Genomic DNA, 55,589 nt, shown 5'->3' on the forward strand with positions numbered 1-55,589 from the left:
GGATCGTCCGGGGCTGGGCATCGAGATCGACATGGCCGAGGTCGAGGCGGCGCACGCGCTCTATCTGGACCACGGCCTCGGCGCCCGCGACGACGCGGCGGCGATGCAGTTCCTCGTCTCGAACTGGACCTTCGACAACAAGCGCCCGTGCCTCGTGCTCCGAGGGCGACGGACGCTTCAGATTCCTCCCCCTCGTCCGGGGAGTGTTGCTCCTGCGTCGTGAGGAGGTGGGGGCGGCGCACGCGCTCTATCTGGACCACGGCCTAGGCGCCCGCGACGAGGCGGAGGCGATGCAGTTCCTCGTCCCGAACTGGACCTTCGACAACAAGCGCCCGTGCCTCGTGCGCTGAGGGCGACGGACGCTTCAGATCCCTCCCCCGCTGCGGGGGAGGGTGGCCCCTGCGTCGGCAGGGGTCGGGAGAGGGGAGCGCCGTATCCGGCACCGGCGCTCCCCTCTCCCGACCCGCTTCGCGGGCCACCCTCTCCCGCAGAGGGGAGAGGGAGGCGCGTGATCCGGACGACGCTCGACCTCTCAGATCGATTCCACGAAGGAGCACATCCGATGGACATCCTCTCCAACCGCTTCAAGGCGGCGCTCGGCCAGGGCCGGCAGCAGATCGGCCTGTGGTGCAGCCTCGCCAGCCCGATCTCCACCGAGGTCGTGGCCGGCTCCGGCTTCGACTGGCTGCTCCTCGACATGGAGCATTCGGCCAACGACCTGCGGGACGTCTACAGTCAGGTCCAGGCGATGATGGAGAGCCCGGCCCACGCCATGGTGCGGGTGCCGAGCGACGAGGCGATCACCATCAAGCGCATCCTCGACACCGGGGTGCAGTCGCTGATGATCCCCAACATCGACGACGCCGACCAGGCCCGCCGCGCGGTGGCCGCGACCCGCTACGCCCCGCGCGGCGTGCGCGGCTTCTCGCAGGCGCCGCGCGCCGCCCGCTTCGGCCGCATCCCCGACTACCACGCCCGCTGCGAGGCCGAGATCTTCGTGGCCGTGCAGATCGAGTCGCGGCGGGCGCTCGACAACCTCGACGAGATCGCCGGCGTGGAGGGCGTCGACGGCGTCTTCGTCGGCCCCGGCGACCTCTCGACCAGCCTCGGCTACCTCGGGCAGCAGAACCATCCGGACGTGGTGGCGATCATCGAGGAGACCGTGGCCCGCATCGGGAAGGCCGGGAAGCACGCCGGCATCCTCACCGCCAACGAGGAACTGGCCCACCGCTACATCGCCGCCGGCACCCGCTTCACCGCGGTCGGCTCCGACATGGGCCTGCTCGCGCGGCAGTCCGAGGCGCTCGCCGCTCGCTTCAGGGGCTGAGCCAGGATCGACCCTCCCCCTCCGCGGGGGAGGGCGGATGCGCCATTCCGGGAGACACCACCATGAACATCGGATTCATCGGCCTCGGCATCATGGGCGCGCCCATGGCCGGGCACCTGATCGCCGCCGGGCACAGCCTGTTCCTGAAGAGCCGCCGGGCGGTGCCCGAGGCCCTGGTCGCCGCCGGCGGCACGCCCTGCGCCACCGCCGCCGAGGTCGCCGAGCGCGCCGACGTCGTCATCCTGATGCTGCCGGACACCCCCGACGTCGAGACGGTGCTGTTCGGCGCGGACGGCGTCGCGGCGGGCCTGAGGCCCGGCACGACCGTGATCGACATGAGCTCGATCTCGCCGATCGCGACGAAGGACTTCGCCGCCCGCATCAGGGAGCGCGGCGGCGCCTATCTCGACGCGCCGGTCTCCGGCGGCGAGGTCGGGGCGAAGAACGCCGCCCTCTCGATCATGGTCGGCGGCGACGAGGCCGATTTCGGGCGCGCACAACCGCTGTTCGCGGCCATGGGGAAGACCGTGACCCATGTCGGCCCGGTCGGATCGGGCCAGGTGGCGAAGGTCGCCAACCAGATCATCGTCGCGCTCACCATCGAGGCGGTGGCCGAGGGCCTGCTGTTCGCCTCGAAGGCCGGCGCCGACCCGGCCAAGGTCCGCGAGGCGATCACCGGTGGCCTGGCCACCTCGCGCATCCTCGAGCTGCACGGCAAGCGCATGATCGACCGCACCTTCGATCCGGGCTTCCGCATCGGGCTGCACCAGAAGGACCTGAACCTGGCGCTGGAGGGCGCCCGCGCGCTCGGGCTCAGCCTGCCGGCCACGGCGCTGGCGCAGCAGCTGTTCTCGGCCTGCGTCGCCAACGGCGGGGCGGCCTGGGACCATTCGGCGATGGTCCGCGCGCTGGAGATCATGGCGAACCACGAGGTCGGCGCCGCCTGATCAAGGTTCGATCGATCGATGCCGCGATGGCATCGATCGATCCATCGTTTGGATTGGAAGGTATCGACCGAGCGGACTAATCTGGAAACCTCAAGGAAACCGACCGCGACGGGCACGCATCCGTCGGGCGATCCCGAGGAGGAAACCATGTCGCTGGCGATTCCGGTGCAGAGCGCGACGCGCATGCGCGTGCGCTACCTGATCCTCCTCGTGCTGTTCGCGGTCACGGTGCTGAACTACGCCGACCGCGCGATCATCTCGATCGCGGGCGTGCCGATCGCGCAGGAATTCGGCATCACGCCCGTGCAGATGGGCTACATCCTCTCCGCCTTCAGCTGGTCCTACGTCGCGGCCCAGCTGCCCGGCGGCTGGCTGCTCGACCGCTACGGCACCAAGTGGATCTATGCCGGCGGCGTGTTCTTCTGGTCGTTCTTCACCTTCGTCCAGGGCTGGGCCGGCTTCCTCGGCGCGGGCTCCGCGGTGGCGGTATTCTTCCTGATGCGGATGCTGGTGGGCATCGCCGAGGCGCCGTCCTTCCCCGGCAACGCCCGCCTCGTCACCGCCTGGTTCCCGGCGGCCGAGCGCGGCAAGGCCTCGGCCGTGTTCAACGCGGCCCAATACTTCGCGCCGGTGCTGTTCGCGCCGCTCACCGCCTGGGTGACCCAGAGCTTCGGCTGGCGCTACGCGTTCTTCAGCATGGGCCTGATCGGCCTGGCGATGGTGCTGCTATGGGTCTGGCTGATCCACGACCCCAAGGACCATCCGAGCGTCACCTCGGGCGAGCTCGACGAGATCGCCCGGGGCGGCGCGCTGGTGCAGGTCGGCGCCGCGCCGTCGGGCGCGACCATGTCGACAGCGCGCGACGCGAAGCCGGTGCGGGCGGGCGCCGCCCCCGCCGCCGGCACCTGGGGAACGATCAAGCAGCTCCTCGGCAACCGGATGCTGCTCGGCATCTACGTGGCGCAGCACTGCATCAACGTGATGACCTACTTCTTCCTGACGTGGTTTCCGATCTACCTCGTCAAGCAGCGCGGCATGTCCGTGCTCCAGGCCGGCTTCACCGCCTCGCTCCCGGCCTTGTGCGGCTTCGTCGGCGGCATCCTCGGCGGCGTGATCTCCGACGCGCTCCTGCGCCGGACCGGCTCGCTCAACATCGCCCGCAAGCTGCCGATCATCGCCGGCATGCTGCTGTCGATGGTGATCATCGCCTGCAACTACGTCGACTCGCATGCCCTGGTGATCGGCCTGATGGCGGCGGCCTTCTTCGGCAAGGGCCTCGGGGCGCTCGGCTGGGCGGTGGTGTCCGACACCTCGCCCAAGGAGGCGGCGGGCCTGAGCGGCGCGCTGTTCAACATGTTCGGCAACACCGCCGGCATCACCACGCCGATCATCATCGGCTATCTCGTCCAGTCCTCGGGCTCGTTCGACACGGCGTTGGTCTTCGTCGGGATCAACGCGCTCGTGGCGATGAGCGCCTATCTCCTCCTCGTCGGCGACATCCGGCGGGTCGAGCTGCGCCGCGCCTGACCGACCGCCGACCGCCAGGGAGCATGCGATGCCAGACGCCGTGATAGAAGCCCCGCCGGTGCCGCCGGCCGGGCCCGCCCTGGGCGACGCCCCCCGCACCATCCGCCTGCACGCGAGCGACAACGTCGCCATCGTCGTCAACGCCTTCGGGCTGCCGGCCGGCACGGTGTTCCCGGACGGGCTGACCCTCGTCGAGTTCGTGCCGCAGGGCCACAAGGTGGCGCTCGCCGCGATCCCCGAGGGCGGCGAGGTCCGGCGCTACGGCGAGGTCGTCGGCATCGCGACGCAGGATATCCCGCGCGGCGCCTGGGTCGAGGAATCGCGCGTGGCCACCCCGACCGCCCCCGCCCTCGACGCGCTGGAGATGGCGACCCGCGTGCCGGCGCCCCTGCCGCCGCTGACCGGCTGCACCTTCGAGGGGTTCCGCAACCCGGACGGCTCGGTCGGCACCAAGAACATCCTCGCGATCTCGATCAGCGTGCAATGCGTCGCCGGCACCCTCGACGTGGCGATCCGGCGGATCAAGGCGGAGCTGCTGCCGCGCTTCCCCAACGTCGACGACGTGGTCGGGCTGACCCACGCCTACGGCTGCGGCGTCGCGATCAACGCGCCGCAGGCGGTGATCCCGATCCGCACCCTCCAGAGCCTCGCCCGCAACCCGAATTTCGGCGGCGAGGTGATGGTGGTGGGCCTCGGCTGCGAGAAGCTCGTCTCCGAGCGCCTGCTGCCGGACGGCGACGACGCGCAGGACGGCGGCGTCGTGCGGATGCAGGACGAGCGCCACCAGGGCTTTTCGATGATGCTCGACAGCATCATGGCGATGGCCGAGGCCCGGCTCGCGATCCTGAACCGGCGCCGGCGCGAGACCTGCCCGGCCTCCGACCTCGTGGTCGGCCTGCAATGCGGCGGCAGCGACGCGTTCTCCGGCGTCACTGCCAACCCGGCGCTCGGGTACTGCGCCGACCTGATCGTCGCCGCCGGCGGCACGGTCCTGTTCTCGGAGGTCACCGAGGTCCGCGACGCGATCCACCTGCTGACGCCGCGCGCCAAGACGCCGGCGGTGGCCGAGGCTTTGGTGCGCGAGATGGCGTGGTACGACGACTACCTCGCCAAGGGCGAGGCCGACCGGCGCGCCAACCCGTCCCCCGGCAACAAGAAGGGCGGGCTGAACAACATCGTCGAGAAGGCGCTCGGGTCGGTCGCCAAATCCGGCACCTCGGCGATCTCCGGCGTGCTCGCCCCGGGCGAGCGGGTCCGCGAGAAGGGCCTGATCTTCGCGGCGACGCCGGCGAGCGACTTCGTCTGCGGCACGCTGCAGCTCGCCTCCGGGATCACCCTCCAGGTGTTCTCGACCGGGCGCGGCACGCCCTACGGCCTCGCGCAATGCCCCGTGATCAAGGTCGCGACCCGCACCGAGCTCAGCCAGCGCTGGTCCGACTTGATCGACCTCGACGCCGGCCGCATCGCCACCGGCCACGCGACGATCGAGGAGGTCGGCCGCGAGCTGCTCCAGCTCATCCTCGACGTCGCGAGCGGGCGCAAGACGCCGTGGTCCGACCGCTGGGGCCTGTTCAACGACCTGACGCTGTTCAACCCGGCGCCGATCACCTGAGGGTTCCGACGCCACGGAAGGAGCGGACACGCCGCACGCCATGCGCCGTGCCCGCCGGGGACCGAGCGACGGACAGGCCGGGACGACACCGGCCGGGAGGACACGATGGGCGCACTCGATCGCCGGACCCTGCTGGCGCTGGCGGGCGCCGCCGCCACGACGGCGTGGGCCGGGCCTGCGCAGGCCGCCTTCGAGCCGTCCGAGCGCCTGCCCGACCCGGCGATCGAGATTCTCGACCCGTCGTTCGCCCGGTACCGGATCTTCTCGGCGACGGTGGAGCGGATCGCCACGGGCTTTCGTTGGGCGGAAGGGCCGGTCTGGCTCGGCGACATGCGCTGCCTGCTGTTCAGCGACGTGGTCAATGACGCGATCATGCGGTGGGACGAGGCGACGGGCACGACGAGCGTGTTCCGCAAGCCCTCGAACTACGCCAACGGCAACGCCCGCGACCGCCAGGGCCGCCTCGTCACCTGCGAGCACAAATCCCGCCGGGTGACCCGCACCGAGCACGACGGCACGATCACCACCCTGTTCAGCGGGTTCGACGGCAAGCCCGCCAACGCCCCGAACGACGTCGTCTGCCGCTCCGACGGCGCGATCTGGTTCACCGACCCGGCCTTCGGCCCCAACCCCTACGAGGCGATGGCCCAGCCGGAACGGCCGGGCCAGGTCTTCCGCCTCGATCCGCGGACCGGCGAGGCGAGGGTCGTCGTCGCCGACATCGCGGGCCCGAACGGGCTGTGCTTCTCGCCCGACGAGACCAAGCTCTACGTCATCGAATCCCGCGCCCAGCCGAACCGGGTGATCCGGGTCTACGACGTGGTCGGGGACGGCAGCGCGCTCGCCGACGGCCGGGTGCTGTTCGATTGCGGCAGGGGCACCGCGGACGGGTTCCGGGCGGATGCCGACGGCAACCTCTGGTGCGGCTGGGGCATGGGCGCCGATCTCGACGGCGTCCTGGTGATCTCGCCCGAGGGCAGGGCGATCGGCCGGATCCGCCTGCCGGAGCGCTGCGCCAACCTGTGCTTCGGCGGCGCCGACGGCAACCGCCTGTTCATGGCCTCGACCAAGTCGATCTACGCGCTCTCCGTCAACACCCGGGGTGCGGTGCGGTAGGGCCGCCCTACACCAGCTCGAGGATCGCGAGCCGGTCCGTCACGCCGAGGGTCAGCGTCCGGGCCGGGCCGAGCGTTTCCACGCCGACCGAGCCGTCGTCGGCGAAGCGGTGCAGCCGCGCCGCCTTCGGGACGCCCGAGAGGGTGAGGGTCACGCCCTGCGCCGGCGCGTCGGGCCGTGCCCGGCGTTGCACCCGGTCCCAGCCGTCGATCCCGAGCCAGAGCGGCACGAGGACGGCGCCGTCGCCGCGCAGGAAGCGGATCGCCTGGAGGTCGCGCGGGGCCGCGTCGAGGGCCACGTCGAGGGCGGGGCCGGCCACGGCCGGGCCGGCCCGGAACAGGCGCATCAGGTTGGCGACCGCGGAAAAGGTCGGCGTGGCTGAGCCGTCGAAGCGCAAGAGGCCGAACCGGCCTTCCGGGTCGCCCTCGCCCCGGTCGACCGAGGCGGCCAGCTCGTAGAGGTAGGTGCGGCGGATGCCCTGGAGGAAGCTCCACAGCAGCAGGCGGGGCGTGTAGCGCGCCCGCACGGCCTCCGAGACCGGGAAGTGGAAGCTCCGGGTGGCGAGCGCGGTGTGGTAGCCGTTCTCGGTGGCGAGCAGCGGCGCGCGGCCGAAGATGGGCTGAGCGGCGGCGACGAAGCGGCGCAGGTCGCCGTTACCGGCGTTCTCCGGGTGCTCCATGCCGGGGTAGGGGTGGATGTTGCCGTAGTCGACGGCGTTGGCCAGGGACTCCGCCGCCGCGACGTTGGCCTGGACGTAGCTCGGCCCGGCGACCTTCACCGCGCCGCCGGCGTTGCGTGCCGCCCGGTAGAGCGCGCGCTGGTGCTCGGCCGAGGCCTGCGGGCGGCCGGCGCCGGCGGCGATGTTGGGCTCGTTGCTGCCCTCGGCGATCGCGAGCCCGCCCGCGCTCCAGGCGGCGATGTCGGGCAGGCGCCGGGGCGGCACCAGCGGCCCGACGTCGAGCCCGTCGTAGAAGACGAGGCTGAACCGGTAGCCGGCCCGCGCCAGCTCGGCGATCCGCCGGAACTGCGGCGGCGGCCCCGATGGCGGCCCGCCCGCCGGCAGGACGATGTCGTCGCGCAGGTGCCGGATCCCGAGGGCGTCGAGCGCCGCCGCGCAGCGCGCGAACCGGTCGACGTACGGGGTCCCGTCGTGCCCGAAATGGGTGTTGATGCCGACGGACTGCGCGAAGTCCTCGCTGGGATACGACGGCAGCGGGCCGGCCAGGGCCGGGCGTGCCGCCAGCGCCGACGCGCCCGCCGCCAGCACGAGGCGGCGGGTCGGTCCATGGGGCCTCATCGATCGCACCTCCTCTAAGGCGTCGCGGCCGCGGGCACCGCCTCGGCGCGCGGCGCGGCGGCGGCGACCAGGGCGGCCTTGCGGTTCAGGATCAGCGCGACGCTCCGGCGCAGCGGCGCGCGCAGGAACAGCAGCGCCAGGATCCCGTAGATCAGGATGCCGAGGCCGATCGCCGCCGCGAGTCCGGCGTGGTCGCCGAGCCGCGCGTAGAGGCGATCCTGCGCCAGGAACACGGTGGCGCCCATCGCGAGCGAGCAGGTGAGGATCGGCGCCAGCGACGCGGCGACCGCCAAGGTGCCGACCGGCACGAACCGGCCGGCGGCCCGCACCACCACGGGCGAGAACAGGTAGGCGCGCAGCACGTGCCCGACGACGAGGGCCGACAGGCCGAACGGCGCCGTCACCAACGAGGCCAGGATCGTGATCGTGAACTGCGCGGCCGACAGGACCAGCGCGGTGCCGGTCCGGTCGGAGGCGGTGAAGATCATCCACAGCATCGAGGTCGCGACGAATTCTGGGCCGAGCAGCGCCAGGATGCGCAGCACCGGCACCGCGTCGCGCCACTGCTCGCCGAAGAGCAGCGGCACGAGGTGCGGCGCCACCACGGCCATGCCGACGAAGGCCGGCAGCGCCAGCACCGCCGACATCGCGACGAAGCCGTCGAAGGCCGCGGCCAGGTCGCGCGGCCGGTCCTGCAGCCGGGCGTAGGTCGGCAGCGCGACCGCCGCGAGCGGGATCACCGCGACCTGGCTGATCAGGTCGATGCAGCGCCAGGCCATGCGCAGCAGGCCGATATCGGCGGTGGAGAGGAAGTAGGCGGCGACCACCTCCTGGCTGCGGATGCTGAGCGTCAGGAGGAGCTGGGTCGAGAACACCCGGGAGCCGAAGGCGAGCTGGCGGCGGGCATGGGCGCGCACGAAGCGCCATCCGGGAAGCCACGGAAACGCCGCCCAGGTCAGCAGCGTCGTCATGCCGGTGGCGAGCAGCCGCTGGATCACCAGGCTCCAGACCCCGAACCCGTTCAGCGCGAGCGCGATCGCCACCGACCCGCCGATCAGGTTGGCGACGAGGGCCCGGATCGCGAGGCTGCGGAAGCCGAAGAGGCGCTGCAGCCGCGCCTCGTGGATCACGCCCGCGGCCGCGATCACGAAGGTGGCGGCGAGCGCCGCCAGCACCGGCTGCAGCTCGGGGATCCGCAGCATCCACGCGATCGGCCACGACAGCGCGACCAGCGCCAGCCCGTAGAGGCAGCCGGAGGCCAAAGCCACCCAGAAGGCGGTGTCGACGAAGCCGTCGTCGAGCCGGTCGGTCTGCACGACGAGGTCGGGCAGGCCGCCCCGCGTGACGATGAGCAGGATGTCGATGAACACGACCGCCACGGCGACGAGGCCGAACTCGCTCGGGTCGAGCAGGCGCGCCAGCACCAGGAACACCACGAAGCTCAGGACGACGTTGCCGATTGCGCTGACGGCGACCCACCCGGCCGCCCGGACGGAGCGGCCGGCCATATCGTCCCGGGTCGCAGCCGCGTCCGGCGCCGCGGCGGACGGGCCGGGCGGGCTAGGCGCCATGATGGATGCCGTGCGCTGGCGACGGTTCCGGCGCGATGCCGCGGCGCTCGGCGAGAAGCTCGGCGTAGAGGTCGAGATACTTCTCGGCGACGCGCTCGGAGGTTGATTCGCGCAGGACGTGCTGGAACGCGCGCTCGTCCGGCAGGCTGGCGCGGTCGCGGGCCAGCACCGTGCGGATGCGGTCCGCGAGGTCGGGCGCGTCGCCGGCGCGAAACAGCCAGTCGGCGTTGTCCTCGCCGATCAGCTCGGGGATGCCGCCGGAATCGGCGCCGATCACCGGCACGCCCATGGCGTAGGCCTCGTAGACCGTGCGCGGCGAGGGCTCGGCCCAGAACGAGGGGACGACGAGGACGTCGACCTCAGTGAGGAAGTCCTTCGGGTCGACCCAGCCGACGAACTCGATCGGCAGCCCTTCGGCCTTCGCCTTGAACCGCTCGATCGAGTCGTCCATCGCCTGGCCCGCGATCAGGCAGCGCCAGCCGCCGGAGGCGGAATTCCCTTCGGTGGCGTGCGCGCGTGAGCCGATCTCGGCCAGCGCGTCGATCAGCGTGCCGACGCCCTTCTCGACGTTGATCCGCCCGAGATAGCCGAAGGTCATCGGCTTGGCGCTCCGGTCGACCCGGCGGCGCGCCTCGGGATCGCCGTCCGGCACCGTGCAGGAATAGTAGATCACCCGTCGCCGCTCGGGAGCGAGGTGGCGGAACAGGCCATGGTCGACATGGGTCTGCAGGATCCGGGTGCCGACGCTCGCCACCGCGTCGACCCAGCGGTTGGTCAGCTGCTTGGAGGCGTTCACGACCTTGCAGCCGAGGTGCCAGTGCGTGCACGGCGCGCCGTGCTTGAACATCGCCGCGTTGCCGCAGATCAGGTCGTACTCGCAGACCGTGTGCACGATCGGGATGTCGCGCCGGGCCGCCTCGCGCCAGACCAGCGTCGAGATGTCGAGCAGCGAGTGGGTGTTGACGACGTCCGGCCGGAAGTCGTCGAGCACCCGGCCGAAATCGGCGGCGATCGCGAAGTTCCACTGCTGCTTGAGCTTGGCGGCGTTGCGCGCGAAGCGGCCGTGCTGCGCCCAGTCCTCGAGCCAGAAGTCGTTGTGATGCGCCATGCGGTAGACCGTGACGCCGTTGCGCACGGTCTTGGGCTCGGCCTGCCGCTCGATGCAGGCGGCGGCGACCGTGTGCCCGAGGCCGGCGAGCTCCTCGGCCAGATGCTCGACGGACCGCTCGGCGCCGCCGACGATATGGGGCGGATAGAGCGAGCTAAGGTGCAGGATGCGCATGGCGCCTTGATCCTTGAGGCGTTGATTCTCGAGGCGTTGACCGCTGGGACGTCGATCCTTGGGACGCCGATCCGTGGGCGACGGCGGGCTCACGGGCGCGGAGGCTGCGGTAGAGGTCGAGGTAGCGGGTGGCGACCGCCTGCGGCCGGGTTCCTTCGGCGACCGCGGCGGCGTTGCCGAGGCCGGTCGCGAGGCGGGCGGGGTCGGCGACGATCCGCGCCATCGCGGCGGCCAGCGCCGCCGCGTCGCCGGGCGGCACGAGCCAGGCGGGATCGTCGGTGCCGACCTGCTCGGCGATGCCGCCGACGGCGGTGCCGATCACCGGCACGCCGCGGGCGTAGGCCTCGGCCACCGTGCGCCCGAAGGCCTCGGGCCAGACCGGCGGGACGACGAGGCAGTCGATGCCGTCGAGGAAGGCGTCGGCCGCGACGAACCCGTCAAAGGCGACGGGCAGCCCGGCGGCGAGGCCTTCGTAGCGGTCGAGCCCGTCGACGGCGCGCCCGGCGACGCGCAGCCGCCAGCCGGTGCCGGGCAGGCGGCGGCAGGCCTCGATCAGGGTGTCGACGCCCTTCGACGGCTCGATCCGGCCGATGTAGCCGAACGTGACCCCGCCCGAGGGGAGGGCGCGCGGCGCCGGCGGCGGCCCCGCCTCGATCGGGTTCCAGATCACCTGCCGCAACGCGGCCGGCACGTCGCGGAAGAACCCGGCCGCGAGGTGGCGGGCGAGGATGTCGCTGCCGACGCCGACCACGGCGTCGACCGGCCGCTGGCAGAGCCGGTGCAGGAGCGCGTAGGCGCGGCACTTGGCGTGCTGCCGCTCGCAGGCGCGGCCGTGCCGCACCATCGCGCCGTTGCTGCACAGGCTCGTGAAGTCGTGCAGCGTGTGGACGACCGGCACCCCGAGCCGGCGCAGCATCGGCCAGATCCGCGGCGTCAGCTCCGACATCGAGTGCGTGTTCACCACGTCGGGCGAAAAATCCCGCACCGCGGCCTCCATCGCGGCGAGCGTGCGCCCGTCCCACTGCGCGGCGAGCTTGTAGCGCAGGCGGTCGAGCCGCCCGTGCTCGGCCCAGTCGAGGACGTGGAACGGCGTGCCGTGGCCGAGGCGGTAGATCGTCGCCGCGCCCGACCGGTCGGGCGGCTCCGCCCGGCGCGACAGGCAGGCGACGCCGACCTGCGCCCCGAGACCCGCCTGCATCCGCACGAGGGTCTCCACCATCAGCTCCGCCCCCCCGACCTGTTCGGGCTGATACAGCGATGAGAGGTGGAGAATACGCATCTGATCAATCTGACGGTGCTAGATCGACCCTAGTCCGGGGTTATTGCCAGTCGATGAAGCGCATCCTGCTCAACATGCCGAGCCAGTTCGGCGGCAAGCCGTCCGGCGTCGCCCGCGTCGCCTTCGCGCTGATCGGCGAGCTCGTCCGGCGGCCCGACGTCGCCGTGGTCCTGCGCTCGCCCTGGACCCGGGCCGAGCTTCCCGCGGCGTGGCGCGACGCCGTCGCGGTCGTGACGGTGCGCCGCCCGCGCATCGTGGTCCTCGACGTGCTGGCCCAGCTCGTCACCGTTCCGGCCTGCTGCCGGCGGCACGCCATCGACGTGGTGCTGAACATCGACCCCTACGGCGCGGGCGCCGGCGGACGGGCGCGCATCGTCGTCGTCCACGACCTGTACTTCCGCACGATCCCTCAGAGCACCGGCCCGCGCGAGGCGCTCACCACCGACTGGATCTTCCGGCTGATGCTGGCGCGCAACCACGCCGTCGTCGCCGTCTCGGACGCGACGCGGCGCGACCTGGAGCAGCATTACCCTGCCGTCCGCGGGCGCGTCCGCGTGATCCCCTCGGCTTCCGTGCTCGACCCTGCGGCCCTCGCCGTCGGGGCGCCCGCGGAGGTCGCCGGCCCCTACGTGCTCGCCGTCGGGAACGCCACGCACAACAAGAACTTCGGCCTGCTCGCCGAAGCGGTGGCCTCGATCGCGCACGCCCATCCCGATCTCGCCGTCGTCCATGTCGGCGAGGACCCCGCCGACGCCGTCGCCGGGACGCTCCGGCGGCTCGGGGCGGCTTCCCGCGTGGTCCGCCTGTCGCGCATCGACGACCAGAGGCTCGCCGCGCTCTACCGCGGCGCGCTGTGCCTCTGCGTCCCGTCCTTCGCGGAAGGCTTCTGCCTGCCGGTACTGGAGGCGCAGGCGCTCGGCTGCCCGGTGGTGTGCTCGGACCGCTCCGCGACGCCGGAGGTCGCAGGGGAGGGCGCCCTGACCTTCGATCCCACCGATGCCGGCGCCCTGGCCGCCTGCCTGCGCCGGCTGATCGAAGAGCCGGCCCTGCGCGAGAGCCTGGTCGCGAAGGGCCGGAGCAACCAGGCCCGCTACACCTGGGACGCCACCGCCCGCGGCTACGCCGACCTCCTCGACGCCGTGCTCGCAGGCGGCGACCCGGCGCCGCGCCCGCTCTGAGGCCGGCGCGGCCGGCGGCGGGCCGGAACCGCGCGCCGAGCCGCTTCAGCATAGTTAAGATTTACCAAGCGGGCGAATTCAGCAGTCTTTGCGCTGTCGGCAGGCCTTTGAGCCGTCGATATTTCTAAAAGTGCAAGCATCTCCGCCTATCACCAGCATTGGCCGCGACCATTCAGGTGATTACACCTGTAAGTTGCATCCACACCGGGCTTCGCCTCGGTGCCCCTTCCTTCGAGGTCTCGAAGATGCGCGTCGCGATCGTCCATGATTGGCTCTACGTCGTCGGCGGTGCCGAGCGCGTCCTGCACGAGATCCTGGCGATCTATCCCGAGGCGGACGTCTTCACGCTGTTCGACTTCCTGAGCCCGGCCGACCGCGCCAAGATCGGCGTCGGCGCCACGCGGACGAGCTTCCTGCAGCGGATGCCGCTGGTGCGCACCCGGCACCGCGCCTACCTGCCGCTGATGCCGATCGCCGTCGAGCAGTTCGACCTCTCGGCCTACGACCTCGTGATCTCGAGCAGCTACGCCGTCGCCAAGGGCATCCTGACCGGGCCGAGCCAGGTCCACGTGTCCTACATCCATTCGCCGATGCGCTACGCCTGGGACATGCAGCACAGCTACCTGCGCGAGAGCGGGTACGAGCACGGCGTCAAGAGCATGGTCGCCCGCATGATCCTGCACCGGATGCGCCTGTGGGACACCCGCACCGCCAGCGGGCCGGACGCGGTGGTCGCCAACTCCGCCTTCGTCGCCCGGCGCATCCGCAAGGTCTACGGCCGCGCCGCCGAGGTGATCCATCCGCCGGTCACGCAATCGGCGATCCGGGTGGACCTGCCGCGCGGCGACCACTTCCTCGTGGCGAGCCGCCTCGTGCCGTACAAGAACGTGCGCGCGGTGATCGAGGCCTTCGCCCTGATGCCGGACCTCCGGCTCGTCGTCGCCGGGACCGGCTCCGAGGAGGCGCGCCTGCGCGAGGCGGCCGGGCCGAACGTGACGTTCGCCGGCTTCGTCGGGGATTCCGAGCTCCGCCGGCTGATGGGGACGGCGCGCGCCTTCGTGTTCGCGGCGGAGGAGGATTTCGGGATCATCCCGGTGGAGGCGCAGGCCGAGGGCACCCCCGTGCTGGCGCTCGGCCGCGGCGGCGCGCGCGAGACCGTGGCGACGCTCCCGCCCAACCGCTCGGGCATGTTCTTCGCCGAGCCGGACCCCGCCGCGATCGCGGCCTGCGTCCGCGACTTCACGGAGCAGGAGGGCATGTTCTCGCGCGCCGCCTGCCGCGCCCAGGCGGCGCTGTTCGCCCCGGAGGTGTTCCGCACTCGGTTCGCCGGCTTCGTCGACGAACAGATGGCCCTCCACCGCGACCTCGGCGCCGGCCAGGAGCGCTCGGGCCACCGCCTCAAGGCCCTGGCCTGACCGAATCCGCCACGCTCGGCCCGCGCGCGGCGGCCCGAACCTCACAATCCCTTCCGCACGGTCGCGCGACCCCGTTCGCGAACCGGCGCCAGACCCGGTGGTCGACGATGACGACGTCCTACCTCAACCCCGCCCGCACCGCCGTGCCGGCCGCGCCGCGTTCGGGCCCGGCCACCGACCAGGCCGGCCCGTTCGCGACGATCTGGCGGCGGCGGCGCCTGTTCGCGGCGGTCTTCATCGGCGTCATGTCGGTGGCGATCGGGCTGCTGATGGTCGCGCCGGTGCAGTACCTGGCGGTCGGCTCGGTGATCGTGGCCGAGCCGGAGCCCGGCAGCAACAACGCCAACGCGTCGGTCGCCTGGATCCAGAAGCTCGGCGACCCGGCCGACATCGAGAGCCAGATGCTGGTGATCCGCGCGCCGCGGATCATGCGCCTCGTCGCCTCGGGCGACGTCGTCGAGAAGGTTGTGGCCGAGTGCCGGCAAATCGCGCGCGGCGGGCTCCTCGCGAGCCTGCTGCCGCCCAAGGAGGACGGCTGCGACAAGCTGCGCGGCAACACCGACCTGGTGGTCGACTACCTGCAGCGCCGCTACGTCGTCACCGGCGCCGGCCGCTCGCGCGTCATCAACATCGCCTACCGCTCGCCGAACGCCGAGACCTCCCAGGCGCTGACCAACGCGCTGATCACCGCCTTCCTCGACGACCAGCGCGGCGTGCTCGCCAACAGCCGCGAGGCGGCGACCGAGTGGCTGTGGAAGGAGATCCGCCAGCTCGACGCGTCCCTGCGCGACGACGAGGCCAAGATCCAGGCCTTCCGCCGGCGCAAGGGCCTGATGTCGGGCGCCAACGCGCCGATCACCTCCGAGCGGCTCAGCACCATCACCCAGCAGCTCTCGGCGGCCGAGACCGCCAAGGCCGACGCCGCGGCGCGCCTCTCCGAGATCAACGCCGACCAGGCCCGGGGCTCGATCAACGCCCCGGCGGTGCTGGCGAGCCGGACGATCGGCGACCTCAAGCAGCAGATGAACGTGGTGGCCGCGCAGATCGCCAACACCGGCACGGTGCTGGGGCCGAACCATCCGACGCTGCAGGCGATGCGCACGGAGCTCGCCGGCCTGAAGCTGCGCGTCGACCGGGAGGTCGCGAGCATCAGCGCCGGCCTGAAGAAGACCTTCGACGCGTCGAGCGCGCTCGCCAAGTCGCTGCGCCAGCAGATGGAGACCGCGAAGGCCGAGGCGGCGTCCGCGATGGACGACGAATCGGTCGTCGCCGGCATGGTGCGCAACGCCGAGATCAAGCGCGGCCAGTACACCGACCTGTACAAGCGCGCCAACGAGCTCGAGACCGAGCGCCGCATCCTCGTCGGCAGCACCCGGCTCGTCAGCCTCGCCGACGTGCCGGCCGCGCCGGTCACCCCGAAGCCGCTGCTGTTCCTCGGCGCCGGCTTCGTCCTGGCCGCCGCGCTGGCCGCGGCCGCCGCGCTGCTGCGCGAACGCGCCGACCGCAGCGTTCGGACCTCGACGCAGCTCGCCGCGGTGGCCCACGCCCCCGTCTTCGCCCAGCTGCCGCATCTGCGCGCCGCCGGCGGACCGGCGCTGCTCGGACGGATGGGGGCCGCCGCCGGCGAGCTGCCGCTCGCCGCGGCGCTGCGCGACGCACGCAGCGATCCGCTGATGCAGCAGGTCCTGCGCAACCTCGGCGCCCGGCTGATGCTGGCCGGCGCCGACGGCACGAGCCGCGCGATCCTGCTCACCTCGGCCGCGCCCGGCGAGGGCAAGTCCTTCACCACCCTCGCGCTCGCCCAGCTCAACGCGGCGAGCGGGCGCCGCGTGCTCGTCCTCGAATGCGACCTGCGCCGCCCGGTCTTCGAGACGGCTCTGGACCTGCCCGCCGGCCCCGGCCTCGCCGGCGTGCTGCGCGGCGAGGCCCTGCCGCGGGAGGCGGTGATCGCGACGGCGACGCCCAACCTCGACGCCATCCCCGCCGGCGCGGCGACCACGGAATCGACCGAGCTGCTGATGGGCAAGCGCATGACCGAGCTGCTGCTCTGGGCCCGCAAGTACGACCTTGTGCTGATCGACAGCCCGCCCGCGGCGATGCTGATGGACGCCCAAATTTTGGCGCGGCAGGTCGACGGCGTGCTGTGCTGCACCCGCTGGGGCCGCTCGCAGGTGTCGGCGATCAGCGCCACCGTCAACGGCCTGCGCGAGGCCGGCGGCGACGTGTTCGGGCTCGCGATCACCATGGTGCGGGCCGACGACCACCCGTTCTACGACACCGGGCACGAGCCGGCGCGCCGCTATCTCGGAGCCGCGTGATGGACCGTCCGCGGGTCGTGTTCGTCAACCACACCAGCACGATGTCGGGCGCCGAGATGGTGCTGTGCGATGCCGTGGGACCCTGGCGCGGCGCCACCGCCTTCCTGTTCGAGGACGGGCCGCTCGCGACCGCGCTGCGGGAGCGGGGGCTGGCGGTCGTCCGTGCGCGGCACGGATCCGGGCTGTCGTCCCTGCGCCGCGACGGCTCGCCCTGGCGCGCGATTCCGCTGGCCGGACGGCTCGCCGCGACGATCCTCGCGCTGGCGCGGACCGCGAAGGCCCACGACGTGGTCTACGCCAACTCGCAGAAGGCCTTCGTCCTCTCGGCCCTCGCCGCGGCTCTCGTGCGCCGCCCGCTGATCTGGCACCTGCACGACATCCTCGATCCCGCGCATTTCGGGGCGGCGCAGCGTGGGCTTCAGGTCCGCCTCGCCAACGCGTTCGCCGCCCGGGTCGTGGTTCCGTCGCAGGCCGCCGCCGACGCCTTCGTCGCGGCGGGCGGGCGCCGGAATCTCGTCGAGGTTGTGCCCAACGGCCTCGACCTCGACGGCGAGCCCGGCGACCCGGCCGCCCTGCGCACGAGCCTTGGGTTGCCGCACGGCCCACTGGTCGGCGTCTTCAGCCGGCTCGCCCCGTGGAAGGGGCAGCACGTGGTGCTGGAGGCCCTGGCCCGCTCGCCCGGCACGGCGTGCATCGTCGCCGGCACCGCCCTGTTCGGCGAGGACGCCTACGCGAACGGTCTGCATGCGCGCGCGGCCGAGCGCGGGCTCGCCGACCGCGTCCACTTCCTCGGCCAGCGCGGGGACGTGACGCGCCTGATGCGCGCGGTGGACGCGGTGATCCATCCCTCGATCGCACCCGAGCCGTTCGGGCGCACCCTGGTCGAGGCGATGCTGGTCGGGACGCCGGTGATCGCCACCGATACGGGCGCGGCGGCCGAGATCCTCGACCGGGGCGCGGCGGGGACCCTGGTGCCGCCCGGCGACGCGGGGGCGCTCGCCGACGCCATCGCCCGCGTCCTGTCCGCGCCGCCGGGGCTCTCGGCCCAGGTCGCCCGGGCGCAGGCGACGGCCCGCGCGCGCTACGGCGCCGCGCGGATGCAGGCGAGCCTGGCCGAGATCGTCCGCCGCGTGGCGGCCGGTAAGCGACGGGCCGCCGCGATCGCGGGCGCTTCGCTGGACCGGCCGGCATGACCGCCGCGACGACGACGGGCGCCCTCGATCGGCCGGCGCCGGGGCGCCTTCACCGCCTCGACGGCGTGCAGATCCTGCGGGCGGTGGCGGCGGTGATGGTCGTCCTGCTCCACGCCGAGCTCCTGCTCGCGCTCCAGGCGGAGGCGCGCGGCCTCGCCATGCCGCGCTTCGCCGCCCTGCCGCTCGGGGCCGGCGTCGACCTGTTCTTCGTCATCTCCGGCTTCATCATCGTCTATGCGTCCGAGCCGCTGTTCGGCGCGCCCGGGGGCGCCGCGCGCTTCCTCAAGCGCCGCCTGCTGCGGATCGTGCCGCTGTACTGGTTCGCGCTCACGCTGCGCCTCGTCGTCCTGCTGGCCGCGGCCGCCGCCGGCCAGGCCGCCGCGCCGAGCCTGGCGGACGTGGCGACCTCGTACCTGTTCATCCCGTTCGACACCCGCGGCTTCGGGCCGGACTACCCGTTCCCGATCCTCGATCTCGGCTGGACGCTGAACTACGAGATGGCGTTCTACCTCGTCTTCGCCGGGGCGATGATGCTCGCGGCGCGGGCGATGAAGGCCTCCGCGCCCGCCGCGGCCCTGCGCGAGCGGGCGGCGCTGGCGGCCGTCTCGATCCTCGCCGTCGGCGTGCTCCTGGCCTGGCTGCAGCCGCCGGCCTTCGACCCGCTCCGGTTCTGGCTGCGGCCGATCGTGCTCGAATTCGCCGCCGGCATCGGTCTCGCGCTGCTGTTCCGCCGCGGCGTCCGGCTCGGCGTCGCCGGCGGCGTCCTGCTCTGCGGCCTCGGGGTCGGCGTCTGGGCGACGATCGACCTGTCCGGGTTCGACGCCTCGTCTGCGCCCGGGAATTACGGCTGGGCCCGCACCCTGATCTGGGGCGGCGGCGCGGTGCTGATCGTCGCCGGCCTCGTCCTCGGCGGGCTCCGGTTCGACCAGGCGATCGCCCGGCGGATCGCGCGGATCGGCGACGCGTCCTACGCGCTCTACCTGCTGCACCCCTTCGTCTTCCTTGCCGCCAAGGCGGTCCTGCCGCGGCTGCCGCTGAGCGCCGGCCTGCTCTGGCCGCTGACGCTGCTCCTCGTCGCCGTGTCGATCGCCGCGACCGAGGCCTTCCATCGCAGCGTCGAGCGGCCGGTGCTGCGCTGGCTGCAGGGCCGGCCGCGCGACGCCGGCGCGGCGGGCGTGCGGGCGGGGGCATGACGGGCCATCGCGCTCGTGGCACGCGTTCCGCGGGGTCACACCGTCGCGCGGCGGGGTTGGAACGGCGGCCTCGCTTTCCCCATCCGGCGGGGCGGCGTATGAGGACGTTCCCGAACCGTTGCGAGACCCCATGTCCGCCTCCCCGATCGCTCTCCACGCGAGCGGTCCCGCACGCGACCCGGCCGCCGACGAGGCCCTCGACCCCGATGCGATGCGCCGGCCGCTGCCGGACGCGTGGTACTGCGTCGGCCAAGCCTCGGGCCTGACCGGCAAGGCGCTCCGCGCGGTCGAGCTGAACGGCGAGCAGATCGTGATCGGGCGCGATGCGGACGGCGCCCCGTTCGCGCTGCGCGACCGCTGCCCGCACCGCGGCATGGCGCTGTCCAAGGGCGGCTTCGACGGTGCCGAGCTGGTCTGCCCGTTCCACGGCTGGCGCTTCTCCACCGAAGGCCGCTGCCGCGACGTGCCGACCCTCTCCGAGCACGACACGGCCGACTTCTCGAAGATCGTTGTGCAGCGCTTCCCCGTGATCGAGAGCGCCGGCTTCGTCTGGGTCAACCCGCATCTCGGGACGCCGGGCGAAACGCCCGCCCTGCCGGCGCTCGACTTCCACCCGGTCGGCTCGCTCGTGGTCGAGCTCGTGGTCGAGGCCTCGTTCGACCTGACGACCTTGAGCCTCGTCGATCCCGGCCACGTCGCCTTCGTCCACGATTCGTGGTGGTTCCGGCCGTCCAAGGCGTTGCGCGAGAAGAAGAAGACGTTTCGGCCGGTGCCGCACGGCTTCGTCATGTCGAGCCACGCGACGACGACCAGCTCGCCGGTCTACCGCCTGCTCGGCGGGGTGCCCGACGTCGAGATCGAGTTCCGCCTTCCCGGCGTGCGCCTGGAGCGGATCACGGCGGGCGCCAAGCGCCTGGCGAACTACACCTTCGCGACGCCGCTGACCGCCAACCGCACGATGCTCACCAACGCGCTCTACTGGAACGTCCCCGGCCTCAACCTGCTCAAGCCCGTCGCCCGCCCGCTGATGCGCCAGTTCCTGACCCAGGACCAGCAGGTGCTCCAGCACGCGCAACTGGGCCTCGACCGCAAGCCGACCATGGTGCTGTTCGGCCAGGGCGACCTGCCCTCGCAATGGTACTTTCGCCTGAAGCGCGAGGCGCTGGAGGCCGCGCGCGCCGGGCGCCCGTTCGCGAACCCGCTGGAGTCGCGGGAGCTGCGCTGGCGCTCGTGAGGGGCATCGGGGCGACCCGATGCGCGTCTCGGTCGCGATCCCGCCCGGGAACGTCGGTTCGGACCGCGCGATCTTGCCGTTCAGCTCCGATCAGTTCGGCAGCAGCCCCGCTTCCCGATAACTCTGGATCAGGGAATCGAACAGCGTTATGTCCGCGCGGCTTCGCGCGACGATCTGTGCGCCGGCGACCGCCGCGTAGACGGCACGCGCTCTCGCCTCGCCCTCGTTCGGCGCGACCAGCTCGGCGGCGACGAGCTGCCGACGCAGCCACGCCGTGTTGACGTCGGCGAAAGCCTGAACCTCCTTCAGGACCGGCTCGGGCAACGCATCGTATTCCGTCGCCATGAAGCTGCTGAGGCACATGCGGTTGTCGCGCGCCAGCGACAGGCGAAAGATGCCGGGGTACCGTCTCAGCGCCTCCGTCGGGCTCGCGGCATGCGCCGACAAGTCCTCGAGGTCGCGGGCGATGTCCTCCCAATAGCGGCGCGCGACCGCCTCGCCGAGGAGGGCCTTGTTGGCGAAATAGTAGTTGATGCTCGCGGCCTTGATGCCGACGGTCTCGGCGAGGTCGCGGAAATTGAGACCGCCGTAGCCGTGGGCCATCGCCGCCTCCCGGGCGGCCGCCAGGATCGCCTCCCGCACGTTCTCCTTCGACGTCGCTGCCATGCCCAACCTCCATCTGTCATATGGCAGACAGGGGTTGACGAGACAAGCGCCGGGACGTAACGTGCTGCCTGTCATCTGACAGACAGGCGAACGTGATGGAAAGCGAGACGACGATGTCCGACAAGCTCAGGCTCTTCACCTCCCCCTCGGCCTTCCCGAACCCGCAGCGCCTGCGGATCTTCATGCACGAGAAGGGCATCGCCGACCGCTTCGACGAGACGGTCTACGACATGTCGCCCGTCGGCGAGCAGCGGGGATGGAAGCACCTGAAGATGAACGCCTGGGGCGAGACGCCGACCCTCGCGCTCGCGGACGGGTCCTTTCTCAGCGAGACCTCCGCCATCGCCCGCTACCTCGACGAGGCGTTCGAAGGCCGCAAGATCATGGGCGAAACGGCGCTCGAGCGCGGCCTCGACCAGATGTGGGACAGCAGGGTGTGGGTGCACATCCTCTACCCCATCGTCACCGCGTTCCACGTCCTGCACCAGGGCCTGGGCCCGAAGCTCGAGCTGACCAGCAACCCGGCCTGGGGCGAGCATTCGCGTAAGGTGGCGCTGGCGCATGCCGGCCTGGTCGACCGACATCTCGCCGACGGCCGCGCGTGGCTCCTGGGCGGCGATCAGCCGACCTTCTCGGACATCACGCTGGCGACGGCGATCGCGTTCTCCAAGTTTCCGGTCAACGCGACGCCCCTCGATGAGCGCTTCGAGCATCTCGATGCCTTCTGGCAGCGCTGGCAGACCCGGCCGACCTTCATCGCCGCCTACGCCGACCGGAGCAGCGGCGTCCCGGAGATCGACGAACGCGCCTGAGCGTCCGGCGGTCGGATCCGGTCATCGCCCCACCGCGAGCCGCCCCGTGCCGCCCTTGGACGCCGGCTTGCATTGGACGGCGGCCTGCAGACGCCGCCTTCCGACCAGTGCCGGCGCCCGTCCGCATGCCCGGCTTGGATCGGAGGAGGGCGGTCGCGAAACCGGGCCTCGACCCCTATCGCGCCTTCCCCCGCGTCGCCTCGTCCTTGCAAGGCGTGATCGTCTTCGGATCGGGCCGCCGGTCGGGGGCCGGCGCCTCGAACACCGCGAGGTAGCCCACCCCGCCGTCGAGCACAGAAAAGCCCGTCTCGCGAAAACCCGCGGCGGACAGCTCGCAGCGCAGGAGCTTGGGCGGCGTGCCGTGGCGCGAGGGGATGTCGTCGGCGTCCACGATCCCGACCCGGCCGCCGGGCCTCATCGCGGCGGCGAGGTTGTGGAGCAGGCCGTAGGGCTGGGTGACCTCGTGGTACATGTGCACCAGGATCGCCGCGTCGACCGAGGCGGGCGCGAGGCGCGGGTCGTGCGGCTCGCCGCGCACCACCGTGACGTTGGACAGGTCGGCCTTGCGCAGCCGGGCTTCGAGGTCGGCGAGGTAGCGCGGCGTCACGTCTTCGGCGAGCACCCGGCCCTGCGGCCCGACCAGCGGGCTCAGCCGCGTGACGTAGTAGCCGCTGCCGGCGCCGATGTCGGCCACCGTCTCGCCCGGCTTGAAGCCCATCAGGCGGGCGACCTGCCCGAACTCGTCGGCCTTGTCGCGCTGCGCCTCGAAGGCCCATTGCGCCGCGACGATCTCGGCCACCGGCCGGTCGGGCTTCGGGAAGGCGGCAGCCGGGGCGCCGGGCGGTCCCAGGGGTTCCGCCGCCTGCGCGCCGTGCGCCAGGGCCGGGAGAGCGAGGAGGAGGGCGAGGAGCGGTCTGATCATCGAAGTCCTGAACGCGCGAGGGCGGCGCTCGGTGCCGCGGCGTTGACCGCGCAGGCGTCCCGGCGCCATCAAGCGGCCATGACGAACCCGCCCCCTTCCGCCCCGCCCTGGCGGGCGACGATCCTCACGCTCTACCCCGAGATGTTTCCCGGGCCGCTCGGCGCCTCGCTGTCGGGCAGCGCGCTCGCCCGCGGCGACTGGGTCTGCGAGGCCCGCGACATCCGCGAGCACGGGCTCGGCCGCCACCGCAGCGTCGACGACAACCCGGCCGGCGGCGGCGCCGGCATGGTGCTGCGCTGCGACGTGCTCGGCCCCGCCATCGACGCCGCGACCGGTCCGGATGACGCCCGCCCCCGCCTGCTGATGTCGCCCCGCGGAAAGCCGCTGACGCAGGCGCGGGTGCGGGCGCTGAGCGCCGGGCCGGGCGCGCTGATCGTCTGCGGCCGCTTCGAGGGGGTCGACGAGCGGGTGATCGCCGGCCGCGCCCTCGAGGAGGTCTCGATCGGCGACTACGTGCTCTCCGGCGGCGAGATCGCGGCGATCACCCTGATCGACGCCTGCGTGCGCCTGCTGCCCGGCGTGATGGGCAAGGCGGCGTCCGGCGACGAGGAGAGCTTCGAGGGCGGCCGGCTCGAATACCCGCACTACACCCGCCCCCGCGACTGGGAGGGCCGGACGATCCCGGAGGTGCTGACCGGCGGCGACCACGGCGCGATCCGCGCCTGGCGCCGGGCCGAATCCGAGCGGATCACCGCCGAGCGCCGGCCGGATCTGCTCGGGTCGAGGCACGGCCCGTCGCAGGACGGATGAGGCATCCGACCCGACGAATGTTCGGAGACGGAACGGCTACGAGATCGACTCGGCTTTCGCAGGCCCGTCCGTCGCAGACTTCGCGCGCCACCAGCCTCGATGGCTCTCGAGAATTTCTCGCTCTTCACGTGAGAACAAGGCACGCAGGCTGATGGTGTCGATTGCCAGGGCGGGAACCATCGCAAGGCACGCCAGCACCGTGCTCGGATCATCACCCGATGGGCCCAGTGCAAATCCTGACGCCATCGCTCCCTGCAAGAGGGCGCCAAATCCGGCCGAGTGGATGGCGTGATAGTCTGAAAGGCTCAGATGCACCCGTGCGTACCGTTGGCCAACGATGATGATCGCGACAGCCCACGTAAAGACACCCGAAAATCCGTAAGCGCGATCGCTCGTCAGGCCCCAGGTGCTACGCATCCACATCGACATGCCGATCATCATCGCCATCGCAGTCGTGATCATCGCGATCTGGCGTGCTCGAATGCTCATGAATAGGTCCCCACTCTGCGCGATCGCGCCACCTGAACGCTCGAATCGGGCCCATGAGACGGTGAAGCCGGCCGCAGGGCAAGAGACATCCGTGACGGCAACGGCCATGTGCTGAGCGGTCCTACTCCTCGCGATGAGAGCCGCCTCGCGGCGACACGACCTCTTCCCGGAGAGCAGGCCTGGTCTCCGATGATGGAAGGCACGCTGCGTCCCTGGAGCGGAGGGATGCGACGGGCCGACAGCGCGCATCCGATGCCTGGCGGCGAGACGGACATCCTTTCCGCGACGCGTTCCGGGCAGCAGTGCCGGCGAGAACCGGCATCCGGCCCTTGCACGGCCGCCAGCATCGGCGCATCCCGGCGGCGGGACACGCCTCCCCGACGAGGTGCGCCCATCTGTAAGGATGGATCCTCATGTTGCGCCGACCCGACACCCGCCCCCGGGTGCCCCATTTCTCCTCCGGCCCCTGCGCCAAGCGCCCCGGCTGGACCCCGGCGGCCCTGGCCGACGCGCCGCTCGGCCGCTCGCATCGCTCGGTCGCCGGCAGGGCCAAGCTCCGCCGGGCGATCGACCTGACCCGCGACGTGCTGCGCGTGCCGGCCGACTACCGCATCGGCATCGTCCCGGCCTCCGACACCGGCGCCGTCGAGATGGCGATGTGGTCGATGCTCGGGCCGCGGACCGTGGAGGTGGCGGCCTGGGAGGCGTTCGGCTCGGAGTGGGTCACCGACGCGTTGAGGCAGCTCAAGATCAGCCCGCGCATCCACCAGACGCCCTACGGCGTGCTGCCCGACCTGTCGGCGATCGACACGAAGCACAACGACGTGGTCTTCACCTGGAACGGCACCGCCGCCGGGGTGAAGGTGCCGAACGGCGACTGGATCGCCGCCGACCGCGAGGGGCTGACGATCTGCGACGCGACCTCGGCCGCCTTCGCGCAGGCGCTCGACTGGGACAAGCTCGATGTGGTGACCTTCTCCTGGCAGAAGGTGATGGGCGGCGAGGCGGCGCACGGCATGCTGGTGCTCTCGCCCCGCGCCGTCGCCCGCCTCGAGAGCCACGTCCCGGCCTGGCCGCTGCCGAAGGTGTTCCGCCTGACCAAGGGCGGAAAGCTGATCGAGGGGATCTTCTCCGGCGACACCATCAACACGCCCTCCATGCTTGCGGTCGAGGACTACCTCGACACGCTGGCCTGGGCGCAGGACCTCGGCGGGCTCGACGCCCTGCATGCGCGGGCGGACGGCAACGCGCGGGTGATCCACGACTGGGTCGCGCGCACGCCCTGGATCGCCAACCTCGCGGTCGACCCGGCGACGTATTCCAACACCGGCGTGTGCCTCGTCATCGCCGATGCCGACGTGCTGGCGCTGGGCGACGCGGTGGTGGAGCGCGTGGCCAAGGGCATCGTCGAGACCCTGGAGCGCGAGGGCGTGGCCCTCGACATCGGCGCCTACCGCGACGCGCCGCCCGGCCTGCGCATCTGGTGCGGCGGCACGGTGGAGCGGAGCGACCTCGAGGCGCTGACGCCCTGGCTCGACTGGGCCTTCGCCCGGGAGAAGGCGGCCCTGACGCAGGCGGCGTAGGAACGCGGCCCGCGCGCCACCCGGCAGCGCGCCAACGAAAACGGGCGGCCCGATCGGGCCGCCCGTTTTCGTTGGCGTGGTAAATGCGGGACCGTGAGGACGGCCCCGCAGGCCGCCGGGATCAGAAGGTGATGCCGGTCTCGACCATGTAGCGGTCCTGCGAGGTGCGGTTGCCGGTGCGGCCGAAGCCGGTGCCGAGGGTGCCGGCCGCCAGGCTGCCGCGGGTGATGTCGTAGAGCTCGACCCGCGAGTACTCGCCGCGGAGGAAGTACTGGCCGAAGGTGAAGGTCGGCGTGACGGTGAAGGAGAGCGCCTCGCTGCCGGCGCCGTAGAGGACGGAGGTGTCGGGGAACAGGCTCAAGCGGTTTCCGCTCTGGGCGATGTACTCGAAGCGGCCGGCCAGGGCGAAGTTGTCGGTGAAGGCGTAGCTCGCGAGGATCGCGCCGCCGAAGGTTTCGGCGCCGTTGAGCCCGAGGGCGGCGTTGCGCTCGACGTTGGTGTACTGGATGTAGGGCGTCACGATCCAGGGGCCGGCCGAGTAGGTGTAGTTCAGGCTGATGATGCTGCTGTTCTGCAGCGACAGGGGCGTGGCGTACTGGAAGCGCAGGCTCTGCAGGCCGGAATTGAAGCTGCTGAAGTGCGTGCCGCCGTTGATGCCGATCGTGTTGGCGTCGTCGATCTTGTAGGTGATCAGGCCGGTGATCCAGTTGAGCTCACCCGAGAAGAACCCGTCGGTCGCCGCCAGCGAGGCTGCCCACGGGCCGCTGGCGTAGTTCACCTGGACGCCCTGGTTGATCACGTTCTCCTGGTTGAACAGCAGGCCGCGGGAGATATTCAGGTTTTGGAAGGTGAACGGCAGCTCCGAGCCGATGTTGGTCGGCATGCGGCCGCCCTGGAGCGACCACTCGTCGTTGATCTGGTACTTGCCGAACGCGATCGAGACCGGGGTGAAGAGCAGGTCGGTCTGGTCGAAGGCGCTGTAGATCGGCGCGCCGAGGCCGGGGATCGTGTAGGCGCCGACCGCGACGTAGAACTGGAACGGGCCATCGGCCTTCTGGATGAAGCCCTGCAGGTTCGAGAAGTCGACGCGGCCGGCGCGGTCGGCCGGAACGCCGGGCGGCGTGACCGCGGTGTTGAACGGGTTGGTCTGCGTGTAGGCGTAGCCGGTCACCGCGCCGCCGACGTAGATCTCGCCGATGCCGCCGATGGTGAAGCAGCTCGGGTTCGGGTTCTGCTTGATGACGCCGCCGTAGGCCGGGAAGGTGATCGCGACCTTGCAGGCCTCGGGGACCGGGGGCGGAGCGGGCTTGGCCGACAGGTCGGCGGCCGACACCTGTCCGACGCAGAGCAGCGTGGCGATCGACGCCGTGGCGCCCTGGAGGAACAGCTTCAAGGTCATAGTCCGAGCCCCGTTTGTTTTTTGCTGCGGCCAAGGTGCCGAAAGTTCCCACCCTCCGCAAAAACAACTTTCGGGCAATTGCCTACGAAACGGGCAATCGCGGCCGCAGCCGCCCCAAGCTCAAGATGTGTTGCCGTCGCACCACAACCAGTCGGCCCATCCGGCGCGGATCATCCGGAATTCCGTGCGTCTTCGTTAACGGATCGTTACCAAGCGCCGCCGGACCGGGCCGGATCGACTGCATCGGCGAATCGCTCGACGATCGAGGACTGATCCTGGACTTGGTCGCGAGCCTCGGGACACGTTGCACGCATCGGCTTGGTTCGAGACGCCTCCGGACGAAGGACCGGATCCCCCGACCGCTGCCCCGCGACCGCCTCGGGGATGGCCGCCACGAAAGAAGCCCCGGTGCGGGGCACCGGGGCTTCGCAGGCGTCACGGGGACGTCGATGGATCAGTAGTTGTAGGCGCGCTCGCCGTGATCGGCGATGTCGAGGCCCTCGCGCTCCTCGTCCTGGGTCACGCGCAGGCCGATCGTCAGGTCGACGAGCTTGTACAGGATCGCCGAGCCGATGCCCGACCACAGCAGGGTGAGGCCGACGGCCTCGGCCTGGATGATGAACTGGCTCATCATGTCGTAGGTGCCGAGAACCATCTCGCCGGGCTTGGTCGCGTAGTCGGGGATGCCGACGCCGCCGAGCTTCGGATCCACCAGGATGCCCGTCGCCAGGGCGCCGAGGATGCCGCCGATGCAGTGGACGCCGAACACGTCGAGCGAGTCGTCGTAGCCGATCGCGTTCTTCACGGTGGAGCACATCACGAAGCAGACGCCGCCGGCGACGAGGCCGAGGACGATCGAGCCCATCGGGCCGGCGAAGCCCGAGGCCGGGGTGACGGCGACGAGGCCGGCGATGGCGCCGGAGACCATGCCGAGCAGCGACGGCTTGCCCTTCATCGCCCACTCCACGAACAGCCAGGAGACCGCCGCCGCCGCGGTCGCGACGAAGGTGTTGATCATGGCGAGCGCCGTGGTGCCGTTCGACTCGAGGTTGGAGCCGGCGTTGAAGCCGAACCAGCCGACCCAGAGCAGCGAGGCGCCGATCATGGTCATGGTCAGCGAGTGCGGGGCGAGCAGGTCACGGCCGTAGCCGATGCGCTTGCCGAGCATCAGGCAGCCGACGAAGCCGGCGATGCCCGCGTTGATGTGCACGACGGTGCCGCCGGCGAAGTCGAGGGCGCCTTTCTTGAACAGGAAGCCCGCATCGGCGTTGACGGCGTCGAGCGCGTCCTGCGCGGTCTTCTTGGCCGCGTCGTCGGTCGCCATGGCGAGCGCCTTGGCGGCGTTGCCGACCGCGTCCGGGCCGCCCCAGTACCAGACCATGTGCGCCATCGGGAAGTAGATCAGCGTCACCCAGAGGATGGTGAACACCACGAGCGCCGAGAACTTCATCCGCTCGGCGAAGGCGCCGACGATGAGGGCCGGGGTGATCATCGCGAACGTCATCTGGAAGCAGATGTAGACGTATTCCGGGATGACGACGCCGTTGGAGAAGGTGGCGACGGTCGAGTTCGGGTCGACGCCCTTCAGGAACGCCTTCGAGAAGCCGCCGACGAAGTCGTTGATGGTGCCGCCGTTGGTGAAGGCGAGGCTGTAGCCGTAGAACACCCACAGCAGGCAGACGATCGAGACGATCGCGAAGACCTGGGTCAGGACGGAGAGCATGTTCTTGGTGCGCACGAGGCCGCCGTAGAACAGCGCCAGGCCCGGCACGCTCATCATCAGCACGAGGGCCGACGAGATCAGCATCCAGGAGGTGTCGCCCTTGTTGGGCACCAGGGCGACGGGCGCGGGCGCCGAGGCCGCTTCCGGCACCGGCGTCTGCGCGAGGGACGGCTCGACGAGGACCAGGGCGAGCGCGGCCCCTCCCAGTCCGAGCGCGAGGGCGTTGCGAAGTTTCATGGACACGAGACTCCCGGGTCGCGGTGCTGTCAGGATTGTTGCGAGGCAGAAATGGGTGGTGAGGGCGGCGGCCCTCGCGGGCCGGCTCAGAGCGCGTCGGCGTCGGTCTCGCCGGTGCGGATCCGGACGGCCTTCTCCAGCGGCATGACGAAGATCTTGCCGTCGCCGATCTGGCCGGTGCGGGCGGCGCCCGCGATGGCGTCGATCACCGTGCTGGTTAGGTCGGCGGCGACCGCGACCTCGATCTTCAGCTTGGGCAGGAAGCTCACGGCGTATTCCGCGCCGCGGTAGATCTCGGTGTGGCCCTTCTGGCGGCCGTAGCCCTTGACCTCGGTCACCGTCAGGCCGTGCACGCCGATGCCGGTCAGTGCGTCGCGCACCTCCTCCAGCTTGAACGGCTTGATGATGGCCATCACGATCTTCATGCTTGGCGCCCCCTGCGTGGGTTGGGAACCGTGTGCCGCAGCCGACGCTCGGCAGGGGGTTCCGGTCCAGGATGGTCGCGCAGGATCCGAATGACCCCGCGATCGCCGGGCCCTCATTCAAGGACTATGCCAGCGCCGAACTTTTTGGGAACCTTTTCACGCGACCGCCGGATGCACACGCTTTGGTCGCGGACTGGCGCGGGGACGGGCTCAAGCTGAGCAGTAATCGCACACAAAACGGGCAAATGCTCATCAGAAGCGCAGGAATTCGGCGCGTGCGGCGGCCTGCCGGCGGTTTGACGCCAAACTAGGCCGGCCGCGGGCGGATCAGGCCCTCCTGCGCCACCGACGCCACCAGCGTCCCGTCGCGCGCGAAGATCTGGCCGCGGGCGAACCCCCGCGCGCCGGCGGAGTTGGGGCTGTCCTGGGCGTAGAGCAGCCACTCGTCGGCCCGGAACGGGCGGTGGAACCACAGGGCGTGGTCGAGGCTCGCCGACTGGATGTCGGCATCGAACACCGAGCGCCCGTGGACGATCAGCGTGGCATCGAGCAGCGTCATGTCGGACGCGTAGGCGAGCACCGCCTGGTGGATCGCCGGATCGTCGGGGAGCTGCGAGGCCGCGCGCAGCCAGACGTTGCACAGCGGCGCCTGCGGCCCGCCTTCGAGATAGCGTCGCAGATCGACCGGCTTCAGCTCGATCGGGCGCGGACGGCCGAAATATCCGGCCACCGCCGCGGGGATGCCGGGCATGCCCCTGGCGAGCAGGGACTTGGTGTCGGGCAGCGATTCCGGGGGCGGCGCGTCGGGCATCGCCGCCTGGTGGGCGTGGCCGGCTTCCGTCACCTGGTACGAGGCGGTCATCGCGAAGATTGCGCGCCCGTGCTGGATCGCCTTGACCCGGCGCGTGGTGAAGCTCTGCCCGTCGCGGATGCGCTCGACCTCGTAGACGATCGGGACGCTCGGGTCGCCGCCGAGCAGGAAGTAGGCGTGGAGCGAGTGCGGCGCGCGGGCGCTCGGCACCGTCCGGGTCGCGGCGACCAGCGCCTGACCCACCACCTGCCCGCCGAACACCCGCTTCCAGCCGTTCCGCGGGCTGACGCCGCGGAACAGGTCGGTCTCCAGCCGCTCGAGGTCGAGGATGGCGAGAAGCTCGGCGACGATGCCGGAATCTGTCGGCGGGACGGGATCGGTCGGCATGGCTGTGCGGCGGGCTTTCGGGGCGAGGAGGCGTCCGCCATAGCATCCACGCGGCCTGCCTCGCCATCGGGCTCGCGGTGCGACCGCGCTTCCCTGCGCCCGCCGGACGAGCCCGCGCGTTGCCTGCGGGCGGAAGCGGTGTCACTTCCTCGCGCGAGGGAACGATGAGGACGAGGCGATGAGGGGTTCGACGACCCGCCCGGGCAGCCGCCACCTGCTGCTCGCGGGCGCAGGCATCCCGGGCCTGTCGCTGGCCCTGGCGCTGCGCCAGGCGCACGGCGACGCGCTCGCCGTCACGGTCTGCGATCCGGGCCTTCCGCGCGCGGCCGAGCGGCAGCGCGGCCGGGCCTTCGCGATCGCGGCCGGCGGCCGGCGCATGCTGGAGCGGCTCGGGATCTGGGACCGGCTCGGGGCGGCGGCCGCGCCGATCACCGAGATGGCGATCAGCGACAGCCGGCTCGCCGACCCGGTCCGCCCGGTCTTCCTGACCTTCGCGCAGACGCCGCGCGATTCCGACGGCCCCTTCGCCCACATGGTCGAGGCGGAGGCGCTGGCGGCGGCGCTCCGCGCGGCCTGCGCGGCGGCCGGCGTCGCGCTCGACCCGGTCGGGATCGCCCGCGCGGTGCCCGACGGCGACGCGATCCGCGCCACGCTCTCCGACGGCCGCACCCTCCGGGCCGCGCTGCTGGTGGCCGCCGACGGGGCGCGCTCGCGCCTGCGCGAGGCGGCCGGGATCGGCTGGGTCGGCTGGTCGTACCCGCAGACGGGCATCGTCGCGACGATCCGGCACGCGCGTCCGCACGGGGGCCGGGCGACCGAGCACTTCCTCCCGAGCGGGCCGTTCGCGATCCTGCCGCTGGCCGACGGGCCGCAAGGGCACCGCTCCTCGATCGTCTGGACCGAGCGGGCCGCCGACGTCGACGCCCTGCTCGGGGGCGAGCCCGACGCGGTGCTGGCCGAGATCGAGCGCCGGTTCACGCCCGATCTCGGGCGGCTGACCCTGGAGCAGGACCCGAGCGCCCATCCGCTCGCCTTCGGCATCGCCCGGCGCTTCCGCGCCGAACGCCTCGCGCTCCTGGGGGATGCCGCCCACGTCATCCACCCGATCGCGGGCCAGGGCCTCAATCTCGGCCTGGCGGATGCGGCGGCCCTCGCCGAGGCGGTCACCGGCGCCCTGCGCCTCGGGCTCGATCCCGGCGCGGCGGACGTGCTCGTCGCCTACGAGCGGGCGCGCCGGTTCGACACGCTGGCGATGGCGGCGGCGACCGACGGGCTCAACCGGCTGTTCTCGAACGACGCCCTACCGCTGCGGATCGCCCGCGACCTGGGCCTCGGCCTCGTCGACCGGATGCCCGGCCTCAAGCGCTTCTTCGTCGGCGAGGCCGCCGCCGCGCGCGGCGCCCAGCCGCGCCTGCTGCGCGGCGAGGCGCTCTGACGTCTCACGTCATCTCTTTGAAGCGCCCGGCTCTCTCCCCGTCCGCGGGGAAGGGAGCCGGGCGCGGGCCTCGATCGGCCCGGGGAAACCCTTCAGGCCTTGGCCTTCTTGGCGCGGTCGATCGCCTCGTGGATCAGGCGGTGGGCCTCGGCCTTGTCGCCCCAGCGCACGAACTTGACCCACTTGCCGGGCTCGAGATCCTTGTAGTGCTCGAAGAAGTGCTGGATCTGCTGGATCGTGATCTCGGGCAGGTCGGTGTAGTTCTCGATCCGGTCGTAGCGCTTGGTGAGGTGGCGCGAGGGCACGGCGATGATCTTCTCGTCCTCGCCGCCCTCGTCCTCCATCACCATCACGCCGACCACGCGGGCGCTCATGATCGCGCCGGGCGCCACGGCGCGGGTGTTGGCCACCAGCACGTCGCAGGGGTCGCCGTCGCCGGACAGGGTGTGCGGGATGAAGCCGTAGTTCCCCGGGTAGAACATCGGGGTGTAGAGGAAGCGGTCGACGACGAGCGCGCCGGCTTCCTTGTCCATCTCGTACTTGATCGGTTCGCCGCCGAGCGGCACCTCGATGATGACGTTGACGTCGTGCGGCGGGTTCTTGCCGATCGAGATGTTGTCGATGATCATGGCGCTGGCGCATCCCGGAAGATCGGGGCCTCGCCCCGTTGTGCGGGTCTCATAAAGCCCTTGGCGCGCGAAGCAAATCCGCGCCGCGCCGCACGCCGCGACGAACGGGAAGAACCGTCAGCCGAACAGGTAGCCGACCTTCGGCAGCGGCACGCCGGCCAAGCGGTCGAGCGCGCGCGGGCCGGGTCGCCCGCCGAGGCCGGCGTAGAAGTCGGCGGCGCGGGCGTTGTCCTCCAGCGTCCAGGCGCCGATCCGCGCCAGGCCGTGGTCGGCGAGGTCGTTGCGGACCGCCAGGAACAGGCGCCGCCCGAGGCCGACGCCCTGGTATTCCGGCCGGAGATAGAGCTCGTCGACCTCGCCCTCGACGCCGAGCGACCGGCTGCGGGCGCGGCCGTAGCCGGCGTAGCCGACCACCGTGTCGGCGGTCTCGACCACCGCGATCGGCCGGCCGCGCTTGAGCGCGGCGCGCCACCACGCGCCGTCGCGCTGCGCGATCAGCCGCTCCAGCGCCACGCCCGGGATGATCCCGCGATAGGCCTCGCGCCAGGCCGCATCGAACACCGCCGACAGCGCGCCGACATCCGCGTTGCGGGCCCGGCGGATGCTCGTGGTGCGGGTGCTCATGGCCGGACCCTTCGGTTCGATCGTGCGGTTGGCGGGGGGCAACCCGCGGCAGGCCGTCAGGTTCGCCCCCGATCGGGGCGAACAGAAGGCAGCCAAGCGCCCTTCGCGACCGGTACAGGCAAGGGAGATGCCGAATTGCCGGCCCGGGGGCGCGCTGATAGAGCCTGCTCCTCGCCACCACCGCGAGAGCCCGTGTTCAACCGCTTCCTCAGCCCCGAGACCCGCTACGCCCGGCGCATGGCCCGCATCGAGCGCTTCGCGCGGCCGATCAGCGGCGCGCCGGCACGGCTCGGCGCCTGGGCGAACATGCTGTTCGTCGATCACGGCATCTTCCGGATGGCCTATCTCAACCGCCACCGGATCGGCACGGGCAAGATGTGGCGCTCGGCCCAGCCGGGCCCGCACCAGCTGGCGCGCTTCCGGGCGGAGGGGGTCCGCACCGTGGTCTCGCTGCGCGGCGGGCGCGAGCACGGCTCCTGGCCGCTGGAGCGCGAGGCCTGCGAGCGCCAGGGGCTCAAGCTCGTCGAGTTCGTGCTGCGCTCGCGCGAGGCGCCCTCCCGCGAGACGATCCTGGCCGCGCGCGACTTCTTCGCCGGCCTCGAATACCCGGCGGTGATGCACTGCAAGTCGGGCGCCGACCGGGCGGGCCTGGGCGCCGCCCTCTACCTGATCCTGCACGAGGACCGCCCGGTGGCGGAGGCCGCGCGCCAGCTCTCGGCCCGCTACGGCCATTTCCGCTTCGCCAAGACCGGGATCCTGGATGCGTTCTTCGCCCGCTACGCCCTGGAGGGCGCAGGGCAGGGGCTCGACTTCCTGACCTGGGTCGAGACCGTCTACGACCCGGAGGCGCTCAAGCGCGGCTTCCGGCCGGGCTTCTGGTCCGACGTGGTGGTCGACCGGGTGATCGGGCGGGAGTGAGCTACTCCGCCGCCGGCCGCGCCGCGTCGCGGAACGGGTGGGCCGGGTAGGTCCCGACGATCCGCAGCTCGCGCGAGAAGTAGGCGAGCTCGGCCAGCGCGCGGGCGAGGCCCGGCTCCTCGGGATGGCCGTCGACCTCGGCGTAGAACTGCGTCGCGGTGAACTCGCCGTCGACCATGTAGCTCTCGAGCTTCGACATGTTGACGCCGTTGGTCGCGAAGCCGCCGAGCGCCTTGTAGAGCGCGGCCGGGATGTTGCGCACCCGGAAGACGAAGCTCGTCACCATCGGGCGGTCGCCCGCCGCCACCGGCAGGGCCTCGGGGCGGAACACCACGAAGCGCGTCGTGTTGTGGGCCTCGTCCTCGACGTCGCGGGCGAGGATGTCGAGGCCGTAGACCTCCGCCGCCAGAGCCGGCGCCAGCGCCGCGCGGGAAGGATCGCCCGCCTCCATCACCTCGCGGGCGGCGCCCGCGGTGTCGCCGGCCACCACCGCCTTGAGTCCGAGCCGCCGGATGATGCGACGGCACTGGCCGAGCGCGTGGACGTGGGTGTGGACCGAGCGCAGGTCCTCGATCCGCGTGCCCGGCAGCACCATGAGCTGGAAGTGGATCGGCAGGAAGTGCTCGGCGACGATGTGCAGGGCCGAGGTCGGGATCAGGTGGTGGATGTCGGCGACGCGGCCGGCGATCGAGTTCTCGATCGGGATCATCGCCGCCTGCGCACGGCCCTCGGTGACCGCCGCGAAGGCGTCCTCGAAGGTGGGGCAGGGCAGGGCGGTCCAGTCCGGGTAGGCCTCCGCGCAGATGATGTGCGAGTTGGCGCCGGGCTCGCCCTGGTAGCTGATGGTCTTCGGATCGGTCATCGCAACGGTCAGTTGAGGCGGCGGGCGCCGAGCAGCGCGCGGGCGCGCTCCAGGTCGGCGGGGGTGTCGACGCCGAGCGGCAGGTCGTCGACGATCGCGGCGTCGATGCGCATCCCGGCCTCCAGCGCGCGGAGCTGCTCCAGCTTCTCGCGGGTCTCGAGCTCGCCCGGCGGCAGCGCCATGAAGCGCGCCAGCGCCCGGCGGCGATAGGCGTAGAGGCCGATATGGTGGAACAGCGGCCCGTCGCCCCAGGGGGCGCGGGCGCGGGTGAAGTAGAGCGCGCGCAGGCGCTCCGGCCCGACCGTGTGGCCGACGAGCTTGACCACGTTCGGGTTCTCGGCCTCCGCCGGGTCGACGATCGGCGCGCACAGCGTGGCGATGTCGACCGCGCGGTCGGCGAGCAGCGCCACCGCCGCCCCGATCGCCCGCGGATCGATCGTCGGCAGGTCGCCCTGCACGTTGACGACGACGTCGTGGTTGCCCTGCGGGTCGACGATCTCCAGGGCCTCGGCGAGGCGGTCGGAGCCCGACGGGTGATCGGCCCGCGTCATCACCGCGACGCCGCCCACCGCCTCGACCGCGGCGGCGATCTCGGCGGTGTCGGTGGCGACGACCACCGGCCCGATCCCGGCCTCGACCGCGCGGCGCCAGACATGCACGATCATCGCCTCGCCGGCGATCAGCGCCAGGGGCTTGTTCGGCAGCCGCGTCGCCGCGAGGCGGGCGGGGATCAGGACGAGGGGATCGGACATCGACGGGCGATCTGCGGGACGGCGGCCGGGCCGCGGGCCGGTGCTTAACAGGCGCCCGCCGGCTTGTCATCGAAGCCGTGCGCCGGGCCTCGGGCGCGCGGCGCGGGCACTCGCGCCGCCCGGGCGCGTCGAGGCGGGCGGCGGCGTGCGACCAATCGTGTGCCGACTGTCACCCATTCCGCCATTGTCAAGGTCGGCTTCGAGCGGCTAAGCACCCTCGAAATCTTCCAAAGTCCGGCGCCGGCAGGCCGGGCGCGGATTCGCCCGCCGCGCAGCGCGACAGGAGTTGAAGAAAGCATGGACTCGTTCGAGCTGAACAAGGTGGCCGGTGCGGTGCTCGGCGCCCTGCTGTTGGTGGCCGGATCGGGCTTCGTCGCCGAGCTGATCTACCATCCCAAGCCCGCGGGCAAGGCCGGCTACGACCTGCCCGAGGCCAAGGAGGAGAGCGCCGCGGCGCCCGAGGCCGCCAAGGTCGAGCCGATCGCCGTGCGGCTGGCCTCCGCCAACGTCGAGAAGGGCCAGGGCGGCACCAAGGCGTGCCAGGCCTGCCACAGCTTCGAGAAGGGCGGCCCGAACAAGGTCGGCCCCGACCTGTGGGAGGTGGTCGAGCGCAAGAAGGGCAGCCACGAGGGCTTCGACTACTCGGCCGGCATGAAGGAGAAGGGCGGCACCTGGACCTACGCCGACCTCGACGAGTTCCTCACGAGCCCCAAGGCCTACGTGAAGGGCACCAAGATGGCGTTCGCCGGCATCAGCTCGCCTCAGGAGCGCGCCAACGTCATCGCCTACCTCCACACCCTGTCGGACAGCCCCAAGCCGCTGCCGGCGGTCGAGAAGGCGGCCGATGCCAAGCCCGCCGATGCCAAGCCCGCCGACAAGCCGGCCGACGCCAAGCCCGCCGACGCCAAGCCCGCCGAAGCCAAGCCGGCGGACAAGCCGACCTCCGAGAAGCCGGCGGCCGGCAAGGCCTCCGAGGGCAAGGACAGCCCGGCCAAGCCCGCCGACAACAAGGCGGAGGGCGCCAAGCCGGTGACCGAGAAGGCGCCCGGCGCGCCCGCCGGCGCCGGCTCCGAGAACCGCAACGCGGTCGAGCAGAAGTCGGCGCCCGAGAGCAGCGGGCCGTCGCCCGCCGCCGACACGGCGCCTGCGCCGACCGCGCCGCCGGCGCCCGCGACCACCGAGGCGCCGGCCAAGGCCGACCCCGCGGCCGAGCAGAAGGCCCAGGATCTCAAGGCGAACGGCAGCGAGCAGGGCGTTCCCGCCGACAAGCCGCAATAGCCCGGCACGGACGGGATCGGACAACGAGGGCCGGGCGGCGACGCCCGGCCCTTTTTCGTCTCGCCGCGACGGTCGGCCCCGGCCGCCATGCGCGGGCGCGTGTTGACCCGCGGGGCGATCCTACCGCAAACCGGACCCGACCCGGCGCGCCCGGTGCGCCACGCACCCGGACCGCCCTTCGCGATCACCGCGTCGCGACCCCACCCTCGCGAACAAGGACGCGATCCGTGACCCTCTCTCCCCCTCCGAACTCGTTCCGCACCGGCCCCGACGAGCGCGGCCGGTTCGGCATCTTCGGCGGCCGCTTCGTCGCCGAGACGCTGATGCCGCTGATCCTCTCCCTGGAAGAGGCCTACGCCGCGGCCAAGGCCGACCCGGGGTTCCAGGCCGAGATGGACGGCTACCTCAAGCACTACGTCGGCCGACCGAGCCCGCTCTACTTCGCGGAGCGGCTGACCGAGCATTGCGGCGGCGCGAAGATCTACTTCAAGCGCGACGAGCTGAACCACACCGGCTCGCACAAGGTGAACAACGTCCTCGGGCAAATCCTGCTCGCCCGCCGGATGGGCAAGAAGCGGATCATCGCCGAGACCGGCGCCGGCCAGCACGGCGTCGCCACCGCGACCCTCTGCGCCCGGTTCGGCCTGACCTGCGTGGTCTACATGGGCGCCGTCGACGTGGCGCGCCAAGCCCCGAACGTCTTCCGGATGAAGATGCTCGGCGCCGAGGTGATCCCGGTCGAGTCCGGCACCAAGACCCTGAAGGACGCGATGAACGAGGCCCTGCGCGACTGGGTCACCAACGTCGCCGACACGTTCTACTGCATCGGCACGGTCGCCGGCCCGCACCCCTATCCGGCGATGGTGCGCGACTTCCAGTCGATCATCGGCCGCGAGACCAAGGAGCAGATGCTGGAGGCCGAGGGGCGGCTGCCCGATTCGCTCGTGGCCTGCATCGGCGGCGGCTCGAACGCGATGGGGCTGTTCCACCCCTTCCTCGACGACCGCGACGTGGAGATCTTCGGCGTCGAGGCCGCCGGCCACGGCGTCTCGTCGGGCCTGCACGCGGCCTCGCTCTCGGGCGGACGGCCGGGGGTGCTGCACGGCAACCGCACCTACCTGCTGATGGACGACGACGGGCAGATCGCGGACGCGCACTCGATCTCGGCCGGCCTTGACTATCCCGGCATCGGCCCCGAGCACGCCTGGCTGCACGAGGCCGGCCGCGTCACCTACCTCTCGGCCACCGACCAGGAGGCGCTCGGCGCGTTCAAGCTGTGCTCGATGCTCGAGGGCATCATCCCGGCGCTGGAGCCAGCCCACGCCCTCGCCAAGGTGCTGGAGATGGCCCCGAAGAAGCCGGCCGACCATCTCATGGTGATGAACCTGTGCGGCCGCGGCGACAAGGACATCCCGCAGGTGGCGGAGATCTTCGGGACGAAGCTCTGAGACTGCAAGCCCTCCCCCGCACCCAAGTCGGGCCTGCCCGACTTGGGCACACAGGGTGCGGATCTCGGGCGAGCACGAGATCCGTCGGGGGAGGGAAGAGCCGGTCCTACACCACCACCGTGATCGCCTGCGCCGCGCGGGTCAGGCCGGTGTAGAGCCACCGCGCCCGGTGCTCGCGGAAGGCGAACGATTCGTCGAACAGCACCACCTTGTCCCACTGCGAGCCCTGCGCCTTGTGGACGGTGAGGGCGTAGCCGTAGGTGAACTCGTCGGTCTCCCGGCGCAGGAAGGCCGGGATCTCCTCCTCGGACCCGGAAATCACGGCGCGTAAAACCTTGATGTCGATGGCGCGCTTGCGCATGCCGGCGTCGTCCTCCGGCACCACGTCGAGGCGGATCGTGTCGGGGCGGGGCGGCGCGCGCAGGGCCTGCACGGTCCAGGTCGAGCCGTTGAGCAGGCCCTTGGTGCGGTCGTTGCGCAGGCAGACCAGCTTCTCGCCCACCGCCGGCATCGGGTCGACGTGGCCGGCCAGCTCCCGCAGCCGCCCGTTGTAGAGACGGCGGGTCTTGTTCATGCCCACCAGCACCTGGTCGCAGTCGAGCACCTGGGTCGGGTCGATGGCGCGGCGCGAGACCACGCGGCTGGCGCCGTACTCGCCGAGCGCGAGCCGGCCGCCCTCGCGCACCGTCATCGCCATGCGCACGATCGGGTCGTCCTTGGCCTGGCGGTGGACCTCGGTCAGCATCACGTCGGGCTCGGCCTCGGTGAAGAAGCCGCCGCCGCGCACCGGCGGCAGCTGCGCCGGGTCGCCGAGCACCAGCACCGGCTTGTCGAACGACAGCAGGTCGTGGCCGAGGTCGGAATCGACCATCGAGCACTCGTCGATGACGATGAGGTCGGCCTTGGCCGCCGGCCCGGCGCGGTTCAGCGAGAAGGCGGGGCCGCCCTCTTCCGTCTCCTTGGTGCGGTAGATCAGCGAGTGGATCGTCGCGGCGTCCTGGCAGCCCTTCTGGCGCATCACCGAGGCCGCCTTGCCGGTGAAGGCCCCGAACACCACCGAGCCGTCGACGTCGTCGGCGATGCGGCGGGCCAGCGTGGTCTTGCCGGTGCCGGCGTAGCCGAACAGCCGGAACACCTGGGCGGCGCCCTTGTCCTTGCGCCAGGCGGCGATGGCCTTCAGCGCCGCGTCCTGCTGCGGGGCGAAGCTTTTGGGGAGATCGTCGCTCACGGCCAGCGCACGGTCGGCGGCAGCGACGACAGGATCGAGGCGACGTTGCCGCCGGTCTTCAGGCCGAAGATCGTGCCGCGGTCGTGGAGCAGGTTGAACTCGACGTAGCGCCCGCGCCGCACCTGCTGCTCCAGCCGGTCGGCCTCGGTCCAGGGCGTCGCGACGTTGCGCCGGACGATCTCGGGATAGGCCGCGAGGAAGGCGCCGCCGACGTCGCGGGTGTAGGCGAGGTCGGCCTGCGGGTCGCCGGTCCAGTGGTAGTCGTAGAAGATCCCGCCGACGCCGCGGGGCTCCTTGCGGTGCGGCAGGTAGAAGTATTCCTCGCACCACTGCTTGTACTTGTCGTAGTTCGCCGCCGGGGCGTGGGCGTCGCAGGCTGCCTTGAGGCAGGCGTGGAAGTGCTGCGTGTCGGGGTCGTCCTGCGTCCGCCGGCGCTCGAGCACCGGGGTGAGGTCGGCTCCGCCGCCGAACCACGTCTTCGTCGTCACCACGAAGCGGGTGTTCATGTGGACCGTCGGCACGTTCGGGTTCCACGGATGCGCGATCAGCGAGATGCCGGTGGCGAAGAAGCGCGGGTCCTCCGCAGCGCCCGGCATCTGGGCGCGGAACTCCGGCGCGAACTCGCCGTGCACCGCCGAGACGTGGACGCCGGCCTTCTCGAACACCCGGCCGTGCAGCATCGCCATGGTGCCGCCGCCGCCGGGCCGGCCGGTGTGGTCGGTCCGCTCCCAGGGGGTTTTTTCGAAGTGCCCAGCCGCAGCGGGTGCGTCCGGATGGAACGGCCCCTCGGCCTCGGCCTCCAGGGTCTCGAGCGCGCCGACGATGCGGTCGCGCAGCGTCGTGAACCACGCGGTCGCCTCGGCCTTGAGCGCCGTGACGTCGGCCTCGGGCAGGCGGGGGCGGGCTGTCTCGGTGTCCGGCATCGTCATGGACGGGATGTCCCACTCCGCCCCGGCGGCGTCAATTCACGCATCGCGAAACCGGGCTTCGACCCGCGCTTGACTTCGAGCGCGCTCGAAGCCGTAGCCTCGATGGCATCGTGGCGAGGGCCAAAGGGTCAAAGGGCCGAAAGGCAAGCGGTGCATGCGGATCGGCGAACTCGCCAAACGCTCGGGCCTGACGGCCCACACCCTCCGCTACTATGAGCGGATCGGGCTGCTGCCGTTCGTCGAGCGGGACGCCGCGGGGCACCGGCACTACGACGGGTCGATCCTGGCCTGGATCGGCTTCCTCGACCGTCTCAAGACCACCGGCATGCCGATCCGGACGATGCTGCATTACGCGGCCCTGCGGCGCGCCGGACCGGCGACGGCTCCGGAACGGCGCCTGCTGCTCGAACGGCATCGCGCGCAGGTCCGCGCGCACGTCGCCGCGTTGCAGGACGCCCTGGCCGCCCTCGACACGAAGATCGCCGGCTATGCCTGCTCGACCGAAGGGATGCACGATGACGACCGACCAGAGCCCGACCCCGGAAAGCCGCTACGCGCGGGGCGCCCGCGCGCTCGCTGAGATCGACGGGCAGGCCGGGGAGCACGTGATCGCGGCGCTGTCCGGCATCGCCCCGGATTTCGCCCGCTACCTGATCGAGTTCCCGTTCGGCGACATCTACAGCCGCCCCGGCCTCGACCTGCGATCGCGGGAGATCGCCACGATCGCAGCGCTGACGGCGATGGGCAACGCCGCGCCGCAGCTGAAGGTGCACATCGAGGCGGGCCTGAACGTCGGCCTGTCCCGCGACGAGATCACCGAGGTGATCATGCAGATGGCGGTCTATGCCGGCTTCCCGGCCGCCCTCAACGGCCTGTTCGCCGCCAAGGAGGTCTTCGCGGCCCGCGCGCCGGCGTGACGGCGTGACGCCGATCGCGCGGGCGCGAGCCACCGCCCACGGCGGCGAACCGGCGCGAGGCGCCCGGCGACACCGTCGGGCGCGCGCGGGCCGGGCGGCTCAGGCCGTCGGCCCGGCCCCCTGCCGGATCGCCTCGCCGCAGATCATCGCCGCGGCGACCGCGACGTTGAGCGAGCGCATCCCGGCGCGGATCGGCACCACCACCCGCGCGTCGGCCGCGGCGTGGACCGCCTCGGGCACGCCGGCCGATTCGCGGCCCATCAGGATGCAGTCGCCGTCGCGGAAGGCGAAGCCCGTGTAGGGCAGGGCGCCCGCGGTGGTGGCGAGCACCAGGCGGATTCCGGCCTGGAGGCGCCATTCCGAGAACGCCGCCCAGGAACGGTGCCGGGTGATCGCGACGTGGTCGAGGTAGTCGAGCCCCGAGCGGCGCAGGTGACGGTCGGACACGTCGAAGCCCGCCGGCTCGACGATCTCGACGGAGAGCCCGAGGCAGGCCGCCATGCGCAGCAGCGTGCCGGTGTTCTGGGGGATGTCGGGCTGGTAGAGCGCGAGGCGGAGCATGCTCCGGGGATATCCGCTTCGGCGCCGCCGACCAATCCACGCCGGCACGGCCGATCCGTGCCGACGCATGACAGCCCCGACGCGCTGCGGCATCGCTCCGCGCTTGGCCGGGACGACCGCGGGCTTACATGAGGGTCACGCCTCCCCGACGCAAAGCACCGTGACACCATGTTCCTCGATTGGCTCGAGCGCCGCATCGACCCGTTCGCGCCCTTCGACGCAGAGCGGATGCCCCCCAAGACCGTGCTCGGCTTCGCCGCGTTCTACCTGCGCCCGATGCGGGCCGCGCTCGCCGCCCTGTTCGTCATCGCGGTGGTGGCGGGCACGGTCGAGGCCTCGCTCTACCTGCTGATGCGCTGGTTCATCGACCTGATGAACGGCGCCGACCGGACGACGCTGCTGCAGGATCATGGGCTCGCGCTGGCGCTCGCCGCGCTGTTCCTCGTGGTGGTGCGGCCGACCACGATCTGGCTGCACGAGGTCGCCTCGAACCAGCTCATCGTGCCGCAGACCACCAACCAGGTCCGCTGGCGCACCCACCTCTACACGCTCGGCCACTCGCTCTCGTACTTCCAGGGCGACTTCGCCGGCCGCCTCGCCAACCGCATCGTCCAGGTCGGCCCGGCGGTGCGCGAGATCGCGGTCGTGTTCATCGACACCCTGCTCTACGTGGCGATCTACGCGATCACCGCGGTCGGCCTGTTCTCGTCGATCTCGGTGTGGCTGGCCTTGCCGGTGGTGGCCTGGATCGCGGCCTATGCCGGGCTGACGGCGTGGTTCGTGCCGCGGGCGCGCGAGCGGTCGCACCGCACCGCCGAGACCCGCTCGGCGCTGGTCGGGCGGGTGGTCGACAGCTACACCAACATCCTCACCGTCAAGCTCTTCGCCCGCGACCGCGAGGAGCGCGCGGCCGTGCGCGAGGCGATCGACAGCAACACCCGGACCTACCTGCACCAGTTCCGGCTGGTGACGCTGACGACGACCCTGCTCGGCATCCTCAACAGCGCCCTGCTGCTCGCCACCGGCGCCCTGTGCCTGATGCTGTGGCAGCGCGGCGGCATGACCACGGGCGAGGCCGCCGCCGGCCTCGCGCTGGTGCTGCGCCTGCTCGCGATGTCGGGCTGGGTGATGCAGACCGTGCGCGGCGTGTTCGAGAACGTCGGCGTGATCCAGGAGAGCATGCAGACGATCAGCCGTCCGCACGGGCTCGTCGACGCGCCCGACGCCGCCGTGCTGAAGGTCGCGGGCGGGGACATCCGCTTCGAGAACGTCGGCTTCCATTACGGCCGCGGCGACGCCAACGTGATCGAGAACCTGTCGCTGCACATCCGGGCCGGCGAGAAGGTCGGGCTCGTCGGCGTCAGCGGCGCGGGCAAGACCACGATCACCTCGCTGCTGCTGCGCCTGCACGACGTCGAGAGCGGCCGCATCACCGTCGATGGCCAGGACATCGCGCGCGTCACGCAGGATTCGCTGCGGGGCGCCATCGCCATGGTCAGCCAGGACACCTCGCTGCTGCACCGCTCGATCCGCGACAACATCGCCTACGGCCGCCCCGACGCGACCATGGACGCGGTCGCCCGCGCCGCCGAGCTCGCCCATGCCGACGCCTTCATCCATGACCTCGTCGACCACAAGGGGCGGCGCGGCTACGACGCCCAGGTCGGCGAGCGCGGGGTGAAGCTCTCCGGCGGCCAGCGCCAGCGCATCGCCATCGCCCGGGTGATCCTCAAGGACGCCCCCGTGCTGATCCTCGACGAGGCGACCTCGGCGCTGGATTCGGAGGTCGAGGCGGCGATCCAGGAGAGCCTCGACACCCTGATGCAGGGCAAGACCGTGCTCGCCATCGCCCACCGGCTCTCGACCATCGCGGCGCTCGACCGCCTCGTGGTCATCGACGAGGGCCGCATCGTCGAGGAGGGGACGCATGCCGAGCTGATCGGCCGCGGCGGCCTCTACGCCCGATTGTGGGAGCGCCAGTCCGGCGGCTTCCTGCCCGACCGGGCGCCCAAACCCGAGCCCCGTCGGATTTCCGACGCGTTGCCGGGGTAGAACGCGCGGAACCAGAGCCCGGAATGACGGGGAGGGCATAGGACCTCTCTGCATTCAAATGGGCGGCCGCGCCGGCCAGATCATCGAGAGACCAAGACATGCCGGCATTCGGCCTCGCGGCCTCGGCCGGGGAGGGGCGGCCTCCCGTCCGGCGACCGTGGATCGCGGAGCTGCGCGCGACCCTCGCGCTCGCCGCGCCCCTCGTCCTCACCAACCTCGCCCAGCACGGGCTGATCACCGCCGACACGGTGATGCTCGGCCGCCTGGGCGCGCCCGAGCTCGCGGCGGCGACGCTGGCCACCAGCCTGTACTTCATCCTGTTCATCTGCGGCATCGGCCTGACCTCGGCGGTGGCGCCCCTGATCGCGGAGGCGCTCGGGCGCGACCGCACCGATTCGGACGCCGTGCGCCGCCTCGTGCGGGCCGGGTTCTGGGCCGCGACCCTCGTCGCGATCCCGCTGATGCTCGGGCTGTGGCACACGTGGGCGCTGCTGGAAGCGATCGGCGAGCCGCCGGCGCTGGCCGAGGATGCCGGCCGCTACATGCGCGCGCTGGAATGGGCGATGTGGCCGGCCCTGCTGTTCATGGTGCTGCGCGGCACCTTCGCGGCGCTGGAGCGCCCGAGCTGGCCGCTCGCCGCCAGCCTGATGGCGCTGCCGGTCAATATCGGCCTCGGGGTCTGGCTCGCCTTCGAGGGCCCCGGACGCCTCGGCATGGGGCTGGTCGGGGTCGGCATCGCCACCACCTGCGCCGCGTTCTTCACCCTCCTCGTGCTCGTCGCGGTGATCCTGCGCGACCGCGGCCTGCGCCGGTACCGGCTGCTGCACCGGGTCTGGCGCTTCGATGCGAAGCGCCTCTCGGCCCTGTTCCGCCTCGGCCTGCCGATGGCGGGGACGGGGCTCGCGGAAGCCGGCCTGTTCGAGGCGGCGGTGCTCGGCATGGGGCTGTTCGGCGCGGCCCAGCTCGCCGCGCACGCGGTGGCGATCCAGATCGCGGCGCTCTGCTTCATGGTCCCGAACGGGGTCGCGCAGGGCGCCACCGTGCGCGTCGGCCTGCGGCACGGCGCGCACGACCCGCAGGGCGTGCGGCTCGCCGCCCGCGTCGCGCTGGCGCTCGGCTTCGGCTTCATGGCGGCCTGCGCTAGCCTCCAGCTCGGCGCGCCGCGCCTGCTGATCGGGCTGTTCCTCGACGTCGAGGCACCCGCCAACGTCGCGGTGATGCCCTACGCGGTCGGCTTCCTTGGCTTCGCGGCGTTGTTCGCGGTGGCCGACGGGGTCCAGTCCGTCGCCCTCGGGATGCTGCGCGGCCTGCAAGATACGAAGGTGCCGATGCTGATCGCCGTCGGCGGCTACTGGGGCATCGGCGTACCCGCCGGCGCGGCGCTCGCCTGGGGGGCGGGGCTGCAGGGCTACGGGATCTGGCTCGGTTTCTGCGCCGGCCTGTTCGTCGTCGCGATCCTGCTCACCGCCCGCTGGCGCCGCCTGACCGCGCTTCGGGACCGCAGGCCCGGGCCCGCCGGGCCGCCCGCGCGATAGGAAACCCGATCCGTGTCGTCCTCCGGCACAGCTTGGCTTGACTTCGGGCGACGTGCGGTCGCATTGCACAGATTAGAACGATGATGCTCTGGTCCGCTCCGCACGGGCGGTCCGACGCGGCGGGCGAGATCGGATTCCCATCCGCCCGGGAGCGCTCCGCCGACCTGCCCGACGCCACGAGATCGGGCGACGGCACACTGGGAGATTGACGACCTTGGCGAACACCTCCGCCGCCGCGTCCACCGGCACCGCCGCCCCGGACGGAACCCGCCGCGACTTCCTGTACCTGGCCACCGGCGCGGGCGCCGCCGTCGGCGTCGGCGCCGTCGCCTGGCCCTTCGTCGCCTCGATGGCGCCGGACGCCGCCACCATCGCCGCCGGCGCGCCGATCGACGTCGACCTCGCCCCGATCACCGACGGCCAGATCATCAACGTGTTCTGGCGCGGCAAGCTGATCTTCGTCCGCAAGCTCACCGAGAAGGAGGTGACGGACATGAAGGCGATCCCGGAGAGCCAGCTCTCCGATCCGGCTCCCTTCGGCACGCGGGTGAAGAAGGGCCACGACCAGTGGCTCGTGGTCTACGGCAACTGCACCCATCTCGGCTGCGTGCCGATCGGCCACCAGGGCAACTTCGAGGGCTGGGCCTGCCCCTGCCACGGCTCGCAGTTCGACGCGGTCGGCCGCGTCCGCCGCGGCCCCGCCCCGATCAACCTTCCGATCCCGCCCTATTCCTTCCAGACCGACGCGAAGATCCGCATCGGCGAGGAAGCCAAGGCCGCGGCCTGAGACACGAGGGACCGCCCATGAGCGCTCACGCCAACGCCTACGTCCCCAAGAGCCGCCTCGCGAAGTGGTTCGAGGCCCGCCTGCCGATCGTCGGGCTGGTGCACTCGTCGTTCGTCGCCTTCCCGGTGCCGCGCAACCTGAACTACTTCTGGACCTTCGGCGCGATCCTGATCGCCTTCCTCGGCATCCAGATCGTCACCGGCGTCTGGCTCGCGATGCACTACGAGCCCTCGGCGACCCAGGCGTTCAACTCCGTCGAGCACATCATGCGCGACGTGAACTACGGCTGGCTGCTGCGCTACGCCCACGCCAACGGCGCGTCGATGTTCTTCGTCGCGGTCTACGTGCACATCTTCCGGGCGCTGTATTACGGGTCGTACAAGGCCCCGCGCGAGGTGCTCTACATCCTCGGCGTGATCATCTACCTCCTGATGATGGCGACCGCCTTCCTCGGCTACACCCTGCCCTGGGGCCAGATGAGCTTCTGGGGCGCGACCGTCATCACCAACATCCTCGCCGCGATCCCCGTGGTCGGCGACACCATCCAGAGCCTGCTCTGGGGCGGCTACTCGGTCGGCAACCCGACGATCAACCGCTTCTTCTCGCTGCACTACCTGCTGCCGTGGATGATCGCCGGCGTCGTGGTGCTCCACGTCTGGGCGCTGCACGTCACCGGCCAGAACAACCCGACCGGCATCCCGATCAAGTCCTCGAAGGACGCGGTGCCCTTCACCCCCTACGCCACGATCAAGGACGTGTTCGCCACCGTGGTGTTCATGATCCTGTTCGCGTGGTTCATCTTCTACCAGCCGAACTATCTCGGCCACGCCGACAACTACGTCCCGGCCAACCCCGCCGTGACCCCGGCCCACATCGTGCCCGAATGGTACTTCCTGCCGTTCTACGCGATCCTGCGCGCGGTGCCGTCGAAGCTCGGCGGCGTGATCCTGATGTTCTCGGCGGTGCTGATCCTCGCGCTCGCGCCGTGGCTCGACACCTCGCGGGTGCGTTCGTGCAACTACCGGCCGATCTACCGCCAGTTCTTCTGGCTGTTCCTTGCGGTCACGGTCATCCTCGGCTGGCTCGGCGCCAAGCCGCCGGAAGGCGGCTACGTCATCGCCTCGCAGATCTGCACCTTCTACTACTTCGCCCACTTCCTCCTCGTGATGCCGATCGTCGGCCTGATCGAGACGCCGAAGGCGCTGCCCGGGTCGATCCTGGAGAGCGTGACCGGGCCGGGCAAGCAGGTGAGCGGGTCCGGGCTGCCGGCGGGCGCCGCCGCGGCGCCGACGACCAAGGGCTGAGGGCAGGACCGGAACCGACGATGAAACTCTCGAGCCTTCTCGCCGCCTCCCTGCTGGCGCTCTCCCTCGGCGCCCCGCTGGGCTCCTCGGCGGCCTCCGCCGAGGACGCGCATGGCGGCAACCAGCCGCCCCGCCTCCAGTGGAGCTACGCCGGCGTGTTCGGCCGCTTCGACCAGGCGCAGCTCCAGCGCGGGTTCCAGGTCTACAAGGAGGTCTGCTCCGCCTGCCACTCGATGAAGCTCGTGGACTTCCGCAACCTCGCGGAGGAGGGCGGTCCCGACTTCTCGGAGAGCCAGGTCAAGGCGCTCGCCGCGACCTACCAGGTCAAGGACGGCCCGAACGACGCCGGCGAGATGTTCGAGCGGCCCGGCCGCCCGGCCGACAAGTTCCCGCCGCCCTTCCCGAACGACCAGGCGGCGGCGGCGGCCAACGGCGGCAAGGCGCCGCCGGACTTCTCGGTGCTGGCCAAGGCCCGCACCTTCGAGCGCGGCTTCCCGTGGTTCATCACCGACGCGCTGCCCTTCGTCGGCTATTCCGAGCAGGGCGTGGACTACATCCACGCGGTGCTGAACGGCTACGAGGAGCCCCCGAAGGGCACCGACGTGCCGGACGGCGTGCACTACAACAAGTACTATCCCGGCCACCTGATCGCGATGCCGAACCCGATCAGCGACGGCCAGGTGACCTACCCGAAGAACGAGGCCGGCCAGCCGGTCGTGCCGGAGACGGTCGACCAGTACACCCGCGACGTGGCGGCCTTCATGGCCTGGGCCGCCGAGCCGCACATGATGGCGCGCAAGGCGCTCGGCTTCCGGGTGATCCTGTTCCTGATCCTGCTCTCGGGGCTGCTGTACTACGTCAAGAAGCGGGTCTGGGCCGACGTCGGCGGCGAGGTCCACGGTCTCCAGCCCGAGCTGCACAAGGCGGGTTGACGCCCGATCGATCCACGGACGACCGAACGGGCCCCTCGCGGGGCCCGTTCGCGTTTTTGCCGCGCGCGCAGTTCGTGATAGCGGGACGCGGAGATCTCGACCTCGCCGAGACCTGCGCGGGTCCCTTCCCCCGGGGGGAGAAGGACAGGATGAGGGGCGTGCGCCGTCCGGAGAGGTCACGCCCCTCACCCCACCCCTCTCCCCATGGAGAGGGAGCCCCGCAGCGGCTCCTACGCGCCACCTTCGACAACGGACGATCGACATGACGGCAGCGGTGCTCGGTGTGATGGGCGGGTCGGGGGTCTACGACCTGCCGGGGCTCGAGGACGTGCGCGAGGAGCGGGTGGCGTCGCCCTGGGGCGAGCCGTCCGACGCCCTGCGGATCGGGCGCATCGGGGACACCAAGGTGGTGTTCCTGGCCCGCCACGGCCGCGGGCACCGCCTCTCCCCGTCCGGCATCGACTACCGCGCCAACATCGACGCGCTGAAGCGGGCCGGCGTCACCGACCTCGTCGCGCTGTCGGCCTGCGGCTCGTTCCGCAACGAGCTGCATCCGGGCCTGTTCGTGCTCGTCGACCAGTTCGTCGACCGGACGGTGGGGCGCGCGTCCTCGTTCTTCGGCAACGGCTGCGTCGCCCACGTCTCGCTCGCCCACCCGGTCGGCCCGAACCTGCAGAAGCGCATCGCGAACGCGGCGGAGGCGGAGGGGATCGCCGTGCATCGCGGCGGCACCTACGTCTGCATGGAGGGGCCGCAATTCTCCTCGCTCGCCGAATCGAAGAGCTACAAGGCGCAAGGGTTCGACGTGATCGGCATGACCAACATGCCCGAGGCCAAGCTCGCCCGCGAGGCCGAGATCACCTACGCCACCATCGCGATGGTCACAGACTTCGACTGCTGGCATCCGGGCCACGACGCGGTCGACGTGGCCTCGGTCGTCGCGGTGGCGCGGGCCAACGCCGACAAGGCCGCCCGCCTCGTGGCGCGGCTCGCCCGCGACCTGCCCGCGACCCGCGAGGATTGCCCGGCCGGCTCGCACCGGGCGCTCGACGGCGCGATCATGACGGCGCCGTCCCACCGCGACCCGGACCTCTTGGCCAAGCTCGACGCGGTGGCGGGGCGCGTGCTCAAGGATTGAGCCGAGCCCTTCCCCCAGCGACGGCTTCCGCACTAGAAGGCACGAAAGCCGGCCGCGTCGGCCCGGCGAACGAACACCCACGAAGACCATGCGCAGCGCCAGCATCAGCCGGAAGACGGCGGAGACCGACGTGTCGGTCTCGATCGACCTCGACGGCACCGGCAAGGCCGGGATCGCCACCGGGGTCGGCTTCCTCGACCACATGCTCGAGCTGTTCGCCCGGCACGGCCTGTTCGACGTCGAGGCGCGGGTGACCGGCGACCTGCACGTCGACCAGCACCACACGGTGGAGGATTGCGGCATCGCGCTCGGCCAGGCCTTCGCGAAGGCGCTCGGCGACAAGCGCGGCATCGCCCGCTACGCCGACATCCACATGCCGATGGACGAGACGTTGAGCCGGGTCGCGATCGACATCTCGGGCAGGCCGTTCCTGGTGTTCCGCACCGCCTTCCGCGTCGAGAAGATCGGTGCCTTCGACACCGAGCTGGTGCGCGAGTGGTTCCAGGCCTTCGCCATGAACGCCGGCATCACGCTCCACGTCGAGACGCTCTACGGCGACAACGCCCATCACATCGCCGAGAGCTGCTTCAAGGGGCTGGCCCGCGCCTTGCGGAAGGCCGTCGCGGTCGATCCCCGCGAGGAGGGACGCGTTCCCTCGACCAAGGGTTCGCTCTAGGCGAGGATCGCGGACGGCCGTCGCGGCGGGCTCGCGCAGCCGCCTCCGGCGTTCGGCCGACAGGAAAGGGAAGGGGTCGCCATGAGGATGCGCAGCTACACGCTCCATCTGCCGCACGAGGCCCGCTCCGGCGAGGCGCACGACCTCGACCGGGCGCAGCTGGTGCCGGACGGGTTCTCGTGGGCGGCCTTCGCCTTCTCGGTGCTGTGGTTCCTCTATCACCGCCTCTGGCTCGCAGCCCTGCTGGTGCTGGCCGGGCTCGGCGCCACCGCACTCGTCGGCTACGGCCTCGGCCTGTCGCCCGCCGCCGGCACCGCGATCACGCTGCTGGTCCTGGTGCTGATCGGGCTCGAGGCGTCCTCGCTCCGGCGCTGGACGCTCGCCCGCAACGGCCGGCCGGCGCGCGACGCGGTGGTGGCCTTCAACGCCGACGAGGCCGAAGCCAAGGCGATGACGCGCTGGCTCGACCCCGCCCCCGCGCCGACCGTCCGGGCCTCGACCGCGTTCGCGGGCAACCGCGCGGCCGAGCCTGTGATCGGCCTGTTTCCCGCGCAGGGCGGCCGGTGAGCGTCTTCGAGGAACAACGACCGTGAGCGCCGAGACCGTCGCGATCATCGATTACGGGTCGGGCAACCTGCACTCGGCGGCCAAGGCCTTCGAGCGGGCGGCCCGCGAGGCCGGGCTGCCGGAGACCCGCATCGTCGTCACCGGCGATCCGGACGCGGTCGCGTGCGCCGACCGGATCGTGCTCCCCGGGGTCGGCGCCTACGCCGATTGCCGCCGCGGGCTCGACGCCGTCCCCGGCCTCGTGGCGGCGATGACCGATGCCGCCATCGGGTCGGGGCGTCCCTTCCTCGGCATCTGCGTCGGCATGCAGCTGATGGCTACCCGCGGCCTCGAATACGAGACCACGGAAGGCCTCGGCTGGATCTCCGGCGACGTCGGCCCGATCCGGCCGTCCGACCCCACGCTCAAGATCCCGCACATGGGCTGGAACACCCTGACGCCGTCCCGCGACCATCCGCTGCTCGACGGCATCCGCACCGGGCCGGACGGGCTGCACGCCTACTTCGTGCACAGCTTCGCCCTGAAGGCGGATCGCCCGGACGAGGTCGTCGCCGAGGCGGCCTACGGCGGTCCCGTCACCGCGATGGTGGCGCGCGACAACCTCGCCGGCACCCAGTTCCACCCGGAGAAGAGCCAGCATCTCGGGCTGGCCCTGCTCGCGAACTTTCTGCGCTGGCGGCCGTAACCGCCGCGCCTTCCTTCGAACGACCAGAAGAAACGAGCGTCCGCGTGATCCTGTATCCGGCCATCGATCTCAAGGAAGGGCACTGCGTCCGCCTCGTGCAGGGCGACATGGCCCAGGCCGTGGTGTTCAACGACGACCCGGCGGCGCAGGCCCGGGCCTTCGCCGAGCAGGGCTTCTCCTGGCTCCACGTGGTCGACCTCGACGGTGCCTTCGCCGGGGCGCCGATGAACGCGGCCGCCGTCGACGCGATCCTCGCCCAGGTCGACATCCCGGTGCAGCTCGGGGGCGGCATCCGCGAGATGCGCACGCTGGAGGGCTGGCTTGAGAAGGGCGTCGCACGGGTGATCATCGGCACGGCGGCCGTGCGCGACCCGGCCTTCGTCCACGAGGCGGCGCGGCGCCATCCCGGCAGGATCGCGGTGGGCATCGACGCCAAGGACGGGCGCGTCGCGGTGGCGGGCTGGGCCGAGACCTCGAGCATGACCGCCGAGGACCTCGGCCGCCGGTTCGAGGATGCCGGCGTCTCGGCGATCATCTACACCGACATCGCCCGCGACGGCATCCTGAAGGGCCTCAACATCGAGATGACGGTGGCGCTCGCCGAAGCCGTGAGCATCCCGGTGATCGCGTCGGGCGGCCTCGCCTCGATCGAGGACGTGCACCGCCTGCTCGAGCCCGACTGCGCGATGCTGGCCGGTGCGATCACGGGGCGCGCCCTCTACGACGGCCGCATCGACCCGCGCGCGGCGCTGTTCGCGATCAGGGCGGCGCGCGGAGGCGGCGCTTCGTGATAGGCTCGCCCGGTCAAGGGTTTGCCGGGAGGCGGCGATGACGGCTTCGGCGAAGGCGGCGCGACCGGCCGAGACCGGGACGGCCTACGCGGACGACTTCTACGCCTGGACGCAGGAGCAGGGGGCACGCCTCCGGGCGGGCGACCTGACCGGCCTCGATCGGGAGAACCTCGCCGAGGAGATCGAGAGCTTGGGTCGCAGCCAGTTCAGCAGCCTCGTCGGCGCGTGGCGCATCGTCCTGCTGCATATGCTCAAGTGGGATCACCAGCCATCGCGACGGACGCGAAGCTGGGTGATCTCGATCGCGACGCATCGGGTGGCTGCGGCCGACGAGCTGGCGGACAGTCCCGGCCTGAAGAGCCGTCGGGTGGAAGCGATGGAACGCGCCTACCGCCGCGCCCGTCTCGAAGCGGCTGACGAGACCGGCCTTCCGCTGAAGACCTTTCCCGAGACCTGCCCCTACACCCACGACGAGATGCTCACGCGTCCCTTCGCGATCGACCCCGACGACACGACCGCCTGAAGGCTCCCAGCGTGCTCAAGACCCGCATCATTCCCTGCCTCGACGTCAAGGACGGCCGCGTCGTCAAGGGCGTGAAGTTCCTCGAGCTGCGCGACGCGGGCGATCCGGTCGAGGCGGCCAAGGCCTACGACGCGGCCGGGGCCGACGAGCTCTGCTTCCTCGACATCACCGCGAGCCACGAGGCGCGCGGCACCCTGCTCGACGTGGTGAGCCGCACGGCGGAGGCCTGCTTCATGCCGCTCACCGTCGGCGGCGGCGTGCGCGCGGTGGCGGACGTGCGCGCGCTGCTGCTCGCCGGCGCCGACAAGGTCGCGATCAACACCGCGGCTGTGAACGATCCCGACCTCGTCGCGCGGGCCGCCGAGAAGTTCGGCGCGCAATGCGTCGTGGTGGCGATCGACGCCAAGCGCACCTCCGCGCCGGGCGAGCCGGACGCGTGGCAGATCTTCACCCATGGCGGCCGCACCCCCACCGGCCTCGACGCGATCGCCTTCGCCCGCACGGTGGCGGCCAAGGGAGCGGGCGAATTGCTCGTCACCTCCATGGACCGGGACGGGACGCGCTCGGGCTACGACCTCGCGCTGATCCGCGCCGTCGCCGACGCGGTGACCGTGCCGGTGATCGCCTCGGGCGGCGTCGGCGGGCTCGACGACCTCGTGGCCGGCGTCGCCGAAGGCCATGCCAGCGCGGTGCTCGCGGCCTCGATCTTCCATTTCGGGGAAGCCAGCGTCGCCGAGGCCAAGGCGCACATGGCGGCGGCCGGCCTCGCGATGCGGCTGGACGCCTGACCCGAGATCGGGAAGACGCCGGGGGCCGCGGCCGGATCCGGCACCATTTTTCCGACAATTCCACCCGCCCGTCGCGCAAATGCGGGTGGCGAGGCGCTGCTGTGCCGGCTCCCGGCTTGCCCGGCGCCCGCCGTTGACGCAGGTTCCGGCGACGGCATCGTCGTTTCCGAACCCTGCCGCACGGGTCCTCTATGTCCGCCTATACCCTCGACGACCTCGCCCGCCTGGTGGCGAGCCGCGCCGGCACCGCGCCCGACCAATCGTACACGGCCAAGCTGCTCGCGGGCGGCCCGGCCAAGGCCGCCAAGAAGCTCGGCGAGGAGGCGGTGGAGGCCGCCATCGCCGCGGTGCAGGGCGACAAGACCGGGCTGACCAACGAGGCGGCGGACGTGCTCTACCACCTCGTGGTGCTGCTGCGCGCCGGCGGCGTCGAGCTCTCCGCGGTGATGGCGGAGCTGGAGCGCCGCACGGCGCAGAGCGGCATCGCCGAGAAGGCGTCGAGGCCGCCGGCATGAAGGCGGCCGCGCTCGCCGCCGGCCAGACCCCGGTGACGGGGCAGAACCCGGTCACCGGCGACGGGTCGGAGCGGCTGTCGCCCTACCGCCTGTTCAGCCGCGAATCCTGGGCGCAGCTGCGCGCCGACACGCCGCTGACGCTGACGCAGGAGGACATCGAGCGCCTGCAATCGCTGAACGACCCGATCTCGGTGGAGGAGGTGGTCGCGATCTACCTGCCGCTGTCGCGGCTGCTCGCGCTCTACGTCGCGGCGAGCCAGGGCCTGTTCAAGGCGACCCAGCGCTTCCTGATGGCCGAGCGCGAGACCAAGGCGCCCTACATCATCGGGCTCGCCGGATCGGTGGCGGTGGGCAAGTCGACCACGGCCCGCGTGCTCGCCGCGCTGCTCGCGCGCTGGCCGAACACCCCGAAGGTCGACCTCGTCACCACCGACGGGTTCCTGCTGCCGAACGCCGCGCTCTCCGCGCAGGGCATCATGGACCGGAAGGGATTTCCCGAGAGCTACGACACCGCCGCCCTGCTGCAGTTCCTGCACGACGTGAAATCGGGCCGGAAGCGCGTCACCGCTCCCCTCTACTCGCACCTCGTCTACGACCGGGTGGACGGCGAGGAGCGGGTGGTCGAGAGCCCCGACATCCTGATCGTCGAGGGCCTGAACGTGCTGCAGCCGGCCCGCCTGCCGCGCGACGGCACCGCGATCCCGTTCGTCTCCGACTTCTTCGACTTCTCGATCTACCTCGACGGGCACGAGGACGACCTGCACCGCTGGTACGTGATGCGCTTCATGCGCCTGCGGCAGACCGCGTTCCGCGACCCCCGCTCGTACTTCCGCAAGTACGCCGAGGTGCCCGAATCGGAAGCGCTCGCCATCGCCGACCGGCTGTGGACGACGATCAACCTGCCGAACCTGCGCGACAACATCCTGCCGACCCGCCAGCGCGCCAGCCTGATCCTGGCCAAG

53 protein-coding genes and 1 pseudogene (1 of these 54 running past the window's edge) are annotated in these 55,589 nt (G+C 71.7%); 36 read left to right on the forward strand and 18 right to left on the reverse strand.

Annotation, left to right across the window (positions count from 1 at the left end; all coding sequences use genetic code 11):
• The 7 genes and pseudogenes from gudD to MKK55_RS22975 form a co-directional block, all read left to right on the forward strand.
• Positions 1-157: pseudogene (gudD, locus tag MKK55_RS22945) on the forward strand (glucarate dehydratase); the annotation flags it as partial.
• A gap of 49 nt (positions 158-206) precedes the next feature.
• The gene (locus MKK55_RS22950) at positions 207-350 is read left to right on the forward strand and encodes a hypothetical protein (protein ID WP_243937867.1); all 144 of its coding nucleotides are present in this window, start codon (positions 207-209) and stop codon (positions 348-350) included.
• 212 nt (positions 351-562) lie between these two features.
• Positions 563-1,327, forward strand: a complete 765-nt coding sequence (locus MKK55_RS22955) for an HpcH/HpaI aldolase family protein (protein WP_147729409.1) — start codon at positions 563-565, stop codon at positions 1,325-1,327.
• Between the two features lie 62 nt (positions 1,328-1,389).
• Positions 1,390-2,274 carry a 2-hydroxy-3-oxopropionate reductase gene (locus tag MKK55_RS22960; RefSeq protein WP_243935780.1) on the forward strand — a complete coding sequence of 295 codons (885 nt, stop codon included), beginning with the start codon at positions 1,390-1,392 and terminating at the stop codon, positions 2,272-2,274.
• A gap of 147 nt (positions 2,275-2,421) precedes the next feature.
• Complete coding sequence (locus MKK55_RS22965; protein WP_243937806.1) at positions 2,422-3,801, forward strand: MFS transporter; 1,380 nt, start codon at positions 2,422-2,424, stop codon at positions 3,799-3,801.
• A gap of 28 nt (positions 3,802-3,829) precedes the next feature.
• A complete protein-coding gene (garD, locus tag MKK55_RS22970) occupies positions 3,830-5,413 on the forward strand; it encodes a galactarate dehydratase (RefSeq protein WP_243937807.1) in 1,584 nt (527 codons plus the stop codon).
• Between the two features lie 105 nt (positions 5,414-5,518).
• A complete protein-coding gene (locus tag MKK55_RS22975; RefSeq protein ID WP_243935774.1) occupies positions 5,519-6,529 on the forward strand; it encodes an SMP-30/gluconolactonase/LRE family protein in 1,011 nt (336 codons plus the stop codon).
• A gap of 7 nt (positions 6,530-6,536) precedes the next feature.
• On the opposite strand, the gene MKK55_RS22980 is transcribed toward MKK55_RS22975, so the two are convergent.
• The 4 genes from MKK55_RS22980 to MKK55_RS22995 are packed head-to-tail and all read right to left on the reverse strand — an operon-like array spanning position 6,537 to position 11,958.
• Complete coding sequence (locus MKK55_RS22980) at positions 6,537-7,826, reverse strand: hypothetical protein (protein ID WP_243937809.1); 1,290 nt, start codon at positions 7,824-7,826, stop codon at positions 6,537-6,539.
• 14 nt (positions 7,827-7,840) lie between these two features.
• Positions 7,841-9,334 (reverse strand): lipopolysaccharide biosynthesis protein, encoded by a 1,494-nt coding sequence (locus tag MKK55_RS22985; RefSeq protein WP_243937811.1) that lies wholly within the window; start codon positions 9,332-9,334, stop codon positions 7,841-7,843.
• A gap of 52 nt (positions 9,335-9,386) precedes the next feature.
• Complete coding sequence (locus tag MKK55_RS22990; RefSeq protein ID WP_243937812.1) at positions 9,387-10,679, reverse strand: glycosyltransferase family 4 protein; 1,293 nt, start codon at positions 10,677-10,679, stop codon at positions 9,387-9,389.
• Positions 10,660-11,958: a glycosyltransferase family 4 protein gene (locus MKK55_RS22995; RefSeq protein WP_243937813.1), complete on the reverse strand. Its 1,299-nt coding sequence runs from the start codon at positions 11,956-11,958 to the stop codon at positions 10,660-10,662. Before MKK55_RS22995 ends, MKK55_RS22990 begins: the two co-directional genes overlap by 20 nt.
• Positions 11,959-12,011: 53 nt before the next feature.
• Between MKK55_RS22995 and MKK55_RS23000 the strand changes: the two genes are divergently transcribed.
• From MKK55_RS23000 to MKK55_RS23025, 6 genes are all read left to right on the forward strand, one after another.
• Positions 12,012-13,136 (forward strand): glycosyltransferase family 4 protein, encoded by a 1,125-nt coding sequence (locus MKK55_RS23000; protein WP_243937814.1) that lies wholly within the window; start codon positions 12,012-12,014, stop codon positions 13,134-13,136.
• A gap of 245 nt (positions 13,137-13,381) precedes the next feature.
• Positions 13,382-14,551, forward strand: coding sequence for a glycosyltransferase (locus MKK55_RS23005; protein WP_243937815.1), 1,170 nt, complete (start codon positions 13,382-13,384; stop codon positions 14,549-14,551).
• A 107-nt stretch (positions 14,552-14,658) separates the two neighbouring features.
• Positions 14,659-16,869, forward strand: coding sequence for a GumC family protein (locus MKK55_RS23010; protein WP_243937816.1), 2,211 nt, complete (start codon positions 14,659-14,661; stop codon positions 16,867-16,869).
• Positions 16,869-18,062, forward strand: a complete 1,194-nt coding sequence (locus MKK55_RS23015) for a glycosyltransferase family 4 protein (protein WP_243937817.1) — start codon at positions 16,869-16,871, stop codon at positions 18,060-18,062. The genes MKK55_RS23010 and MKK55_RS23015 overlap by 1 nt, the downstream gene beginning before the upstream one ends.
• Positions 18,059-19,255, forward strand: coding sequence for an acyltransferase family protein (locus MKK55_RS23020; RefSeq protein WP_243937818.1), 1,197 nt, complete (start codon positions 18,059-18,061; stop codon positions 19,253-19,255). The genes MKK55_RS23015 and MKK55_RS23020 overlap by 4 nt, the downstream gene beginning before the upstream one ends.
• Positions 19,256-19,385: 130 nt before the next feature.
• Positions 19,386-20,489, forward strand: coding sequence for an aromatic ring-hydroxylating oxygenase subunit alpha (locus MKK55_RS23025; protein ID WP_243935753.1), 1,104 nt, complete (start codon positions 19,386-19,388; stop codon positions 20,487-20,489).
• A 90-nt stretch (positions 20,490-20,579) separates the two neighbouring features.
• On the opposite strand, the gene MKK55_RS23030 is transcribed toward MKK55_RS23025, so the two are convergent.
• Positions 20,580-21,155, reverse strand: a complete 576-nt coding sequence (locus tag MKK55_RS23030; protein WP_243937820.1) for a TetR/AcrR family transcriptional regulator — start codon at positions 21,153-21,155, stop codon at positions 20,580-20,582.
• Positions 21,156-21,268: 113 nt separating this feature from the next.
• Between MKK55_RS23030 and MKK55_RS23035 the strand changes: the two genes are divergently transcribed.
• Complete coding sequence (locus MKK55_RS23035) at positions 21,269-21,967, forward strand: glutathione S-transferase family protein (protein ID WP_243937822.1); 699 nt, start codon at positions 21,269-21,271, stop codon at positions 21,965-21,967.
• Between the two features lie 175 nt (positions 21,968-22,142).
• Here MKK55_RS23035 and MKK55_RS23040 read toward each other — a convergent pair whose 3' ends face one another.
• Positions 22,143-22,889, reverse strand: coding sequence for a class I SAM-dependent methyltransferase (locus MKK55_RS23040; RefSeq protein ID WP_243937823.1), 747 nt, complete (start codon positions 22,887-22,889; stop codon positions 22,143-22,145).
• Positions 22,890-22,967: 78 nt separating this feature from the next.
• Between MKK55_RS23040 and trmD the strand changes: the two genes are divergently transcribed.
• Complete coding sequence (gene trmD, locus MKK55_RS23045; protein ID WP_243935746.1) at positions 22,968-23,699, forward strand: tRNA (guanosine(37)-N1)-methyltransferase TrmD; 732 nt, start codon at positions 22,968-22,970, stop codon at positions 23,697-23,699.
• Positions 23,700-23,735: 36 nt separating this feature from the next.
• Here the strand turns inward: trmD and MKK55_RS23050 are convergent, their stop codons facing one another.
• Positions 23,736-24,296: a hypothetical protein gene (locus MKK55_RS23050; protein WP_243935744.1), complete on the reverse strand. Its 561-nt coding sequence runs from the start codon at positions 24,294-24,296 to the stop codon at positions 23,736-23,738.
• Between the two features lie 305 nt (positions 24,297-24,601).
• Between MKK55_RS23050 and MKK55_RS23055 the strand changes: the two genes are divergently transcribed.
• Entirely contained in the window at positions 24,602-25,771 is a 1,170-nt protein-coding gene (locus MKK55_RS23055; RefSeq protein ID WP_243937824.1) for a phosphoserine transaminase, read from the forward strand.
• 121 nt (positions 25,772-25,892) lie between these two features.
• Here MKK55_RS23055 and MKK55_RS23060 read toward each other — a convergent pair whose 3' ends face one another.
• The 4 genes from MKK55_RS23060 to tesB all read right to left on the reverse strand — a co-directional run bounded on the left by MKK55_RS23060 (position 25,893) and on the right by tesB (position 30,753).
• Positions 25,893-27,170 (reverse strand): outer membrane beta-barrel protein, encoded by a 1,278-nt coding sequence (locus tag MKK55_RS23060; protein ID WP_147728186.1) that lies wholly within the window; start codon positions 27,168-27,170, stop codon positions 25,893-25,895.
• 454 nt (positions 27,171-27,624) lie between these two features.
• Positions 27,625-29,130, reverse strand: coding sequence for an ammonium transporter (locus MKK55_RS23065; protein WP_147728185.1), 1,506 nt, complete (start codon positions 29,128-29,130; stop codon positions 27,625-27,627).
• 86 nt (positions 29,131-29,216) lie between these two features.
• Positions 29,217-29,555 (reverse strand): P-II family nitrogen regulator, encoded by a 339-nt coding sequence (locus MKK55_RS23070; RefSeq protein WP_147728184.1) that lies wholly within the window; start codon positions 29,553-29,555, stop codon positions 29,217-29,219.
• A 307-nt stretch (positions 29,556-29,862) separates the two neighbouring features.
• Positions 29,863-30,753, reverse strand: a complete 891-nt coding sequence (gene tesB, locus MKK55_RS23075; RefSeq protein ID WP_147728183.1) for an acyl-CoA thioesterase II — start codon at positions 30,751-30,753, stop codon at positions 29,863-29,865.
• Between the two features lie 178 nt (positions 30,754-30,931).
• On the opposite strand from tesB, the gene MKK55_RS23080 reads away from it, so the two are divergent.
• Complete coding sequence (locus tag MKK55_RS23080) at positions 30,932-32,188, forward strand: FAD-dependent monooxygenase (protein WP_243937825.1); 1,257 nt, start codon at positions 30,932-30,934, stop codon at positions 32,186-32,188.
• Between the two features lie 92 nt (positions 32,189-32,280).
• Here the strand turns inward: MKK55_RS23080 and ppa are convergent, their stop codons facing one another.
• Positions 32,281-32,817 carry an inorganic diphosphatase gene (gene ppa, locus MKK55_RS23085; RefSeq protein ID WP_147730016.1) on the reverse strand — a complete coding sequence of 179 codons (537 nt, stop codon included), beginning with the start codon at positions 32,815-32,817 and terminating at the stop codon, positions 32,281-32,283.
• A gap of 117 nt (positions 32,818-32,934) precedes the next feature.
• The gene (locus tag MKK55_RS23090) at positions 32,935-33,441 is read right to left on the reverse strand and encodes a GNAT family N-acetyltransferase (RefSeq protein WP_147844117.1); all 507 of its coding nucleotides are present in this window, start codon (positions 33,439-33,441) and stop codon (positions 32,935-32,937) included.
• A 192-nt stretch (positions 33,442-33,633) separates the two neighbouring features.
• Between MKK55_RS23090 and MKK55_RS23095 the strand changes: the two genes are divergently transcribed.
• The gene (locus MKK55_RS23095) at positions 33,634-34,359 is read left to right on the forward strand and encodes a tyrosine-protein phosphatase (RefSeq protein WP_147844116.1); all 726 of its coding nucleotides are present in this window, start codon (positions 33,634-33,636) and stop codon (positions 34,357-34,359) included.
• A 1-nt stretch (position 34,360) separates the two neighbouring features.
• Here MKK55_RS23095 and MKK55_RS23100 read toward each other — a convergent pair whose 3' ends face one another.
• Together MKK55_RS23100 and MKK55_RS23105 are read right to left on the reverse strand one after the other, a co-directional pair.
• Entirely contained in the window at positions 34,361-35,221 is an 861-nt protein-coding gene (locus tag MKK55_RS23100) for a prephenate dehydratase (protein ID WP_147729380.1), read from the reverse strand.
• An 8-nt stretch (positions 35,222-35,229) separates the two neighbouring features.
• Positions 35,230-35,973, reverse strand: coding sequence for a 3-deoxy-manno-octulosonate cytidylyltransferase (locus tag MKK55_RS23105; protein WP_147729379.1), 744 nt, complete (start codon positions 35,971-35,973; stop codon positions 35,230-35,232).
• 297 nt (positions 35,974-36,270) lie between these two features.
• Between MKK55_RS23105 and MKK55_RS23110 the strand changes: the two genes are divergently transcribed.
• Positions 36,271-37,251: a c-type cytochrome gene (locus tag MKK55_RS23110; protein WP_243937826.1), complete on the forward strand. Its 981-nt coding sequence runs from the start codon at positions 36,271-36,273 to the stop codon at positions 37,249-37,251.
• Positions 37,252-37,478: 227 nt separating this feature from the next.
• A complete protein-coding gene (gene trpB / locus MKK55_RS23115; RefSeq protein ID WP_147844278.1) occupies positions 37,479-38,699 on the forward strand; it encodes a tryptophan synthase subunit beta in 1,221 nt (406 codons plus the stop codon).
• Positions 38,700-38,805: 106 nt separating this feature from the next.
• On the opposite strand, the gene MKK55_RS23120 is transcribed toward trpB, so the two are convergent.
• Both MKK55_RS23120 and hemF read right to left on the reverse strand, forming a co-directional pair.
• Complete coding sequence (locus tag MKK55_RS23120) at positions 38,806-39,927, reverse strand: ATP-dependent RecD-like DNA helicase (RefSeq protein ID WP_243937827.1); 1,122 nt, start codon at positions 39,925-39,927, stop codon at positions 38,806-38,808.
• Complete coding sequence (gene hemF / locus MKK55_RS23125) at positions 39,924-40,850, reverse strand: oxygen-dependent coproporphyrinogen oxidase (protein WP_243937862.1); 927 nt, start codon at positions 40,848-40,850, stop codon at positions 39,924-39,926. The genes MKK55_RS23120 and hemF overlap by 4 nt, the downstream gene beginning before the upstream one ends.
• Before the next feature lie 160 nt (positions 40,851-41,010).
• Here hemF and MKK55_RS23130 point away from each other — a divergent pair, with 160 nt between their 5' ends.
• Both MKK55_RS23130 and MKK55_RS23135 read left to right on the forward strand, forming a co-directional pair.
• Positions 41,011-41,436 carry a MerR family transcriptional regulator gene (locus tag MKK55_RS23130; protein WP_243937828.1) on the forward strand — a complete coding sequence of 142 codons (426 nt, stop codon included), beginning with the start codon at positions 41,011-41,013 and terminating at the stop codon, positions 41,434-41,436.
• Positions 41,372-41,773 carry a carboxymuconolactone decarboxylase family protein gene (locus MKK55_RS23135; protein ID WP_147727510.1) on the forward strand — a complete coding sequence of 134 codons (402 nt, stop codon included), beginning with the start codon at positions 41,372-41,374 and terminating at the stop codon, positions 41,771-41,773. Before MKK55_RS23130 ends, MKK55_RS23135 begins: the two co-directional genes overlap by 65 nt.
• Before the next feature lie 99 nt (positions 41,774-41,872).
• Here the strand turns inward: MKK55_RS23135 and MKK55_RS23140 are convergent, their stop codons facing one another.
• Positions 41,873-42,334: a tRNA (cytidine(34)-2'-O)-methyltransferase gene (locus MKK55_RS23140; RefSeq protein ID WP_147842697.1), complete on the reverse strand. Its 462-nt coding sequence runs from the start codon at positions 42,332-42,334 to the stop codon at positions 41,873-41,875.
• Between the two features lie 168 nt (positions 42,335-42,502).
• On the opposite strand from MKK55_RS23140, the gene MKK55_RS23145 reads away from it, so the two are divergent.
• The 14 genes from MKK55_RS23145 to coaA all read left to right on the forward strand — a co-directional run.
• Positions 42,503-44,386, forward strand: a complete 1,884-nt coding sequence (locus MKK55_RS23145) for an ABC transporter ATP-binding protein (protein ID WP_147859056.1) — start codon at positions 42,503-42,505, stop codon at positions 44,384-44,386.
• 98 nt (positions 44,387-44,484) lie between these two features.
• On the forward strand, positions 44,485-45,921 hold the full coding sequence (locus MKK55_RS23150; RefSeq protein WP_243937830.1) for an MATE family efflux transporter: 1,437 nt from the start codon (positions 44,485-44,487) through the stop codon (positions 45,919-45,921).
• A 214-nt stretch (positions 45,922-46,135) separates the two neighbouring features.
• Entirely contained in the window at positions 46,136-46,708 is a 573-nt protein-coding gene (petA, locus tag MKK55_RS23155) for a ubiquinol-cytochrome c reductase iron-sulfur subunit (RefSeq protein ID WP_147842694.1), read from the forward strand.
• 17 nt (positions 46,709-46,725) lie between these two features.
• Positions 46,726-48,012 (forward strand): cytochrome b, encoded by a 1,287-nt coding sequence (locus MKK55_RS23160; protein ID WP_147725806.1) that lies wholly within the window; start codon positions 46,726-46,728, stop codon positions 48,010-48,012.
• Between the two features lie 20 nt (positions 48,013-48,032).
• Positions 48,033-48,944 carry a cytochrome c1 gene (locus MKK55_RS23165; RefSeq protein ID WP_147725805.1) on the forward strand — a complete coding sequence of 304 codons (912 nt, stop codon included), beginning with the start codon at positions 48,033-48,035 and terminating at the stop codon, positions 48,942-48,944.
• Positions 48,945-49,206: 262 nt separating this feature from the next.
• Positions 49,207-50,082 (forward strand): S-methyl-5'-thioadenosine phosphorylase, encoded by an 876-nt coding sequence (locus tag MKK55_RS23170; protein ID WP_147725804.1) that lies wholly within the window; start codon positions 49,207-49,209, stop codon positions 50,080-50,082.
• 88 nt (positions 50,083-50,170) lie between these two features.
• On the forward strand, positions 50,171-50,758 hold the full coding sequence (gene hisB, locus MKK55_RS23175) for an imidazoleglycerol-phosphate dehydratase HisB (protein ID WP_147842693.1): 588 nt from the start codon (positions 50,171-50,173) through the stop codon (positions 50,756-50,758).
• An 87-nt stretch (positions 50,759-50,845) separates the two neighbouring features.
• On the forward strand, positions 50,846-51,325 hold the full coding sequence (locus tag MKK55_RS23180) for a DUF2628 domain-containing protein (protein WP_147725814.1): 480 nt from the start codon (positions 50,846-50,848) through the stop codon (positions 51,323-51,325).
• 22 nt (positions 51,326-51,347) lie between these two features.
• Positions 51,348-52,010, forward strand: a complete 663-nt coding sequence (hisH, locus tag MKK55_RS23185; RefSeq protein ID WP_243937833.1) for an imidazole glycerol phosphate synthase subunit HisH — start codon at positions 51,348-51,350, stop codon at positions 52,008-52,010.
• Positions 52,011-52,054: 44 nt separating this feature from the next.
• On the forward strand, positions 52,055-52,801 hold the full coding sequence (gene hisA, locus MKK55_RS23190) for a 1-(5-phosphoribosyl)-5-[(5-phosphoribosylamino)methylideneamino]imidazole-4-carboxamide isomerase (RefSeq protein ID WP_147725801.1): 747 nt from the start codon (positions 52,055-52,057) through the stop codon (positions 52,799-52,801).
• 37 nt (positions 52,802-52,838) lie between these two features.
• Complete coding sequence (locus MKK55_RS23195) at positions 52,839-53,324, forward strand: DUF29 domain-containing protein (protein ID WP_243935731.1); 486 nt, start codon at positions 52,839-52,841, stop codon at positions 53,322-53,324.
• Positions 53,325-53,335: 11 nt separating this feature from the next.
• Positions 53,336-54,112 carry an imidazole glycerol phosphate synthase subunit HisF gene (gene hisF, locus MKK55_RS23200; protein ID WP_147725799.1) on the forward strand — a complete coding sequence of 259 codons (777 nt, stop codon included), beginning with the start codon at positions 53,336-53,338 and terminating at the stop codon, positions 54,110-54,112.
• Positions 54,113-54,303: 191 nt separating this feature from the next.
• The gene (locus tag MKK55_RS23205; RefSeq protein ID WP_147725798.1) at positions 54,304-54,627 is read left to right on the forward strand and encodes a phosphoribosyl-ATP diphosphatase; all 324 of its coding nucleotides are present in this window, start codon (positions 54,304-54,306) and stop codon (positions 54,625-54,627) included.
• Positions 54,624-55,589, forward strand: partial view of a type I pantothenate kinase gene (gene coaA / locus MKK55_RS23210; RefSeq protein WP_243937835.1) — the 5' portion only. 45 nt of this gene lie beyond the right edge of the window; only the first 966 of its 1,011 coding nucleotides appear in the window; the start codon lies at positions 54,624-54,626; its stop codon lies beyond the right edge, outside the window. The genes MKK55_RS23205 and coaA overlap by 4 nt, the downstream gene beginning before the upstream one ends.

This window comes from Methylobacterium sp. J-059, from assembly GCF_022829485.1.
GTDB lineage: Bacteria > Pseudomonadota > Alphaproteobacteria > Rhizobiales > Beijerinckiaceae > Methylobacterium.

What these genes read in the sequence shown, in the direction of transcription:
- MKK55_RS23140 (WP_147842697.1), bottom strand. Translation starts at nt 42,334, where the DNA reads ATGCTCCGCCTCGCGCTCTACCAGCCCGACATCCCCCAGAACACCGGC.
- MKK55_RS22990 (WP_243937812.1), bottom strand. Translation starts at nt 10,679, where the DNA reads ATGCGCATCCTGCACCTTAGCTCGCTCTATCCGCCCCATATCGTCGGC.
- MKK55_RS22985 (WP_243937811.1), bottom strand. Translation starts at nt 9,334, where the DNA reads ATGGCCGGCCGCTCCGTCCGGGCGGCCGGGTGGGTCGCCGTCAGCGCA.
- garD (WP_243937807.1), top strand. Translation starts at nt 3,830, where the DNA reads ATGCCAGACGCCGTGATAGAAGCCCCGCCGGTGCCGCCGGCCGGGCCC.
- MKK55_RS22975 (WP_243935774.1), top strand. Translation starts at nt 5,519, where the DNA reads ATGGGCGCACTCGATCGCCGGACCCTGCTGGCGCTGGCGGGCGCCGCC.
- MKK55_RS23005 (WP_243937815.1), top strand. Translation starts at nt 13,382, where the DNA reads ATGCGCGTCGCGATCGTCCATGATTGGCTCTACGTCGTCGGCGGTGCC.
- MKK55_RS23090 (WP_147844117.1), bottom strand. Translation starts at nt 33,441, where the DNA reads ATGAGCACCCGCACCACGAGCATCCGCCGGGCCCGCAACGCGGATGTC.
- MKK55_RS23160 (WP_147725806.1), top strand. Translation starts at nt 46,726, where the DNA reads ATGAGCGCTCACGCCAACGCCTACGTCCCCAAGAGCCGCCTCGCGAAG.
- MKK55_RS22995 (WP_243937813.1), bottom strand. Translation starts at nt 11,958, where the DNA reads ATGCGTATTCTCCACCTCTCATCGCTGTATCAGCCCGAACAGGTCGGG.
- MKK55_RS23080 (WP_243937825.1), top strand. Translation starts at nt 30,932, where the DNA reads ATGAGGGGTTCGACGACCCGCCCGGGCAGCCGCCACCTGCTGCTCGCG.
- MKK55_RS23135 (WP_147727510.1), top strand. Translation starts at nt 41,372, where the DNA reads ATGACGACCGACCAGAGCCCGACCCCGGAAAGCCGCTACGCGCGGGGC.
- MKK55_RS23205 (WP_147725798.1), top strand. Translation starts at nt 54,304, where the DNA reads ATGTCCGCCTATACCCTCGACGACCTCGCCCGCCTGGTGGCGAGCCGC.
- ppa (WP_147730016.1), bottom strand. Translation starts at nt 32,817, where the DNA reads ATGATCATCGACAACATCTCGATCGGCAAGAACCCGCCGCACGACGTC.
- MKK55_RS23020 (WP_243937818.1), top strand. Translation starts at nt 18,059, where the DNA reads ATGACCGCCGCGACGACGACGGGCGCCCTCGATCGGCCGGCGCCGGGG.
- MKK55_RS23035 (WP_243937822.1), top strand. Translation starts at nt 21,269, where the DNA reads ATGTCCGACAAGCTCAGGCTCTTCACCTCCCCCTCGGCCTTCCCGAAC.
- MKK55_RS23015 (WP_243937817.1), top strand. Translation starts at nt 16,869, where the DNA reads ATGGACCGTCCGCGGGTCGTGTTCGTCAACCACACCAGCACGATGTCG.
- MKK55_RS23165 (WP_147725805.1), top strand. Translation starts at nt 48,033, where the DNA reads ATGAAACTCTCGAGCCTTCTCGCCGCCTCCCTGCTGGCGCTCTCCCTC.
- MKK55_RS23000 (WP_243937814.1), top strand. Translation starts at nt 12,012, where the DNA reads ATGAAGCGCATCCTGCTCAACATGCCGAGCCAGTTCGGCGGCAAGCCG.
- MKK55_RS23055 (WP_243937824.1), top strand. Translation starts at nt 24,602, where the DNA reads ATGTTGCGCCGACCCGACACCCGCCCCCGGGTGCCCCATTTCTCCTCC.
- MKK55_RS23130 (WP_243937828.1), top strand. Translation starts at nt 41,011, where the DNA reads ATGCGGATCGGCGAACTCGCCAAACGCTCGGGCCTGACGGCCCACACC.
- MKK55_RS23180 (WP_147725814.1), top strand. Translation starts at nt 50,846, where the DNA reads ATGCGCAGCTACACGCTCCATCTGCCGCACGAGGCCCGCTCCGGCGAG.
- MKK55_RS22980 (WP_243937809.1), bottom strand. Translation starts at nt 7,826, where the DNA reads ATGAGGCCCCATGGACCGACCCGCCGCCTCGTGCTGGCGGCGGGCGCG.
- MKK55_RS23030 (WP_243937820.1), bottom strand. Translation starts at nt 21,155, where the DNA reads ATGGCAGCGACGTCGAAGGAGAACGTGCGGGAGGCGATCCTGGCGGCC.
- MKK55_RS23060 (WP_147728186.1), bottom strand. Translation starts at nt 27,170, where the DNA reads ATGACCTTGAAGCTGTTCCTCCAGGGCGCCACGGCGTCGATCGCCACG.
- MKK55_RS23070 (WP_147728184.1), bottom strand. Translation starts at nt 29,555, where the DNA reads ATGAAGATCGTGATGGCCATCATCAAGCCGTTCAAGCTGGAGGAGGTG.
- tesB (WP_147728183.1), bottom strand. Translation starts at nt 30,753, where the DNA reads ATGCCGACCGATCCCGTCCCGCCGACAGATTCCGGCATCGTCGCCGAG.
- MKK55_RS23100 (WP_147729380.1), bottom strand. Translation starts at nt 35,221, where the DNA reads ATGACCGATCCGAAGACCATCAGCTACCAGGGCGAGCCCGGCGCCAAC.
- MKK55_RS23150 (WP_243937830.1), top strand. Translation starts at nt 44,485, where the DNA reads ATGCCGGCATTCGGCCTCGCGGCCTCGGCCGGGGAGGGGCGGCCTCCC.
- MKK55_RS23145 (WP_147859056.1), top strand. Translation starts at nt 42,503, where the DNA reads ATGTTCCTCGATTGGCTCGAGCGCCGCATCGACCCGTTCGCGCCCTTC.
- hemF (WP_243937862.1), bottom strand. Translation starts at nt 40,850, where the DNA reads ATGCCGGACACCGAGACAGCCCGCCCCCGCCTGCCCGAGGCCGACGTC.
- MKK55_RS23050 (WP_243935744.1), bottom strand. Translation starts at nt 24,296, where the DNA reads ATGGCCGTTGCCGTCACGGATGTCTCTTGCCCTGCGGCCGGCTTCACC.
- MKK55_RS23065 (WP_147728185.1), bottom strand. Translation starts at nt 29,130, where the DNA reads ATGAAACTTCGCAACGCCCTCGCGCTCGGACTGGGAGGGGCCGCGCTC.
- MKK55_RS23105 (WP_147729379.1), bottom strand. Translation starts at nt 35,973, where the DNA reads ATGTCCGATCCCCTCGTCCTGATCCCCGCCCGCCTCGCGGCGACGCGG.
- MKK55_RS22965 (WP_243937806.1), top strand. Translation starts at nt 2,422, where the DNA reads ATGTCGCTGGCGATTCCGGTGCAGAGCGCGACGCGCATGCGCGTGCGC.
- MKK55_RS23025 (WP_243935753.1), top strand. Translation starts at nt 19,386, where the DNA reads ATGTCCGCCTCCCCGATCGCTCTCCACGCGAGCGGTCCCGCACGCGAC.
- MKK55_RS23040 (WP_243937823.1), bottom strand. Translation starts at nt 22,889, where the DNA reads ATGATCAGACCGCTCCTCGCCCTCCTCCTCGCTCTCCCGGCCCTGGCG.
- MKK55_RS22960 (WP_243935780.1), top strand. Translation starts at nt 1,390, where the DNA reads ATGAACATCGGATTCATCGGCCTCGGCATCATGGGCGCGCCCATGGCC.
- MKK55_RS23010 (WP_243937816.1), top strand. Translation starts at nt 14,659, where the DNA reads ATGACGACGTCCTACCTCAACCCCGCCCGCACCGCCGTGCCGGCCGCG.
- MKK55_RS23110 (WP_243937826.1), top strand. Translation starts at nt 36,271, where the DNA reads ATGGACTCGTTCGAGCTGAACAAGGTGGCCGGTGCGGTGCTCGGCGCC.
- MKK55_RS23195 (WP_243935731.1), top strand. Translation starts at nt 52,839, where the DNA reads ATGACGGCTTCGGCGAAGGCGGCGCGACCGGCCGAGACCGGGACGGCC.
- MKK55_RS22955 (WP_147729409.1), top strand. Translation starts at nt 563, where the DNA reads ATGGACATCCTCTCCAACCGCTTCAAGGCGGCGCTCGGCCAGGGCCGG.
- MKK55_RS23170 (WP_147725804.1), top strand. Translation starts at nt 49,207, where the DNA reads ATGACGGCAGCGGTGCTCGGTGTGATGGGCGGGTCGGGGGTCTACGAC.
- hisB (WP_147842693.1), top strand. Translation starts at nt 50,171, where the DNA reads ATGCGCAGCGCCAGCATCAGCCGGAAGACGGCGGAGACCGACGTGTCG.
- trmD (WP_243935746.1), top strand. Translation starts at nt 22,968, where the DNA reads ATGACGAACCCGCCCCCTTCCGCCCCGCCCTGGCGGGCGACGATCCTC.